This window comes from Candidatus Methanoperedens nitratireducens (assembly GCF_000685155.1).
GTDB lineage: Archaea > Halobacteriota > Methanosarcinia > Methanosarcinales > Methanoperedenaceae > Methanoperedens > Methanoperedens nitratireducens.
Genome location: NZ_JMIY01000002.1, coordinates 57618 through 113198 on the forward strand (window position 1 = coordinate 57618; position 55581 = coordinate 113198).

Sequence of the window (55581 nt, forward strand, 5' to 3'; positions counted from 1 at the left end):
TTCTCAGCTCTGGAAAAGAGCACATACTCAAAGCTTTAGCTTAAAAAAGGTGAGTAGTTACAATCAAAGATGCTATGTTGAATAAATCCTCAGTTTCCCGTCATACTCTACCCCATGCTCTTTAAATTTTTGGGACGCAAAGCATAGCATATTAATCTTCGCTCCCTTTGCGAACTGGTATGAAAAAGTTCAATCTATATCGCATCTTAGACTCGGATGTGGTTCAGCTAATATAAACAACGAACTGGTACGAACTCGATACGAACTCGGGCTGATGAGTTCGTTTAAGTTCGTTTTGAGTTCGTTGTTAATCGTCTTTTTCATTGTTATCTATGAAACACAGTTCATAGCTGACTTTGCGGTGGGATTGCGACAAGATGTATTCTAAAAAGTGTTAGCTACTGAAGGTATAACCCTCAAATTCCGAGGATTTTATTAGTCTTCGCTATCGATCTTGCTCCGTCCCTTTCCAGCTCAAGCATCGCCCTGATTGCATCCACGTTCTCAGGAACCACATCAGCCTCCTGGTGTATCGCCTGGAAGAAATAGAGCTCTCCCTTACTGATAGAAATTGAGTCCTTCCATACCACGTTCTCCCACACATCACCCCTTGGCCTTCCCATGTCCTTTGCGAATTCCATCGCTTCGGCTGTTGATTTTATCCTGTCACTGCTGCTTACAAGCCTGATGCGCGGGCGTTCTTTGAAGAGATTTATGATAGCATCTTCACCTGGCGTATCTTTTAATTCTATATTGAGCGCGTGAAGATGCATGAGAGTGGTTGATGTCTTCACTGCCATAGTTGTAACATCAACGTGTGGAAGGATCGAGTTCACATCAGGCCCGTGGTGTGAGGGAAGCTTGATCGGATCAGGAACAAGAGCATTTATGGGGCCTGTTTTTATATCATTCGGGTCTGCTGCCCGCCTCATCAGTGTTACCCTGGCTTTTCTGATGCCGTATGCAGTATCAAGAGCATACAGTACCCTGACAAGCCCTGTCGTATTGCAGGAGACAACCCTGGCAAAATCCCGTCCTATGGCTTCCTTATAATTTGCCTCTGAATTGAATGAAAAACCTGCCAGTTCATGTTCCTCCCCACCCTGCCAGATGGCCTTGATACCGTGTTTGTTATATAATTCCTTATATTCAGCGCCGATATCCCCGGGTGTGGCATCGATCACTATATCTGCTTTATCCAGAAGATCATCCAGCGTACCGCTGACTTTTATATCTGATTTTTTGAATTGCTCGATATTCTCTCTGGCTGTGGTATATAGGTCGTATCCTTTTTCCTGCGCGATACGTGCTTCAAAACTCGGTCTTGTTTTCACAACACCTGTAATTTCCATGTCATCCTGAGCAGCCACAGCATCTGCTACGCGTTTCCCTATTGTTCCGTAACCGTTTATTGCCACTTTAGCTTTCATAATATTCTCCTCCTGATTTAAATTATTCATTCATCTATTATAGCTTCCTGTTTTGTCAGATTAACATCTATTATTCTGCCCGGAATGGTTTTTATATCACCCAGTATGCCGTAGAGTTTGATAGAATCCCTGTCAGCAGTTATACGTACAACATCTTCCATTATGGTATTCCCTTTGAAAATTACCTTGAGTTCACACATGGCATTTAATTCGGTTTGTTAATATTAAGATTTATGATACCCTGTAACTATTATAAGTCGGAGACTTTGCTATACCCGAATTAAAAGAACTGATCATACCTGAAAATACTGTTATGGAGGAGCACTTCATTATAGTTGACGGTGACGTTGTGGTGGGAAATTATGCAGAGCTGGGTTTTGGATTGATCGCAAAGACCGTGGTGGCAGGAGAACATGTAAAGATTAACGGCAGCATACTCTCGGAAAACGATGTAAGGATAGATATGTGGTCTGAGATAGAAGGGGATATTAAGGCCAGGGCAGATGCCTATCTTGGCGAGTTTGTTAATGTCTCAGGAAGACTCCTTGCCGGGAATCTTAATGTAGGAAACAATGTGAAGATCAACGGTGGTTACGATGTCAGGGGATGGCTTGTTGTGCGCAACCCTCTCCCTGTAATCATGTTCATATTCTTTTACATAATGGCCCTGCTGCGTCTGGGCAGTGAGGAGGAGGTTGAGAAAGCACTTGAAGAGCTGTTCTCTGATGATACGCCTCAGAATAAGCTCATGTCAGTACCTGACAGGACAAAGATCAGCCTTGAGACAATAAAAACTATCACACCTGCCGTGATCGGCAGCAACTGCCGCCTGCTCGGTAATATCCATGCGAGTTCAGCATCCATTGGAAACCATGTGACGCTGTTTGGCAGTGTGCGTACAGCAGGCAATATTACTATAGGAAGAAGCTGTACAATCCATGGTAATCTCGTTTCCAGGGAAAAAGTGAGTATAGCGAGAAACTCAAAGGTTCTTGGTAAAATAACCGCAGGTTCTATAGTGATGCACGAGACATCCATGGTAGATGGCACTCTAACTGCTGCTGGTGGTGTGACTGTAGAGAGGGATGATATTGACGGGTTAAATGATATTGAGAAAAGTCTGTTCTACGGGTTCGTGATGCTTGAGGATCAATAAATCGTCACGCTTTTTACGCCTTCTATTCTGGTAAGGGCATCTATAAGCTCTCCGCTCACCCTGCCTTCTGTTATTATCGTGAGTCTTGGGTCTTCAGTGAGATAGGGATCATCCGATACAGCCTGTCTGATAATAACCCCGTGTTCTGCTACTGCTGTTGCCACTGCACCCAGGAGTCCTTTTCGGGCTGCGTTCCGGGGCGTGATAACGATCACGCCAAGGCCAAGATATGGCGCTACATCCCTGAGAAAAGGGATTGTTCTGATATTCTGGAATATCTCCATAAGCTCTTTATCCCGCAGGATGGTCTCACATGTAGCATCAATCACCCTTCTATCAACTCCAATCTCATTCGCTATCTGGGTATGGGCTATCTCGATATTCCCCGAAACGACGCGGCACTGGGCATTTATCTGGAATCCCCTCTCTAAGAGCAGTCTGACAACTTTTTCCTGTGCGGGATGGTTTTTGAATTTCTCCTGGATTGCACTCCACATTACTCACATTATAGTTGTGCTTAATACAAATGTTTTATTGTGCGCTGCCCGCCAGTACAGACCGAAAAGTACTTAGTAATAGCAGATATATGGATATTCGTTATTATACGAACATATGTGACTATAAGCGGAGATAAAAAAGAACAACATGAAAAAAGACTTTAATACCCGATTTGAAAATTCAAGGACACTGGCAGATATCTTTGAGGTTGTAAAGGCATCTGTGTGGGAGAGCATGGAGAAGAAAAGCCGCGGAGGCCTCATGCTTGGCCTTGCGAACCTGGGGAACCACCCGCAGGGATTCCTGGGAGCTTTCTACCCTGTCGGCTCCAATATCATAGTGCTGAACAAGGTGCCCCTTCGCAGGATCAAGGAGACAGATCCCCGGCTCTACAAGCCCTATATCTTTCACGTCCTGCTGCATGAATACCTGCATTCACTGGGATATTTAGATGAAAGCGCAGTAAGGCAAAAGGTCTATGAGATCACCAGAAACACCTTCGGGGAAGACCATCTCGCTACACGGATGGCTGCAGATACCACTACTTTCTACAAGAACCTTGTGTACCCTGATGCAGTCTGGAAAGCAGATGATATGGGACTTGAGCTTGTAGATGGTTTTGACAGGTCAAGCGCCAGTTACATAGCTTAAATCTCAAGCGAACAACGGCAAGGTGTGCTTACTTAAAAACAGATTTCCTCTTCAAGAACTGGATTGCCTCTGTGATAGGTATATTCTTGGGGCAGTATTCAGTGCAGCGAAATATCGTGCGGCAGCGCCAGACGCCATCTTCGCCTCTGACTACCTCAAGCCTCTCCTTTCCTCCTGCATCTCTTGTATCGCGGTTGAACCTGTACACTTTGGTAAGCGCCATGGGTCCTATGTACTTTTCCCTGCTTGTCCAGGATATCGGGCAGGATGTTTCGCATACTGCACACAGGATGCATTTGATATGGGGTTCTATCAGGTCTACATCCTCCTGCATCTGGATATTCTCTTTATCAGGCATACCTTCCGGTACAAGGTACGGCTTGATCTTCCTGTAATTATTAAAAAATGGCTCAAGGTCGACAACAAGATCCTTTATAATATCAAGCCCTGGCAGCGGTTCTATGGTAAGTGTGCCTCTGTATTCAGATATCTGCGTCTTGCAGGCAAGTCTGCACTTGCCATTCAGGGTCATGGCACAGGAGCCACATATAGCCCACCTGCATGAGTATCTGAATGATAAGGTCCCATCCTGCTCATCAAGCACATTAAAAAGCGCTTCAAGTACGGTCATGCCTGGCTTTGTCTTTACTGTATATGTCTGGTAATACGGCTCATGCCTGGCATTCTCTGGATCGAGTCTGAAAATCTTAAGGTTGATCGTATTCCCCATCAGTACACTCTCTTCTCTGGTTTGAATTTTGATATCATAACATCCCTGTACTCAATTTTAATTCCATCGGGTGTGTACCGTGCTATCGTATGCTTGAGGAAATTAGCATCATCACGTTCAGGGTAATCTGTTCTGTAATGTGATCCCCTGCTCTCTTTTCTAAGAAACGCTCCTTTAGCAATCACTTCTGCAAGTGAGAGCATGGCCTCAAGTTCAAAAGCATGTAAAAGATCGAGGTTGTACACAGTACCACTGCTCACATGCACGTTCTTGAACCTAAGAGATAGCTCACTTACACCATCTATGGCTTCCCTGAGCAGATCTTCCTGTCTGAATATCCCCGCTTTTTTGACCATAAGTTGTCCAAGATCCCTGCGTATCGATGCCGGTTTTTCTGCTCCTTCCCTGCCTTTCATCTTCTCATTGGTTTTTTTGTATTCCTGCTCTATTGCATCCAGGATAACCCGGTCTATTTTATTTTCACCAGATCCCTGTTCACGCACTGCAAAATCAGAAGCAGACTCGCCAACACATTTGCCAAAGACCAGCGTCTCAAGAAGAGAGTTCCCGCCAAGCCTGTTAGCCCCGTGTACGCTCACGCATGAGCATTCGCCCACGGCATACAGACCTGCTATCTCTGTTTCACCGTTTACATTGCAGTCTATGCCTCCCATCGTATAATGCTGTGCAGGCTGGACAGGGATGGGTTCTTTAACAGGGTCTAATCCAATAAAGTTCAGGCACAATTCCCTGACACCTGGCAGGCGCTCATCGATCATTTTTTCACCAAGATGGCGCAGATCAAGGTACACATACCCATTATTGATGCCTCTTCCCTCCTTGATCTCTGTGATGATCGACCGTGCCACGATATCCCTTGGTGCAAGCTCCATCATAGAGGGAGCATATCGCTCCATGAACCGCTCACCCCTGCTGTTTATGAGATAGCCCCCTTCACCTCTTGAGCCCTCTGTGAGCAGGATGTTAGTTCTGTAAAGCGTGGTGGGATGGAACTGCATGAACTCCATGTCCTTTAATGCTACGCCGGCACGGAACGCAAGGAACATACCAGAACCGCTCATGATCAGGGAGTTGGTGGTTTTTGAATAGATCCTGCCCGCACCTCCTGTGGCAAGTACGATGGAATGGGCAGCATATGCTTCCAGTTTACCTGTCTGCATGTTCCATGCGATCGCGCCCACGGCCCTTCTGTTCCTGACCACAAGCGAGAGAACAAAACGCTCAGGATATACCCTGATATTATTCTTTACAGATTGCTCATTCATGGTATGCAATAGTGCATGGCCTGTAGTATCCTCTGCATAGCATGTCCTGGGGAATCCTGCTCCTCCGAATGGCCGCTGTGCGATCCGCCCCTCAGGCGTGCGGGAGAACGGCGTGCCCCAGTGCTCCATCTCATATACACGCTCTGAAGCTTCTTTTGTGAGTATTTCCACTGCATCCTGGTCTGCAAGAAAATCAGAGCCTTTCACAGTATCATAGGCATGTTTTTCCCATGTATCATCCCTGCCCTCAGGCACGTTCCCGAGCGGTGCATTGACCCCGCCCTGGGCAGCACATGAATGGGACCTGACAGGATAGACCATCGATAGTACAGCTACATCGCAGTACTTCTTCGCTTCTATTGCCGCGCGAAGGCCTGCAAGACCACCTCCTATCACAAGCACTGGATGGAAAACGGGCTGCATTATCCACCTCCTGTTATAAATGGATACAATGCATAGATACCGAAAATAACAGTTGCGATTCCGATGATGAACAGGATAAGCGAGATAGGCCTGTTATGCGGTAAGAATGCAGGATAATCAAGAATGATATTTCTAACTCCGTTTAGACCATGAAATACTACTAACATAAGGAGGATAAGATCTATGGTTATAAATACAGTGCTCTGGAGCCGCATCTGCACACCTGCAAATGTTATGGGCTCACCCCAGTCTGCATAGTGTCCTACCCAGAAATGGACGGCCAGGAGAACAACAAGAACAGCGCCGCTTATGCGCTGCAGCAGCCACGGGATAGTACTAAAATATCTGTTCATATCACCCCTCCCCAAAGATTACCGGGACCAGAAGTTTTGCCGCAAGTAGTGCGATGATGACGGTCAGTACAATAGCCAGTATAAAACCCAGCTTCTGTCTTTTTATTCCTATCCCCGTATCGAAAAATATTATCCGCACTCCATTAAGGGCATGGAAAGAGGCTGCTGCAAGAAGAGCAACATCAAGGACAAGAAACAGAGGCCGGCTGAACGCTCCCAGTTTCATATCAAATGCAGCAGGTGATATGGTTGAACTGGAGATCGTCCATATATGCAAAAAAAGATAACCTGCCAGAATAATGCCTGTCAGGCGGTGAAACACATACGCAAGGGTACCTGGTTCATCGGAATTGAGAATTGTCCTGAGAAGTATTTTAAGCTGTGAATCTTTCAATGACATACTTTTGCTTTGATGATTTCTTTGCCTGTCATATCTTCATTATTTATAATTGTAAATTGTATCTCTTATAGGGGATCATATCACTTATATGTTTCTTTTATAGAGCAGACCCGTAAAAAGTGCGAGGGCAAGCGCAAGATAGTCCTTTTAGGGCAATTATAACAGAAAATTATCCTTTTTAGGATAATTATTATTCAAAACTCGAAACGTATATAGTATATATCTTTTGTTTGTGCTCTCATGTTACCGTTACTTGGAGCTGCATTGTCAGGTCTGCTTGCCTTCCTCGCAGGCATCTTTGAAGACAGCGAATCCAACGCTGGCTCTGCAAGCAACCCAAACTCGCAGGTGCAACTGGCTCCTCAGATCGGGCATCGCCACAGGTATTTTAATAAAGCTATCTCAGGGGAGCCGCCCGCGAATGCTCTCTGGGTTACCACGGCTGCAACCGTCGCTGTTCTTCTTTCAGTAAGGCTTGAGGCTATGGGCACTTTATATTCTGTAATTCTTTCTTCGGTTATTGGCGCTCTTGTTTCTGCACTTCTCCTCGGTCTTTACGGTATCCTTGCCCATATTTCAAGGATCGCAAGTATGAGGACATTCAGGCAGCCACTGTACTGGGATGCAATATTCTCTGCGCTTCCTCTTGGCATTTCTTTCGGGTTTTTAACTGCTTTCTCTCTAACGCTTCTTTCATTCACAGCAGGAATGATGCTTAATAACCCATTCTCAGTCCCGCTTATCGCTTTATTGCTGGGCATTACAATAGGTTCGATTGGTTCTGCCACAGGAGATATTCACTATGGCGCTGAGAGGCTTTACCAGCATTACATGTTCGGCTCAGGCATACCTATCGCAAAGCAGGGAGATATCGATATCAAAGGAGAATATGGATATCGTAATTCGGTAGATACTCCTTATTTCACCCTGAGATTCGGGGCAATGGTAACCGCTTTTGCTTTTGGACTGCTAATATTCCTTGATTCTCTATCAAGAGTTTTTGATTTCGCAGGCGTCTGGACATCGGTCATTGTAGAGCTTGGTATAATCCTTATCATATTTATTGTAACTGTGCGTCTTGAGAAATATACAAGAGATAAATACGGACCCTTTATGAGGTAAAAATGGAACCAGTAACAGCATTCTTCGCAATAATTCTGGGAGGTGTGCTTGTTGGCATATGCGTGCACTTTATCCCTGCAAGCGCAACAGGAGCTATGTCAGCCGCAACTGGTATAGCCACAGGTCCAAGCATGTTGTCGGCAGGAGCAGGGATGGCTGGTCTTCTCTCAGCCTCGTATTCAATCGACAGTGGTTTGAGCGTGGTCCTGGCCTCTGGCGCTACTGCCTCTGCCCTCATGGTAGCATTGACCATTCTGAGTGGAAATATTGCCAATGCATTCGGCACAGGTGTTCCCCCGGCATCAGGTCAAACTGCTTCAGGGCAGAGCATAACAGGAAAAAGCACAAAGGATGCGATCTCAGGCTGGGACCAGAAACCGTATATATCCCCGGGCACGGATGGTCATGGGATGCCGGTTCAGACCAATTTCAGCGGGCTTATCGGGGCGTTCATCGGAGGAACAGGGGGCGCGCTTGTATTATTTGCGGTATATACGCTCCTTGTTCCGATTTTAAGACAGGATGCGGCATTCACGATATCAGGCTTTATCGCCGGCGGGGTTTTCTTAATAAACTGTGTCCTTCCTGCATACACGCTTGTTGGAAAGACTGAAGGCATGTTTGATCAGAAGATCAGAAAAACCCCAAAGACCCTGGTATCATGTTTTATCGTAAGCTCGGTAATTGCAATGATCATATATATCGCGGCAGTGGTGATACAATGAGCACTGACATGAAAAAAGAATTCACATCTCAAGAGCTTTATTTTATTGCTCTTGTCCCTGGAATAATTGCGATATTAATGGTAAAGTTTTACCACCCCGTAACACCCATTGCCGTTATTCTGATATGGCCGGCATTCCTGAGCGGCGCAAATGCAGTCCGCAGCGTTGCCAGATACGGGCTTGGCACGGGAACGGCATCCATTGGGTACTGGGGTACAGCAGTCGGGGCGACCATTGCTTTCATATCCCAGTTCATCAACCCTGCCTATAACTTCGTAAGCCCCTATTTTGAGATCCTAAGCGCCCTTATAGTGGGCGCTGTTACGGGCATCTGCGCCCAGAGAATAATTAAAATGAAGATACCTGTGATGATACGCGATAGCGCCATTCTTGCCTCATCAACAGCTATTATAGCCATGTTCCTTCTGGGCATGCTGACCGAGTATTCCGCCAGTGTTACAACTGTTGATGCTTACATCACCTACCCGCTTATATACATCGCTACTACACTTGCTATCCTCCATCCCTTTAACGGCAGCATGGGGGCAGGAGAGAACCAGCGCAGGACGCTTCGTTTAAGCGCAGTCGAGGCAAGCATGACCACCGCGTTATTTGGATTGATCGCTCTTTTGTTCTCAGAGGCTCTATTTTTTACAGGTATTTCGGTAATCATAGTGAGCGCGGCAGGCTTTGTTATATTTGTTAAGAGATGGTTCTCTGCTGTGAAAGAAGATACCTATGAATTTGCATGGACAGGCTATCCGCCTGCGGAGCATTGAGATGTACGCCATAATAGATGAAGATGTTCCGGCTGCCATTGACCCATATTCGGGTACAGTAGCTGAGATGGCTTCTGAGAAGGTTGCTGTTAATCTTGCTCCAGTCATGGATAAGATCGACAGGCTTGAAGATATTGCCAACGATCTATTCAGGTCGCTTGACCCCATGACAGCGCCTCTTGTCTCATATCCTAACAGGGAGGGAATTTATCTTAATCTTGGCAGGTTTACAAATTTCATTTATGGATTCATGGCAGGACTTCTCATCGCAATTTTCATAATCCTTGCTCTGGGGGTGAACCTGTGACCTCTGTACCGGACTGGCCGCCTGTGCGCGGGGAATACACAGCAGGGGACCCGAATAAGCAGGTTGCGATAGTTACGCTTGCAAGCGAGCTTGATAAGAACAGGCTGATAAAGAGAGCAGCCATAGTCGGCACGATGAAGACGGAGAACATAGGTATTGAGAAGGTGGTAGCCAACATCATATCAAATACCAGCATCAGGTATCTTGTGGTATGCGGGGCAGAGGTGCACGGGCATCTCTCAGGGGATGCGATAATAGCTCTCAAGAAAAGCGGCATCGATAAAGAAGGGCGGATTACAGGGGCAAAAGGCGCGATACCATACATCAGTAACATCCCGGAAGACCAGATCAATATCTGGAGGGAGCAGGTTGAAATTATAGACCTGATGAATATTGAGAATATTGACAGTATAGAAAAAACCATAGATTCCCTGACAGCAAAAGAACCCTGCAAATGGGAGCCTGTTCTTGTAACGATGGGAGCGGCTAAAGAAGAAAAACAAGAGGGCGTAACAACAGTATCTCCTGAGCTTGTTGCTATCGAGGCAAGGGTGCGTGCTATAGAGGGCGAGGTAAAAGACCTGGGAAAAGTGCAGAAGGTAATGTCAGGTCTTACATCAGGCTTATTCCAGGGCTTTGTTGCAGGTTTTGTTGTAACTTTAGTGCTTTTTGCTATCATGAGGCTTTTATGAACGAGAAGATACCTTTGCTTGTGTCTCCAAATGCAAGAGAACTGAACCGCATGGTGAGCGAGCTTGAGAGGCGCGTCATGATCATCGGAAGAGACCAGAGGACATTTTCCGGTATTTTCAATCTGAGAGCAAGAGCCTATTTTGTTTTCGGGTTTTTGCTTGCTCTCGGGCTTGTTTTTCTGGCAATGGTTATGAGGTGAGAATATGGATTACGACAGCATAATGGAGCGGCTGGATAAGATCGAGGAAAAAGTTGAGTTCTCATCTGCGGAGATACTACAGCAGCGCGGAACGATCATCGGGAGATGGATAGGGTTCTTATATGGAGTAGTTGTGGCGATGTTGATAATTAGTCTTTTAGGATTATAGGAGGCAGGTATGTTCAAATTCGCAAGAGAGCAAAAATTAATCGAAATAGGGAGCATAAAAATCGGAGGTCAGGTTGGCGAGAACCCCACAGTGTTGATACCTACCATATTCTATGACGGGCATAAGATCGTGGATGCAAAGAGCAATAAATTCGACGAATCAAAGGCTCTGGCGCTTATAAGAGAGGTCGAAGAAGTGGGCGAGAAGCACAAACTTCCTTTCATGTTCCAGGTCGTAGGTTTAACGCCTGAACTCATGAAAAAAGGACTGGATTTCGTGGCAGATCATACAAAAGCGCCGATCATAATTGACTCCGCAGACAAGAAGGCCAGGCTTACAGGTCTTGAGCATGCCTCCAGGAATAATTATGCCTCCCGGACCATGTATAACGCAATTAACATGATGATCGATAGCGAGGAAATAGCCGCGCTCACAAAATCGAAAATTGAGGGTGTGATAATCCTGGGCTTTAACATGCAGGACCCGAGCGTAAAAGCAAGGATAGCGCTTCTTGAAGACGGCGGAGGATTTACGGAAAAAGGACTTCTTGCGGTCGCAAAAGAATGCGGGTTTGAGAAGATCCTTTACGACCCCGGGGTTCAGCCATTCGGTCAGGGGGCAGGCTCCTCGTTTCGTTTACTCTCAGTGGTAAAGGCAAGATACGGTTTGCCCACAGGCGTTGGCGCTCATAATATTCCAAGTTCATGGGCATGGCTTCACAAGAATGCTTCGATCGAACAGCGAAGGATAGCGGATATCTCAGCGAATACCATAGGCATAACTGCCGGCGCCAATTCTTTATTCATAGGCCCGATCGAGAACGCAAAATACGCCGCGCCTGCGGTTGCCATGACGGATATTCTCATGGCGGATTCAATAAAGGATTTCGGGATAGGACATGCTGAAATACATCCATATCAACTGGCGTGAGACTTATGGTAAGCTTTGGCATTGAATTCCTGGCAAATGAACCTGCTCATAAACTTGCTGAACTCGTGGCATTCTCTATCTGCGGCACGCCTGCTGAATGCATGGAACGGATAGAAGGACTTGTGGACGCAGGAGTGACCCAGATAATTCCAGGCTCACCCCTTGGTCCTGATAGAGTCAGGGCAATTAAAATGATTGGAAAAGAGATTATCAGTAGATGGAGGAAAGAATGAACCTGATCGAGAAAGTAGTGAATGATGCCATATCCGCCCAGAATGCAGCAGTACAGGCAATAAAGACCCACAGATACGAGGATTTCCTGCTTGAGCACACACGTCCCTATGTGAACGTCATCAAAGCCTTTGAGTGCTCACAGGAGCAGTCAAAAGAAGCTATGGACTTATACCAGAGATCCCTGCTGCTGCATTACGATATCCTCACCTCACTCACAAAAACCATTACACCTCTGGATACTGCCTTTCTTGAGTGGCAGCAGACGCCCATAACTCTTGAGATAATGTATGAATTGGATCCAGAGTTTCGGAGAGCAGTTGAGATATTCATAGAAACTATAGATGAATCCGAAGATATTGTGGGTATCGAAGCAACGAGGGTGCATAACGGTTTCTACGGGATAATATCTTCCAAGGACTTTGCAGCCCTTCCGGGAAGCACTTTCAATGTGCTGGCGCAGATAATGGCAAGGGCGAAGGTCGAAAAAAAATATAAACAGGCTATATTATCTGCAAAATCCTGGGGATTGAACGGGATCTATGTCTTCGGGGATATTTACACCAGAGTCCTCGGTGCTACGCGAGATGTAAAGAAAGCCATAGACGAGGAGAAACGTTACCTGAAATGGATATGGGATAAGCCTGCTGAATCCATGCTACATCTCATGGGAGAACTCGGTCATACTTCCTACGACAGGTTTGAATATTTTGATATGTATAGGAAGAAATTCTCACCCGTAGTGAAAGCGGCTTTCGATGCCGGTGTTCATCCCGCGAATATCGTAATGCTTCCCACGCATGTTGGAGACATCGGGCATCATATCGGATCATCTTACTATAAGTTATGCAGGGACGATACGTGCATGGCCATCCTTGAGTCAGTATCTGAAGTAGCGACAAATACCCTGAAATCTGCTCTTTCAATAGATAAAATAAAAAGCCCGTTCGATGTAGCCTCCATAGCCACTGGCGCCAGCGCCTCGGCCATAGCAGATATTCTGGCATGGGACGGCTTCGCTCCTGATTACATCCAGGACATGATGCAGAAGCGTTTCAAGAATTTTGTGCTCACACATCCTTTTGATAGACCTATGGTAGGAGAACTGCATGTTAACGATTTCTTAGATTTCGCAACCCGCGGGGAGAGGATAAATGCGCCAAAGCCAAGAGGTGGAGGAAAGAAGGTGATGGATGTACCTATTGACCTCTCGCCCGTCAGGAACAACCCTGAACTCAACAATGTCCAGGCATACGCATATCCTTTCACTGCTATTACTGTAAGAGCTACAGCGCTTCTGCGCTTCATCGACCAGCCCTGTCTGCTTGCACCTGAGCCTCCCAGTATCGTTGCCATGGTAAATGCCGTGGCGCAAGCGCCAGAAAAACCCCTCGCGCCAGTAGAGATGTGCAAGAACTGCGCCACTTCAAGATACTTACCATCGAAATGCGATTACTGTGTATCTCCCAGATTGAACAGCGTGCTATGATTGAAGAAAGAGCTCCAGGGAAGTGATCACTATTACAACCCATTAAATATAAGCACAATGCTTGACTAAAATAGGGACATGAAGTACATTATAGTCACCGGCGGTGTGATGAGCGGGCTTGGAAAAGGCATCACAGCAGCCTCCATCGGTCGTATCCTGAAAAACAAGGGTTTCAATATAACTGCTATCAAGATAGATCCATACATCAATATTGATGCAGGAACCATGAACCCGTACCAGCACGGTGAGGTATTTGTACTCAAGGACGGGGCAGAGGTCGATCTTGACCTTGGCAATTATGAGCGTTTCCTTGATATCGAGCTTACATGTGACCATAACATCACCACAGGCAAGGTCTATCTGAGCGTTATTGAAAAAGAGCGCCGCGGAGATTACCTCGGGAAGACGGTGCAGATCATCCCGCATATAACCAATGAGATAAAAGAGCGTATCAGAAGAGTGGCTAAAAAAAGCGGTGCAGATATCTGTATCATAGAGGTGGGCGGCACGGTCGGAGACATTGAGAGCATGCCTTTCCTTGAATCCATGCGCCAGATGCACAGCGAAGAGAAAGAAGAGGATATAGCTTTCGTACATGTGACCCTGGTACCGCTGGATACGCAGGGTGAGCAGAAGACAAAGCCCACTCAGCATTCAGTAAAAGAACTTAGAAGCCTGGGACTTCAACCTGATGCAATAGTAGTGCGGTGTAAAGAACCCCTGCTTGCAGATACCAAATCAAAGGTTGCCCTGTTCTGCGATGTTCCAGTATCAGCAGTAATAAGCGCGCATGATGCCCAGGATATATACAATGTTCCAACCCTCATGGAGCAGGAAGGGCTTTCAGATTATCTAATGCAGAAGCTCAAACTTACTCCAAAGGAAGCATCGCATGAATGGGATGAACTGATGGGAAAGATGGCATCCATCAACAGGGAGATATGCGTTGCAGTAGTTGGAAAATACGCACATCTTGAGGATTCTTACATAAGCATAAACGAGGCACTCAAGCACGCAGGGATAGAATGCGGCTGCAGGGTTAAGATCGACTGGCTTGATGCTGAGACGTTTGAGAAAAACCCGGATGCTGTCAATATGCTTAAGAAATACAGCGGGATTTTAGTTCCTGGCGGCTTTGGTGTGCGCGGGACAGAGGGCAAGATACTTGCAATAAAGTACGTGCGTGAGCATAACATACCATACCTTGGATTGTGCCTTGGCATGCAGCTTGCTGTGATCGAATTTTCAAGGAATGTGGTAGGGCTTAAGGATGCAAACAGCTCAGAGCTTGCAAATACCGATCATCCTGTGATCGATCTTTTGCCTGAGCAGGAGAATATCAGGAGTATGGGAGGTACCATGCGTCTTGGTAATTGTGAAGCTGTACTGACAGAAGGCTCACTTGCAAGCAAACTGTACGGGGATAATCATCTCATAGAACGCCACAGGCACAGGTATGAGGTGAACCCGAAGTACATATTACAGATCGAGGCAAAGGGCATGAGGTTCACAGGCAGGAACGACCACAGGATGGAGATTGCCGAGATACCGGACCATAAGTTCTTCTTTAGCTCGCAGTTCCACCCTGAGTTCAGATCAAGACCAGGAAAGCCCTCACCTCCATTTCTGGCATTTGTGAAGGCAGCGCTTGATTGAATATTAACGTCTCAGTCTTCGCACCAGGAGATAACCTGTGAGCAGCGTCGCTGTTGCCAGTATACCTCCGAACCCGGGGATTTCCGCATTCCCTGCTTCCTGGGTTGTTTCTGTTATCACCGGTTCCACACCACTTGTATTCTGGGCTGAGGGTTCCTCAGATTTAGGCGGTGTAGCTTTCGGTCCTGACAACCCCGACTCTCCCGGGTGACAGACCGAGCACTTCAATCCGCTCGCGGATGTTAATTTTCCTATCTTGTTAAAAGCATGAAGGTTATCTATATTATGGCATTTGGTGCATTGAGGGACTATCACATTTTTATTCTCTTCATGGCATCCTTTACAGTCTACCTTTGCTGCATGGATCACATGCGGTATCTCACTACCGTCTGCCTTTGAGGTTCCTTTGTGGCAGTTATAGCACCCTTTCTTCTCATCTGCCCCACCGTGTATGGTCGCCACGCTTGTCTGAGGGTGGCAGTTCTGGCATACCAGTACCATACCTTCTGCTTTTAAGGGTTTCACGATCTCAGGAGGGGATTTATGGCATTTTGTACATGAATCATCACTCCCGTGGACTTCTGTCAGGTTACTGTGGCAGTGTGCGCATACAGCATCGCTGATCTGGGCATTATGCACTGAATCTATGTTTTTATGACAATAAGAACAAGTCTGGGTGCCCACTTTCCCGGCATGTACCTTGTGAATTGGCCCATCATGGCACTTTGTACACTGAGGTATTGATACAGACTGTTTATCTCCATGGCAATTAGCGCAATCCACTGGTTTTTTGACATGGATTATATGCGGGGTATCCGCATGGCATTTTTTACAATCGACATCACCTGCTGTCAGGGAAGATGCTGAAAAATTCGGTTCTGCTGCATATGCTGACACCGTGAGTACGGCAGTCATTATGGCTATTAAACATATTATTCTTAGTATTCCCATATCCTACACCGTTGTGCTTAATAATATGTTATGTATTATAGTTATATATTTGTTTTGATTTACAGGGCAATTCCTGTTCTATATTTCATAATCCATTCTCATCCGCAAATTTGATAAGCGCCTCGCCCAGCGCCCTTGCGTACTTGGGATTGAGATTGAACCTTCCGCGCTTCTGCCCGCCCCTTTCCTTTGCTATCTCCACGTATTCCTTCTCTCCCTCAAATCGGTCACTTTTCTGAAGCGAGATGGTCATATACCAGCCTGCGCTCATTTTTATTTCCATAAAACCCTTTTCATCGTTCATAGAATCTCCACATTTCCTACAATCGCATCCACTAAAACCTTATCCCCTGTTTTTATTGTGGTAACAGGGTTCTTCTCCACCTTATCCACAAGCGGTATATCGGATATTATGGCACCGACTGCAACGATGGGCTCAGCTTTTATGTTTATCATGGCAGAGGGTGCTGCACCGTTCTTCTTGAGCTGGTAGATCACATACGAGCCCACGGTTGAGCCCTTCCCGCCGGGGAAGACCAGTATTTTCCCTTTTATGCTAGCTCCAGCAAGCTCATGCCCTTTCTCAACCACAGTTCCTGTCCTCGGGTCAACGCTTCCCAGAAATGATATTGGCTGGGAGGTTACCAGCGCCTCTCCTTCGGCGCGGCCGCGGGAGACGATATGGGCATGGAATTTAATCATGTTAATTAATTCATATCGTTCCCACAGTATATATTTCTACGTCCTCTTTTTTCTACTCAGTAATACCGCTGCTACCATGATTGCAATGAATCCAGCCCATCCTGCTGTCGGCGCCTCTTTCGGAGTACTCACTATCTCTACTGCTGCTGCTCTGCTGAGCAATGTTGTTCCTTCATTCTTCGCTATTTCCACGTTCATGGATTCCACTGATCTGGTGATTATCTCTGCATTGAGCTGGTAGATCAGCGTGGCCTGAGTATTCAGTTTGCTGATCCCCTCCGGCATCTCGAACTCGAACACTTCGATTCTGCTCTCTTTTGGCTTGATCCTATTATCCCGGGCTATAGATGCTGCCTTCCAGAAATCATTTACTTCATTGCCATATGTATCAAGAAGGGTCTTTGCATAGACCCTCTGATCGCTGAAGATAATTTTTCCCTGTCCATCACTTGCTTTGAAATCCAGGATCACTTTTCGCGATGGAAAGCCGCTTGGAACCATGTGGCCAACGTTGCTGTTGGTAACGTTGAGCGTTACTATGATCTTATCTCCTATCTGCTGAACTCTGGACTCTATCTGGAAAGCCTTCTCCAGAAACTGCCCTGAGTGTCCACCATACCAGAAGTGCTGGTAAACCTTCTCTCTGACAGGTCCGTCCTTTGCAGCAACTCCTGACTTTGTTTCCATATGGCAATCCTGGCACTGTTTGCCCTCGGCTGCATAGGGACTTTCCTTCCACTCAGTATATGTCTCATAGACAGGTACCCCGTTTATAGAGAATTCATGGCACACGGCGCAGAACTCCGATGTTGTGAGCAGAGGAGAGTATGCTGAGTCGTGTGCATCTGTATTTGAATCATCATAGGGGCCTTGCATAGGGTTGCTCTGATTAAAGACATAGCTGTTATTCTCAATTCCAGTGACCGTATGACAGAAGCTGCATGTAACGCCCTCAATAGATACTGATTTTGTTAAGTTAAAGTCGTTTGTTTTTATCGTTGTTGGAGAATGACAGGTCAGGCAGTAGTACCTGTATTCGGGATCGGATTTAAGCGCCCTGATATAGGCTGCCTCAAAGACAGGATCGCTCACTGCAATAGCGTGCATTGAACGCGCCCATTCATTATACCTGTCTTGATGACAGTCTATGCAGGAATAGCTAATCTGGAATTCTTCCACGGCATGCGCCACCTGAATAAGCAGCAGTGCCATTAAACCAAATACTGTACCAGCTATTACTTTAAGCCACTTTCTTGATATCATAATATATCTCCAATCAATCACTCAGTCCACTGTCTGCTACTATCTCGTATGAAGTTACATGATATAAATTAATTTGTTATAATTAATAATTAAAACCGTAAAATTAACTATAGTTGATAGGTGCCGTATTGAACATAAATACCCTGAGTTTTTTCCAATAGAAAGTGAAAAGTATTTAAACAAATCTGGTATTCAGTAGATATGTGGAATCTTGGGAAAACTGGGATTTGACAGTTCTAAAAAAAGTTGGCTAGAGGTGTGAGTTATGACATACATTCTGCTTATACTCATTGCAGTAGCAGGAGTTTTCTATTATGATACTTTAAGGTGGCTGATTGATTCGTGGTTATACAATCCGTATTATACCCACGGCTTTCTTGTGCCTGTTGTCTCAGGATATATTATATGGAATATGCGACAGGAGCTTGCCGGTATAGAGAAAAAGCAATCTATGGAAGGCCTTGTGCTCTTTGTCAGCGGTATCATACTGCACAGCATCGGGGCTAACTGGACCGCACCTTCCATATCTGGCATATCCCTTATAGCAACGATCTCAGGTGCGATATTATTCCTGTTTGGATGGGAGTTCATAAAAAAGATCAAGTTTCCACTCTTGTTCTTGTTATTTATGATCCCCATCCCTTTCGTGGATACTGCTGCTCCGCCCATACAGACAGGCTCAGCAATACTATCCTCAAACCTGGCGAATATATTCGGGATACCTGTAGAGAGGGATGGACTGCAGCTCATTCTCCCCGCAGGCACATTTGAGGTCGGGCTTGAATGCAGCGGTCTTAGATCAATAATATCATTGCTGACAATCGCGGCCATATATGCCTTTATCCTGGAGGGCGGGATGCTGATGAGGTCTATAATCGTTATATCAGCAATCCCTTTAGCACTGGTGGCAAACGTAATTCGGATTACATCAGTGCTGGCGATTGCCAATGCATACGATCAGGAGACTGCGATCAATTTTTTCCATGATTTCTCAAGCCTTCTCTTATTCAGTGTTGCTCTTGTGGGATTATTCCTTGTAGGGAGGTGTTTTGGACGGCTACGATTCAAAAGAATATTTTAATACTGGCGGGCATTTTAGCCCTATCCTATGTTCTGATATTCCTGCTTGCCCCGAAGAACGTCGCAGATTATACAATAGCCGATACTGAGTACTGGCGTGAGACAGGGAACCGCCTTTTGCTTAAAACAGTATACGAATATAATTCCAAGGAAGATATCAAGGGTTTCCCAAAGACCATTGGAGAATGGGATAGCATTGATTTCAAATACTCCGATGCAGTTTATGCAAAATTGAATGCGGACATACTCATGAGCAGGGCATATAAGCGGGATAAAGACCTGATCTGGATGGATATCATAAACAGCAAGGTGGGTGAGAGTTTTCATAAGCAGAAGATATGTGTAGAAGGCGCAGGATGGAATATAGATAGAGAGAGCATTGCACAATTCACGATTGCAGATGAACCAAATCCATATACAAAACTCTATGCAAACAGGCTTGATATAAGCAAAGAAGGTAAAAAACAGATAATGGTTTACTGGTTTATGTTCAAGAAGTTTGGCTCAGGTAATGACGCAGTTACTATGATACGTATCTCTGCCCCTATTTTGAGTAGCGAAACTGAGACCTTTGATTACATAAAGGATTTTGTGGAGGACAGGCTATTTAATACCATGTACGAAGATGCAATACAGGAGGATGTCACTGTCGCAGAGTATATGGTTTCAGAATACGGGAAGCTCGGGATCTTTGCTATAATACTGATGGTTTTAGTGCCCATCGGTATAGTATTTATAGGAATCAGACAAAAAGATTAGTTAAAAAAGGAAAGGTTATATGGGAATTATAGCTGCAGTCTCGAACACTCAAACCTCTTTCTCCTTCGAGGTAATATCCCAGGGTGGAGCCTTTGCAACAGTCTCCCTCATCGTTTCTCTCTCCATCGCTCTGCTGATATCAGATTCCAGATACTGGAACGAGTGGGCTTCAAGTACACTTGGTGCCTGCTCCAATCCCCTTCTTCTGACATTTGCGGCAATAGTTGTCTTTAAGGTCATGCTGATACTATAGGCAGCAGACCAAATAAGAGCACATTTGCAGTACTGTGGATTGATTGGGAATATGGTTATAAGATAGGAAATGGATTTCCATACATAAAAAAATGCAAAGATATAAGTAATGATTAAACATGGTTTATGAACCCTGATAAATATGTCCAATTACTCTAAAAACAGCCTGATGCAATTCATTAATCCAAAACCGGATGATATCGAGATATGTGATGTTACTCTAAGAGACGGTGAACAAACGCCTGGTGTAGTCTTCAGTAGAGAAGAGAAAATTGTTATAGCAGAAAAACTGGATAGTATTGGAATAGAGGCAATCGAGGCAGGCTTTCCTGTGGTTTCAGAGGAAGAGGAAGCTACAGTAAGGGAGATAGCGCATCTTGGACTCGATGCCAGGATATGCTGTCTTGCACGTTCAGTGGCGAAAGATATTGATGTTGCGCTTCGGTGCGATGTTGATTTTGTGAGCATCTTTATTGCAACATCTGATCTGCACCTGAAGTATAAATACCATAAGACGTTCGAGGAAGCAAAATCCTGTGCCCTTGATGTACTTGATTATGCAAAAGATCATGGTCTTACAGTCAGGTTTGCTGCTGAGGATGCTACACGTACGGATATCAACATCTTAAAATCCATTTTTAAATCGGCCGAAGAGCATGGCGCAGATTACGTCAGCATTGCGGATACTGTAGGGATATTGAGTCCCCGCACAGCATTCTACCTTGTCAGCGAGATTAAAAAAACAATCAGAACAAAGGTATGTATCCACTGCCACAACGATCTGGGTATGGCTGTTGCAAATACCATCAGTGGAGCCGAAGCAGGAGCTTTTCAGCTCCATACCACTATCAATGGAATCGGAGAGAGGTGCGGAAATGCCTCACTTGAGGAACTGCTTGTGAGCCTGCGCGTGCAGTACGGTATAGAGAGATACGATATAAGCCAGATCGTGGAACTGTCAGGACTGGTTGAACAGTACTCTGGTATTCCGGTCCCCAGGATAAAGCCGATTGTGGGGGCGAATGCCTTTTCACACGAATCAGGGATACATGTGGCTGCTGTTCTTGAAGAACCCATGACCTATGAACTATTTGCCCCTGAGATGGTGGGCGCAAAGCGGGAAATAATCGTAGGTAAGCATACAGGCAGCAAGGCATTAAAAGGTGTTGTGCAGAAAATGGGTTACGATCTTACGAATGAGCAGATGTGCGTCCTTCTGGATAAGGTCAAAAAATGCGGCGAGGCCAAGAGAAAGGTTACATGCGATAGGTTGAGTGAGTTTATAAGTGAACTTGAATGATCTGCTTTTAAGTAATCCACACAACTAAAAACCACATTGTTTATTATATATGAGATACTAAATAACAGCAAGGGGGAGTTAGTGATATTCGATTACACCAACGAACCAAAACGTAGCATTAAGGTGGAAAAATGCAGATATTAAAAATCATGGAAAAAACCTTTGAATCTGAGTCCAACGAGGTTGCCCTGTACCTTGCAATGTCGCAAAGAGCTGATGAGGAGGGACATCCTGAGGTTGCGCAGTACCTGCGGCAGATTGCCATGGATGAGGCATGGCACGCAGCCGAGTTTGCACTACTTCTTGGAAAGATAAAGGATACGAGATCAAACCTTGAGATTATGCTGGAAGGGGAGATAAAGGAAGAAAAAGATAAAGAAGAGGCCGCAAGAGTTGCACTTTCTGAGGGGGAAGAAAATGCTTTCAGGATTTTTACGTGGTCGATGCACAGTGAGCGCAGCCATAAAGAGGTAATAAGAAAAATGCTCTTAAAATTACAGGAAAAGATTAAGTAATTGATAACCAATCAATAGTTAGGTGCTTATTATGGAACCCAAAAAAGTGATTCGAAGCATAGACGAAAAAATGGGATTTACCCCTGAGATCATGAATATGATGGGTGAGATGAACCCCGAACTGTTTGAACATTATAAAAAATGTGATGACGGCATACAGCAGGATGGCGCTCTTCCCGCAAAAATAAAGGTACTGATGTCTCTGGCAGTAATGGCATCACAAAGATGTGAGCCCTGCTGCGAATCCCAGTTGAGGAGTGCGTTGAACCACGGAGCCACGAAAGAAGAGATAATGGAAACAATGAACGTAATTTTTATCACATCAGGAGCGCCGGGTGTAGCTGCGTGCAGAAAAGCCCTGAACCTGCTACAGGGTGAAAAAGGACATGACGGTCATGGCTGCGTGCCTGGCAGAAGAAAATGAAGAGGGCTAAAAAAAGTTAAAATACTTTCATGTTCATTGGATTATTGTTCATTGAGTTATCAATGAGATTAATTTGAGGGAGGAGTTATGAACGAAAAAATAATAGATGCATTGAACAAAGACCGTGAACAAGAACTGAGTGCCATAATACAGTATATGAAGCATCATTATGAGGGCCAGGGGATGGAGAGCCCGGAGATCCTTGATAAAGAGAGAGAAATCGCTATAGCCGAGATGAGGCATGCTGAGAGTCTGGGTGAGCGCATCAACTACCTGGGCGGAGTCCCGACAAAGAGTGTATCCCATATAGCAGAGGGCGGCGACTTGAGGAAAATGATCCAGGATGACCTTGCAAAGGAGAATACAGCAATCAAACAATATAAAGAGCATATTAAATTAGCCGCTGAAGAGGGCGATATCACGACAAGGGTTATGCTTGAACAGATCCTAAAAGAAGAAGAAGACCACGCTAATACGTGGGAAACAGTACTTGGAGTTAAGAAATAAAAATGTTTGGAAGAGAAACACAACTGGTAGATTGCAGAGAGGCAATGGGGCTTGGCCGCGGAGGAGGTCTGGCACAGCGCGGGACACTATCTGAGGCTGCAAGGCCTGATGTTGTTGCGATCGCTATGACACCAGGCCGGCGGCATATCACCAAGCCTGTATGCGAGATAACACAGGGATTGAGAAGAGAAGGTATACAGGTAAGTGTTCTTGTGCTTGAGGCAGGAGCTGGCATTCCAATGGATGAGGTCGGTTCATCCACCTCATCAAGGGGCTATGGAGCTTCATTCGGTCTGACTGCAAAAGAGATTGAACAGATCGCAAGGCACAGACTTGTATTGTTACATATGGGGAATGTCAATTCCCACATTATTTTTAAGACAAAAAAAATTTTAAAGTATATCAACATACCTGCTGTCATTGCCTGTGAGTATCCCATTGATTTTGAGGATTTCGCAAAAGCAGGGATCAGGACAAAATTCGTAAGACCTAAGAACCCTGAGACTGAAGGAACTGTAGTCGCTATAGTGAGCGGAATAACCAGGGGCGAGACCTGTTCAAGGATAAAACTTAATGAATTGGCCAAGAATATCCGCTATGTATTGAGCACTAAAGCTGAGGAAACACATGCGGTCAGAAGCGATTTATTGATAAGTGAAGGGCTTCTGGCACCGGATGAAGAGCCTGGCGGAGAGTGAATAATTTGAAATGTTATTTGTGCGCTAAAATGGGAAAAAATGAAGATGCAGTGGCTGTCTGTATAGTATGCGGAATGGGTGTATGCATGGAACATGCTATCAGGGAAATAACGCCTGTATGGAGGGGCGATTATCCCGTAAGGCTTGAGAAGGATCTAGAAAACGTAAGACGAATCCTGTGCCAGCCCTGTCATGAGGCTCTCAAAGAGAACTGGTGATTGCTATGTTGAGATGTTACCTTTGTGCAGAAAACAATGTTAAAAATGAAGCGGTCTCAGTATGTATAATGTGCGGCATGGGACTATGTATTGAACATGCCAAGCGTATAGATCTTCCGATATGGGAAGGAGGGTACCCTGCGCCTGTCAAGGTCCTGAAAAAGGGTCTACCAAGGTTCGTATGCAGCGAATGCGGGAATATTTTGATGCCCGGGGCATGTGAATAGAAAGCCATGGGGATAAAGCCAAAACTCTATACGCTCAGCACCTGCATGCATTGCAGGGCAGCAAAGCGGTTTTTAAAAGCAAATGGGATCGAGTACGACTATGTTGATGTTGATAAATTAGGTGGTAAGGAAAAAGAAGAGGTTAGTTCAGAAGTAATTAAAATAAGCGGAGGATTGAGATTCCCGACCATCGTAATCGGCGATAAGGTAATAGTAGGGTTCTACGAGAATAAATTGAGAGAGGCCCTGGGTTTATGAGAACTATTGAAGAAATGTTCGCCGGGATGAAGAAAATAGCAGATGAGGAAGACTACCAGTTCAATCCTGTCAAAGAAGAGTTAGATGATATCCTTCAGGGGCTCTGGGAGAACGAGCACAGGTATGGCTATCCCTCATGTCCCTGCAGGATCGCAAGCGGTATGCTTGCAGATGATATGGATATGATCTGCCCGTGCAACTATCGTGATCCAGATCTGGAGGAATATGGCTGCTGCTTATGCGTGCTGTATGTGAGCGATGATTGGGCAGATAGAAAACACGATCCGATACCTGAGCGGCGCCCCCAGGAGTATTATGAGAGAGGTTATCCGAGTATATTAGAGCAAAAAGGAGCAGGAGGAAAAGAGATGGTTCAGGTTTACAGGTGCATGGTATGCGGTTATCTCTGCGCAAGGGAAGAACCGCCCGATCTTTGTCCGGTCTGCAGGGCAAAGAAAGAGAGGTTTGAGACTTTCGAGATTGGATAAAGCATTGCAAAGTTGAGGGCTAAGGAGGAAAAGGAAAACCCTCTAACCTTGCGCTGCTATTGCATAAATCGCTCTGAAGATGGGGAATAAACTGGCCGGGAACTACCCCACCACTCCTCTTTCCTCCCGAAAGAGCATAGCTCCCGTCCACTGGATAGGCGCATCTAATGTTCAGATTCCACCGATCTGCGATCTGTAGTCACTTTGACGCCATTCAGTTCGGCATCATATTCCAGGTTCCAGTTGTTAAAAGCAATGGTAATAGGCACTACGGATTGGAAGGAATTCTGTGCTGCTCTGCAGCCCTTATTTACTTATTCCAATGGCCCATACTCCCCCTCCGATGTGCCTGTCACCATGCTTACTATGAACGACCAGCCTATTCCCGTTTTCCCGTAATCCCGCCAAAGCGCAGGCGATTACCCACATATACATATAAGAGTATTATGGATAAATACTCTTAAGAAACAAGAGCATATGCCTTAACATATGCAAGATACATATAGTGAACTACCTGAGGATTCTTATCCTAACATTTCACCTACAGTCCTTATCTCATCCACATTTTTCAATCTTTCCAGCAACTCCATTCCCTTTTCTGTGATCTCATAACTGTCCTCAGGATTATTGCATTTTGCTATAAAACCCTTTTCTAATAATAATTTGAAATATTTCTGGAAGTTTCTCCAATCAAGATACGCCCTTTGCATGATCCGTGTCTTTTTAGCACTTCTCTCCTCAAGTGTTACCTTAAGCAAGTCGTAAATGAGTTCCCATCTGCTTCTTTTCTTTACCACCGCATCTATCTCCCCATCTTCTTATCTTCCGAATCACCATATTTCCCATTATTGTACATGCTCTATAATTGCATCTCTCCTGGATGACAGTATCACCCACGTATATGGAACATCCTGCAGATGCATCCATTGTAAAAGTTATTCCTCTGCAGGATAATTAGCTTACCGAATGCTATTTCATGTTATCCGAGAGTTAACAACTCCTTATCAACTCCTTATATATAAGATAGGGTCGCAGTTCTATAAATACCTTTTTGCAATACTTCCGCAAGTACTGTCATACCTGCAGAAGTGCTGAAAAAGTAAAAAAATATAAATAGTAGTACCACAGATAGATATAATATGAAAGAAGTTTTCAGAATTATAGGCTCTGAAAAAGACCTCGCAGATCTTAATACGGGTGAGGAGAACGTACATTTTTGCTTTAGGCCATCTGAAAAAAACATCCTTGAACTTGTTAAGAGATGCCCGAAGCTTAAAAGGATTCAGTTGCCTTCCTCATATCACAAGACAATTTCGAACACAACAAAAATGTTTTTAAATTTAAGCAATGTAAAATTGATTATGGGGGATATCTGGGGCCACAGGACAGATATTGATAGATTCGCAGAGATAGAGGTTTAACTCAATATTTCATAAGATATTACCTCAAATAAAAATATGCTATAGGCAGGACTATAGCTGCAAAAAGTGCCCATCCCAGGAAGGTATGGAATATCTGCATGGTCTCAAGGCCGTAGTAATAACCTATAGACACCAGGCTTATTATCCTGAACAGGTTTGCCAGATAGGAGGCAATAATCAGTACCACAGTTATTTTTATTATGCTGTGGGAGTGGTTCTTCCTGGGTGAAGTGAGCCTGTATGCAAAAACAGTACTTATTATAAGGATCATAGAATAGAAGCCAAAGCATCCCAGGTCTATTTTATAATATATATCCTCTATTCCGTATACATGGAATGTGACAAGAGAATCCATATGCAGAGAAATATCCATAGAGCGGAGTATAAATAATGCTGGCAGGGTTGTTGCATAGTAGCCATAATCATCATATATATTTGAGCCCAGACGAGAGGGCATGGCATATACACTTATAAACAATAGAAGGAAGATAGAGGAAAAATAAGCGCCAAATTCACCCATATTGCTGATGCTGCTATTTTTTATGTTAAGTGAGATCAGGGATATTCCCAGGAATATGAGCATGGTATCCAGGGTCTGGAAATCAGAGCCTGCCCTGACATTATAAATAATATCAGCTATTATTATAAAGCCTCCCAGCAGTGAAAGTTTTTTTGAGGGCTTCAACCTTGTCTCTCCTGTTCCCTTAAGCTTAGCAAGAATAATTAATGCAATTATAAAAAAAACAAGAGCCAGGTAGCCTGAGCTTCCAAAGCCACCAAAAGTAAGCTCAACATAGGATGCTATGAGGAACGTTATAAATAGTACCAGAAGAAAGGAAGGATTTTTAAGATTCATACTTTTATATCAGGTCGAATGATTCCCAGTCACCTGAATACAATATATTCCCCACACTTTTCAGATACACTGCTATTACCATTACAGAATTAGATAATATATTCCTTTTTATATTAATCACTCCATTTTGGATATGTTCCCCAATCCTATCTCTTCAATAGAGATTATCATAGAAATAGTTTCTGCTCTTTTGCTGTATATATTTAGGTGAGTCATTCATTGGTCGGCAAAGCTTCGATGATGCCCATTGAAGAAACTTAGAAATTTTATGGAGATACCTGTGATATGCAAAAATCTATTAATTAGTAGTAACATTTAGAGCTATAATGATTGTGGAGTTGGTAAGGGTAGTTGTAGGCCTAGTCCTTATATTATTTGTTTCAGGATATGCTTTAAGCTGGGCTTTTTTCCCCAAAAATGAAGATATAGCTGGCGATGAGAGGATTGCCCTCTCTTTTGTGCTCAGTATAGCAGGTGTTATATTCTCTGTACTTTTCATCGACCTGATGCTTGGCATAGACACCACGCCTTCAAACATAGTAGTAACAATTGTTGCTCTTATACTCCTGTCTCTACTCGTATGGAAGGTACACCTGTACATGATCAACAGGAGATTAAAGCAAACAATAGTTAAAAGGACTTTAGGCTACATGGATAAGATCATCAGGGTAATTAGACTGAGGTGGCATGCCTGAGCTTAATAGAAGCCAGCTCTCAAATATAGAATTAATCCTCAAGATCACTGAGGATTTCAGTCACGACGCAGAGATAGATTTCAAATATTCCTCTCCAGATAAAAAGACCCTGGTTATTGAATCAGGCCACCAGCCTAACTTCCTTCCTCATGCAGGACTTTTAAAAAAAATATTCATGCTTCATCTCTGCAGGAAAAGAGCTAATGATAAAGGCAGAGATGCGATAGCCCTCTTTGGATTCTCTGATTACAACCTGTGCACAACAAAGCTTCTCACCCAGAATAAGTTTCCTGCATTTAACAAGCTTGGATATGAAAGGCTTGGCTTTAAGATCACAGAGAGGGATGTATGGAAAAGATTTGATTATCTTATGAAGCCCACGGAAGATGAGTGGGAGAGAGCAGTACAAAAAATATCCTCTCATTATAAAAGATATCCAATCACCCCAGATACAGAACTGAGACTGACTGATATAATAGAGACTCTGGAGGATTGCTATAAAAGAGCAAAAAATTTCTCTGATATAAATGCATTCTTCATATCAAAAATAAGTAATAAACTTGCTCTTAACGTGAGCTTCTTCAGGTATTCAGATATTCAAAGAAAAGGAATATTCATAGAGCGGTGGAATGATATTATCTCAGACCCGGGGCAGTACAACAGCATTTACAATAGTTCCATAGAGCACCATCATCTGGATATACCGCTTTGCGACACGGATTCTTTGCCCTTCTGGTACCACTGCCCATGCGGTGCTAAGGTTCAGGTCATGCTCAATCAGGGGTATGCAACAGGCATATGCAGGATTTGTACTAAAAAGCATGAGATAGACCTGAATAAGCTAAAAGATGTATTCAAAGATTTGAGCCCGAACGCTGTAGCCAGAAATGTTATTTTTTCTGAGGGTATGGGAACCCATATATTTATTTCTGGAACAGGTGGATGGCTTGAATACAGCAAGATCTCAGATAATATCTCACGGAGGTATGGGTTCAACCTGCCAGTTACAATCTCATGGAAGGGCAGGGATTACTATACAGGCCCTGCCCATGAAGCAGCTTTGACTGAGCTTGCAAGGATTTGCGGGATTAAGAGAGCTAATATTTTAATAGAGGATATAACCAGGACGATAAAAGATAAAAGAAAAGAGCTTGAGGAAAGAGCAGCAGATGCAAGAGAGAAGGGGAAGAAGAATGAGATAAAGAAATACGATGGGGATCATAAAAATATAAGCACATCGATAGATATTAGTAAAGCAATATTTACAAGTACACCTTCTTTTATAGATATTCTTGTATCGCAGGGTATTAAGAAGATCGGAGAATCCTGGATACAGACCCTGGATGAGAATAATGATGGGTCGGTTATAATTAAGGATGTGGTTTATGATTCCGAAGCTTTTAACATATATAAAAAAATTGAAGGGATCGTATGATCAAGGAAAGCGCACGGGACTAATATTCAAAATATTCCTCAGTCTCACAATTCTATATGCCTTTTTGATATTCTACCTGTCCTCACTATCCGACCTCAGGATTCCTGAGGAGTTGCTTATTCTGTTTAATAGTTCTATTCGTTCCCCGAATCATAGCGATTATTTAATACTGCTTGCACCCCTCTATCCTCTAATAAAACAGCCAGATAAGGTTGCTCATATCCTGCTCTATTTCGGGTTTGGGATTTTACTTTTTCTGACCATGAGGAGCATGCATAATACTATCAGCAGGGCCGTGATTCTTGCTTTACTCATCGGGTTACTGTACGGGGCAAGTGATGAGTTCCACCAGATGTTTGTTGATGGAAGAACCTCCAGTATAATGGATCTGGTGGCAGATATAACAGGATTGATATTAGCACAGGTCATAATTCTTATAGCCTATGCAATCATAGCCATATTCTCACACGTATGGACAGGATTCTGGAAGCTTTCTGAATAGTATAAATAGAGGCGAGAAAATTAGATTAAAGTGATAGCTTTGAGTAAAATAATATTCAAAAGTGCAAAAATCACAAGACCGGAAGATAATCAGCCTGAGCAGATAAAAAAGATCTTTCCTTATATTTCGCCGCTGAAGCAGGGGGATATCGTGGCGATAAAAATACATCCTGGAGAATACGGAAATACAACCCACATAAGACCGGTAATTGTGAGAACTGTCGTTGATCTTGTGATAAAAGCCGGAGGGATACCTTTTGTTACGGATACCACCACGTTATACAGGGGTATGAAACTTAACGCTGCTGACCTGATAAATGGTGCTGCTATGAACGGTTTTACTCATGCAAGCATGAACGCCCCGTTTATTGTGGCAGATGGTTTAAGGGGGAATGATGCAAAAGAAGTACAGATCAACGGAGAAGTGCTTGAGAGCATCACGGTTGCATCTGCCATTGCAGAGGCAGATTCAATGATAGTGATATCACATGGTAAGGGTCACCCTGGCTCAGGATTCGGTGCAGCGGTGAAACATCTGGGCATGGGATGTCTTGATCGGGCAGGCAAGATAAAGATCCATGAGGTGGGCAGGCCTTCCATTGACACTGATAAATGTATGCAATGCGGTGCTTGCGTTGAGATATGCCCGTGGGGAGCTATAGCACCGCCATATATCGATCATTCAAAATGCTGCGGTGAACTATCATGTGCAGATACCTGTCCAGAAGAGGCAATCATTCCACCTCCTGACGCTACTGACAAGATGCAGAAAAGGTTAGGCGAGGCAGCACTTGGACCGATAAAAGCACTAAAAGGGCGGATTGGATATATCAACTGGGTGTATGACCTGACACCTGGATGTGATTGCTTTAATTTTTCAGGTGAGAGGTTTGTTGAGGATATAGGGATACTCGCCGGACATGACCCTGTTGCTATAGACTCAGCAACGATAGATTTAATCAATGAAAGAATGAAAACAAACGGCGGATCAATACATACTGTGTGGGGAATAGACCCCCGGGTACATATCAAAGCTGCTGAAAAAATAGGATGTGGCAGCCGGGAATATACAATAACTGACACAATATAAGATCCAGGAATGGGATTACTGATGATTAATCCTGTTTTCAAATAGCAATTTACTTATACGTAATCATCTCTATGTGAGGTCATGAAAAAATTCTTAATTCTTTTCCTTGCCGCTATAGTATTGTTCAGCGGCTGTGTTGATCAGAGAACAGTAAAAAGTGGGGATAAAATCTCAGTTGATTATACTGGAAGCATCAAGGATGGAGAGGTTTTTGATACTTCAATTGAGGATGTGGCAAAACAGAATAATATTTACACACAGGGCAGACAATATAAACCTCTCCAGTTTACTGTTGGAAAAGGGGAAGTCATTCCAGGATTTGATGAGGGTGTGATAGGGATGAAGGTCGGAGATACAAAGACATTAGATATCCCGCCAGAGGAAGCTTATGGCCCGATTAATCCTGAGGCAATTCAAGTCATCCCGATAATCGAGGAAATACCTGTAACAAGGACTTTCCCAAAGGAACTTGAGCTTCCAGTTGGCCAGTTTGAGAGGATATTTGGTCCAAATCACACGGTTGGTGATAATGTTAGTATCCCGGAGACTAACATTAATTTGACAGTCCAGAATATCTCCTCCAACGTATCATTGTCCTATGATCTCACGATTGGATCCAGTATTGTTGGCTCAGGAGCACCATGGAACGAGACCGTAGTAAATATTGACGATAAGAACATTACAGCAAGAGCCGATGTGAAGAAGGACGATATAATTCAGTTAGAGGAGGCTCCATGGAATACTACCGTGATTGATGTAACTGATACGAATATTACCCTGAGACATAATGCTATTCCTGATACAGAGCTTCAAACCATGTTTGGTCCGATAAAAATACACTTCAATGAAACCTCTATAACAATGGACCAGAACCCTGAGCTTGCAGGTAAGACATTAATCTTTGAGGTGACTCTGATATCAATCGACTGATAGTATAGAAAGATTTACTTTGGATTAGAATAAGTAGGGATATATGAAAATTACAGTAAGTTTAATTAAAGCAGATGTGGGTGGCTACCCCGGCCATGCAAGCGTGCATCCAGAGCTGATTGAGACCGCAAAAAAAGAACTTGAAGAAGCAAAGAATAGCAGGCTTATAGCGGATTATCACGTTCTCGCTGCAGGCGATGACCTTGAGCTTTTGATGAGCCACACAAGAGGCTGCGACAACAGCGAAATCCACGAGCTGGCATGGAATACCTTTAAGGCTGCTACAGAGATTGCAAAAGACCTGAAACTCTATGGGGCAGGGCAGGACCTGCTAAGCGATGCTTTCTCAGGCAACATCCGGGGTATGGGTCCGGGATCTGCCGAGATTGAGTTCACAGAGCGTAAGGCTGAGCCCCTGATCGCTTTCATGATGGATAAAACAGAACCCGGGGCGTTCAATCTCCCGATATACAAGATGTTCGCTTCTCCTGAGAACACTGCCGGACTGGTGATCGATCCGAGCTGCCACAGTGGTTTCAGATTCGAAGTATGGGACATAGTAGAACATAAGCGTGTTTTCATGAATGCACCTGAGGAGATATACTCAATGCTTGCACTCATAGGTGCAAAATCCCGCTATGTTATAAAGCGTGTTTTCCCGAAGGAGGGTGGAAAGCTTCCATCTGATGAGCCTGCAGCAGCGGTGAGCACAGAGAAGCTCTACCAGATAGCAGGTGAATACGTGGGCAAGGATGACCCGGTAGCACTGGTGCGCGGGCAATCAGGCTTACCTGCGGTGGGTGAGATCCTTGAGGCCTTTGCTTTCCCGCACCTTGTGAGCGGATGGATGCGCGGCTCACACAACGGCCCGCTTATGCCTGTCTCGTTCAAGGATGCAAGGTGCACGCGCTTTGACGGTCCGCCACGCGTTATCGCTGCAGGATTCCAGCTCAGCAACGGAAGGTTGATCGGGCCTGTGGATATGTTCGATGATCCTGCCTTTGATTATACACGCACAAAAGCGCAGGAGATAACAGAGTACATGCGCCGTCACGGTGCCTTTGAGCCGCATAGGCTTCCTCTTGAGGATATGGAGTACACAACACTGCCCGGGGTCATGGAGAAGCTCAAAGAGAGGTTTGAAGGTATTAAGTGATAATGGATGGAGATAAAGACATCTCCATACGCTTTATACAGATCCTCAACAGAAGTCTTCCCGCAAAAAAGAAAACGCTCAAAGAGCTTCTTCTTGAAGATAAACCGAGCATAAAAAACAGGGACGGTTCAACCCACTTATTCGATAGAAAAGAACTTGAAAAACTTGCAGCTATGGTTCCTGAACAGGAGCGCGGGAGGCTAAGGCTGCCTCTCTATCTTGAGATGAGCGCCTCGATGGAGAGGGGGAGCATAAAAATCTCAGGCAGGCTTGAGTGTATGATAATTAAAAAGATTTTATACGGGGATGAGCCATCTAAAGACAAATATGCGGAGGATATTAAAGACTATATGATTATCTACTATCCCCATCTATTGAAAATACGAAAAGAACTGGAAACAACAACACAGTTTATGTTTACAATATAAAATGATGCAGAAAGAAGAGAAAATAGTAATAGTCCTGCTGGTCATGGCAGTGCTCACTCTGACTATAGGCTATCTTGGTTTCTCTTCACAGCCTGCTGCCTACTCAAAGGATTCAAAGCCTGGTGAGCGCGTATATGTTGAAGGCACAGTACTCTCAAAACAGATGACAAAGACCGGTGATCATCTTATCATGACAATCTCAAACCTCAATATCAATGTGTTCATACCGAAGAATAATGGGGCAAAGGAAGTATATGATTCTGTAAAAATAGGGGATAGGGTAAGGATAAATGGTAAGGTTGAGGAATATAAAAATACAAAGGAGATCGTTGTGGAGAGTGCGAAGGATGTTGTAAGGTTGTCAGCTACTCAGCCCTAAAGGGCAGTAGCTTCCTGCTATTATAGTTAAGTGCTTGAATAACAGTAAATAAAGAACCGCAGATAAACGTGGATGAATGCAGATGCAGGTTATCTACATTCATCGGCGGTTAATAAAATAGAACATAAATTACGGGAATTTAAGAAATAGGCTATAGGATATCCCTGCTCATCTAAGAACTCAATCCATTTGCTATAGTTAGTAATCACTTTAAAATAGGGATTCCAATCGGTAATTTGATTCAATTTATATAATTAAGCGAAGGATTTAAATATAGTGAAGTGAAATAAAACTCGATAGTTTCGAATGGAGCTGATAGAGTTTGTTAGAATTTGTAAAAAAGATTTTTCTAATGCGCTGGCTCTGGAGTATATTCGCGGGTTTTTATCTTGTAGCGTACGCATTCTGGGTTCCTAATTTGTTTAATAATCTATTGACTATTATAATCGTAATTGCGATAACCCTGATTGCAGGATTGGGTCTGCTCTACGATGGCTTTTCAAAAGCATTAGAATTAGATACAGGTAAAGCCCTGCTGGCTTTACCTATCATGTGGCTATGGAGGGCTCTGGGTGCAATACTCCTGTTCGGTTATTTATTAGTCTATATTCCACCCGAAGGACGAATAGTAGCCCATTGGCCGCTGGACCTGGCCATAACGCTGGTTGCTGGAATAGTAATGCTGGCATACCTGATACTAAAATATTAAATAGAGTTTTGCACAATTCTTCACCTTATCTGGAAATTATAATGGAGCGATGTGTATGGAGAATGTGGTTGTACGTATAACAAAGAAAGACGATGATAGTGACCGATTTACTGTGCTAGAACAGGTACTTGAAGAAGCGGGTTTCTGGGATAAGCTCGAAAAGCGCTTTGTTGAGTCAGGTAAATCAAAAAAGGATTTTCTTATCGCAGTAAAACCCAACCTGATGATGTATTATAAAAAAAATGATATTAACGTCATTACAGAGCCAGCGCTCGTAGAACACCTGATTAATAAAATCGCAGCTAAAGGCTATACCAACATAGCGCTTGTTGAATCGCAGAACGTATTTGGTAACTGGTTTGAAAACAGAGATGTTTTAAATGTAGCAGATCAAGCAGGGTATAACCCAATTAATTACCGTATAGTAGATCTGACAATGGATGTAGTAGCCCACGTTTACAAAGGTTCTCTTGGCACATATCTGGTGGGAAAGACCTGGAAAGATGCGGATTTTAGAATCTCGTTTGCCAAGAATAAAACCCACATCTCCTGCTACTATACTTTGACCATAAAAAACATCTATGGCACCACACCCGAACAGAACAAGTTCCGCGAGTACCATGTGGATCGTGAGATAGATATTGTCACAATTGAAATGATCAAAGAATTTCCCGTCCACTTTGGGATAGTTGATGGTATCTGGTCCGCGGATGGTATTCTGGGACTTAAAGCAGACTATAAACCCAACCACACTAAAACTCTCATTGCAGGTGAAAACATAATTGCAGTGGATATAGTGGGTGGAAAGAAAATGGGACTTGATCCTATGAAAAATAGTTTTGTGAGGCTTGCTGTAGAAACCTTCGGCAAACCAGAGATTTTCCCACATGCAGACACCACAGAATATAAGGACTGGAAAAATGTAGGAATACTTGCCCCCCACATACTGGATTACGGTGAAGAATTTTATGATATAGCAAATAAACTCGGTTATATATGTTCAGAAATGGATACTGTGGCTTTTCCGAAAAAATATGAAGAAAGCTGGTTCAAAGAGAATGTACGTTATATATTTCTTAATATATTTAGGGTATTGAATAAAGCGGGTATTCTATGATATACAATTTATATTCCAGGTTTGATCGGTGATCATATGAGTTTTCTATTAGACCCCCCGGCTCTATTCATTACAGGCATCGCATTCTATTACGTAGGTAACAAATGGGGGCTTGTGAAACTTGTAAGGATTGCCATCAGTCTGTTCATTGTTCTTTCTTTTGTCTTTTTCAGCCTGCTGCTTTATTATGATGCTCTCCCCTGTTTTTTACCTGTAATCTGCAACAACTTGAGCGGTTCGGAGTTTATGTTCCACTCTAACATTACTGGCATTTACAAGAAAGATGTACCTTTGGTTGCAGTGATTTTACTATTCTCCCTGTATCCCCTCTGGTATTATCTGGGCTATGCTTCAGCACGAAAGTTCTCAAAACGCGGTTCTAAATAGGTTCTATGCGAAGAACTTCATTAACGTGATTCTGTAATGGTTGGCTTCGAGTTAATATTGTTATTTTATCGCTTTTCTTGAGCATGAAGTTCTGACCTGACATTCTCAATGTATTGATAAGGGTGTCATTAATTGTATTGATAACGCCCTCGTCATTGAACTTATGATATATCTTTATCTCATTATCGTTATATTCTATTTTATGAATTAATCCACTCGTCTTACATATTTCCTCAATAAATTCGGTGATATGCTGATAATCGGTATCCTCAATTGACACGCTATATACGGTAGAAATGAGATTGTTTAGCTGCTCGGAAAAATCATGGTATTTTAAAAGCTGAAGTAAAATGTCCCTGCTTATAATGACATCTTCGTAGTGGTCCGCTTTGATGATACGGGTGATGTTCCTCCAGAATTGGAAGTTACTCTGGATCTCATCTAAGATCAACTGGTTGTATCCGAAATGTTCCATTACTGACCTGTGTGCCTCTTCTTCATTGTTGCATTGCTCGTAGTCGATTATGAAGAGGTTTGGTGATTCCATAAACTTTCTAATCTTCAATTTGATGGGGTGATGGGCCAGCATGCATGAGTAGATAACGACCGTACTTTTCAGGTGATCTGGATCTTCAGCTTCGAATGAGATACGGACATTCTTGAGATCAGGACTCATCTCTATATTCTGGCTTATTTTGTATCCAAATATATCGACATGTTTATTGATCATATTGATATAGTCATTAAAAGAGAAACTGTCCATTCCCAGCAGCTTTGTATACTTCGCCATGATGACCCTGAAGATACCCAGAGGAGGCACCCCCAGGTTCGTTTTAAGCAGCCACCTGATCAGAGGAACAGGCATAAGCACTGCTATCCTGTTTTCAATAATTTTATTTCTTAGCATAATTATCTTCTGCTGATCACCGGTCATACTGTTCATATTTGTCTCTTGTCTGTAATGGTCAATCAGATGTCTTAGGGCCAGACTAAGATTATTATCACTGGCGTTTAAAAACGGCTTCAAGGTTTCCAAGTCACTCTTATCTATAGAAATTGTCCTGCGAATTTTCATATCTCCATTCTCCGCAATATTACACCTACGCTCTATTTTTGGACATTAATCGCTACAGGTTTATAAGTATTACGCGTAATAAAATTAGTATAGAATTAATATCTGAATGATGTTTTCGTAATAAATTGTTCATAATTAATTTTAAGTATAGTATGATTTCATCGGCGAGCCTGGCATACATCAAAAAATGTTTAGGTGGTAAAAATGGCAGATATCATACTGGTTGGCTGTGGCAAAGCAGGTTCAATTCATTGCAAGTGCTATGCTAAGCTCAAAGATTTAAATGTCAATATCGTGGCACTGGTTGACAGCAATCCGGCTCGTCTCAAAAGGTTCCATTCACTGTATAAAACATTCAACGAAGGAGAAGATCCACTGGCGGCGATTTCTCTTGAAGAAGTTTCCAGACAAATGGACATAGGAGACGCTATTATAGACCTGTGTGTACCCAACGATGTTCACTACCAGTGTGCCAGGGAAGCAATTGATCTAAGCGCAAAAAAAATAATAATCGAAAAACCAATTGCAAATAGTATAACAGATGCCAGAAAAATAGAAATGCTCAATGCGAGTATCGCTATTACAGAAAATTATGTCTACTCAAAAGTGACAGAACAGCTGAGAGAAACAATAGAAAAATACCAGCTTAAGCCCAAGTTTGTCAGAACAGAATTTTCAAAAGACAGGCGCAATGATACAACAAAAGGCAGGGGCTTCCTCAAAACAGGCCCTCCCCATGTATTTACAGTAGAAATACCGCATCAGATTGCAATAGTAAATTATCTGTTCGGCAGTCCCATAGATAATTTTGGAGCATGGTGTGAGGATATGGTAATGGGAAACAGGCGGTTCTATGAGCATGGTGAAGGTGCTATAACTCTCCTCCACGAGAACGGGACGATCTCCTATAATTTTTCAAGTCTTGATGGCTACAAGCACTTGCCTCTAAGACACAGGAGCATTATGCTACATTGCGAGGGTGGTATAAGGGTAAGTGCCCACTATCCGGCTGGTGGGGACGATGCATTATTTGGCGCTATTACCGTTTTCGAAAACAACCACATCAGTGAGAAGCTTGTGATTCCTGATGATACAATGGTTGAAACTCTTAAAATGATAATCAAGCGATTTGAGGAAAGTGAAGAGCAAATAACTGATGCGACTTTTGGGCGTGAAATTATGGAAAAAATTAACGAGAGTATCCATTTAGCTAGAATAAATGGGTGAAATTATGAAAAATGAAGAACAGATTATTGTCAGGAAACTAAAAGAAACACAGATGGAAAGAGGATCATGCGGGATGAGGAGGCGTCTCATTACTGATAAAGACTGCGATACAGTGGCATTCTCGCACCTGAAAATCTCGGATGCAAAGAAACACTATCATGAAAAAACCACAGAGTTTTATTATGTACTGAAAGGCGAAGGGCTGCTTGAGGTCGACGGTGAGTCGATCTCTCTCACTGAAGGCACACTCGTGATGATAAGACCTGGTATGGCACACAGGGCAGTTTCCAGCGGAGGGCTGGAGGTGCTGATAGCGATGACACCGCCACTGGCAGAAGCAGGCGATTATGTCAGCAGTAAAGGAGGATAAATATGAGAGCTGTAGTCGTAGGAGGTGGGATCGGAGGACTGTCCTGCGCGATAGGATTGATGGATTGCGGTTTTGACGTTTCGCTTTTTGATAAAAACAATAAGCTCGGCGGTGTTGCTCGTACACTTCATAACACTGATTATATATGTGATACCGGTCTGCATTATTTCTTTGAGCATTATACTGAATGTATGAGTTTGCTGAAAAAATGCAACGCAGATAAGGAGATTTTTTGGATAGAGGACAGGATGCTCTTTATGAGGGCTGACAGTAAAAAAGGAATGTACTCCCATCTACCGTTGCCGGGTGCATTGAGGGGTGCATCCGCCATTGCAAGATTCAATTTGCTCAATTTCAGCGACAGACTGAAGCTTCTTGGCTTATTTGCAAAAATGGCATTCTTAAAAGATGAACAGCTATCTGAGATGGATAATAAAACCCTTGAAGAATGGGTTCTGGAAAATGGGGGGAATGCGGAAATAATATCGAATTATTTCGACCCTATCTCCAGGTCACTGACATTTATGGGTGCATCTGAAATCTCAGCTCAGACCATAATCGTCTGGTTCAATGGAATTCGCAAACAGAACAAAATACGATTTGGCATCGCGGTATCAGGACTCAGCGAATCTGTGATAGAACCTCTGAAAAATTACCTTCTCTCCAGGGGATGTAAAATTTACACAGGATGTGAGATTAAAAGCATCACGATTAACGACGGAAAGGTGCATGGCGTTAACTTCAAGGATAGTTTCGAGCAGCGTTTTATTGATGCAGATGTAGTAGTACTGGCAGTTTCACCGGCTCAGGTGAATAAGATTCTCAGGAACAGTCCCACGGCAGGAAAACAATCTCTTATACAGATGGACGAGGGCACACCTGTGATTGTTGTTAACCTGCTTCTGTCATCGAATTTAACGGATGAAAAAATAGTGATGTTCGGCGTGAACACATGTTTTAATATTTTTATGGAAATTACAAACGTTTCCAGGAATTATTCTGAGAACCATTCACTTGTTACGCTGATCATGAACTCAACTGAAGATCAGCTTCATATGAGCGAGGGGGAAATCCAGAGTATTGTATTAAATGACCTTGAGTCTTCACTGGGCTATTCGATCAGAGAAAAAATCGCTGACTGCGAGATTTTCAGACTGAACGATGTCGTGACAAAACAGGTTCCAGGGCATTCCAGGTCAAGAGTGGATAATAAAACAGACATTGAAGGATTATATCTATCAGGGGATTATACCGCCGGGATTCAACCGTCGGGTATGAATGCTTCGGTACATAGTGCCAATACATGCGTTTTAAAAATTAAAAACGATTTCAGGGTGGTTGCATGAATCCTCTTTTCAGGTATTATTTAAAGATCTTTGGGCTGCCTACCAGAATGAAATACGAGAAATCTCTCCGAGAATGGATGGGACTTACAGCCAAAACCACAGCGTATCTTTACAATAAGTACGGGGCTGAGGAGGCTGCAAACTTCTGGAAATACAATATAGAAGTAATGAAACCCTTCTGGGAAAAACTCGGGATTGAGGGCACTCAGGGATTTACTGATGCGATGGTGGCTCTTGCAGATGTTATGAAAAACGAAATCGTAGTTTTAGAGAATAGCAAATCACAGGCATCAGGAATTGTTTTAAAATGCGGGATAAAGGACGCGGTTAAAGAGTACCACCACCTGAAACTTCCAGAAACATTTCCATGTGAGATCTGGTGCGAACCTTTCTGGAAACGGATTTCTATGTCTCTGGGACTTGAAAGTACAAGGGAAGTCCTGGAAAAGGGATGCAGATTTACTGTAATACAAAAGGAGCATGTTGATGGAGCCAGAAATTAGAGATGCAGTAAAATGCTCTGGATGCAACGTATGTTTGAATGAATGCCCGGTATATGAGTATTACCACTGTGAAGCCTTCGGGTCAAGAGGCAAAATGGACATGCTGCGACTATGGCAGTCCGGACTTATTAAAATAGAGGATATGCAGAACATTTTTGAGGCATGTACAATATGCAAAAGATGTGAGAATGTATGTACACAGGGCATTGAAACATCGCCGATATTTAGAGATATGCGGCACCATCTGATCCAAAATAAGATCAAAAATCCAGACATCGAAGCTGTCAAGGTTCGTATCAATAAAACCGGGAGCCCTTATAACAATGATCGTACAATCATAGTGCCGGATGGTTATACTGTCAACCGTAAGGATACTCTTTTATGGCTGGGCTGTACAATCAGGCATTTAGGGCTTGCTGAGAGATGGCTGAAATTCCTTGTCAGAATTAATTATATGCCGGTAATCCTTGAGACTGAAAATTGCTGCGGATCTTTTCTTAATAACTGTGGTTACAGCGACGATTACAGGAAGGTAATGGATAAGAACATAGAGATACTCTCGCAGTACAAGAACATAATAGCCCTCTGTCCTTCCTGTTATTCAGCTTTTAAAAATGATGGGCGGTTAAACAACGTATTTTTTATAACTACAGTTCTGGACAGGTTCAAAGACAGACTTCACATCTCAAAATCCTTAAAAAAACCTGTTCTTCTTTTTGAGCCATGTCATTTGAGAAATAGTTTTCCCGGAGAAAGATATACAGATGTAATCCAGGAAATCTTCAATAAAGATAAGTATGATTATATATTGAGCAGCGATATATTTGGAGCAAAATGCTGTGGAAGCGGTGGAGGTTTATTTATATCTTCCTCAGACATCCCTGTGAAAAATACAAGGAGAATACTTGAGGAAACTGACGCTTGCAGCGTTGTTACATTATGTCCTTTTTGTTTTAGATCTTTTAGCAACGTCACAGATGATGTAAAACAGGTGGTGGATGTATTTTTAATAAATTAAAAAATATCTGTACAGTGTGGGATGAAGAAAAAATCCGACTCGTATATGAGAGCGATACTGGTCGTCTCAAAAGCGGGATTCCCGATATTGTTGTGATTCCCAGGACCGCGGAAGAGGTCAGCAGCATATTGAAGTTCGCCAATGAAACAAAAACAAAGGTGACTGTAAAGGGAGGTGGAACTACCTGGGAAGGTGAAACTGTTGCTGACGGCGGTATACTGCTGGATATGAAGGGCATGAACAGATTAATTGAAGTAAATCCTGCGCAAGGCTGGATTACAGCAGAAGCTGGAATAACATGGATCAAATTATATAGCGAGCTTAAAAGAAAGGGCATGACGTTCAGAGGTGCTCCGGACAATCTTGTCTCCACGCTTGGAGGTGCTATCTCCACCAGCGGCTATAGCTATCACTGCACAAAATATGGAAGTATAGCGGACCAGGTTCTGCAGCTTGAGGTCGTATTGCCCGGCGGAGATATAATAAACTGCGGATCAAATAAGATCGGCGGAAGGGTCTACGGTGCAGATCCGCTTCCACTCTTCAAGACCTCGCTCGGTACCTTCGGGATTATCACGAAAGTGACTCTGAGGGCTTACCAGTACACCAGTCACAATCCAGCATATATTACAGGGTTCATATATGATGATATCGAAAAGGCTGTCAGTGATCTCCCGGTAATCGCAGAAAAATGCAGCCCGGATATCCTCTTTTTCGGTTCAAATACCAGAGAATTTACGATGAAGTACAGGGAAGTGCTGATCGAAGAAACAAAAAAACTTGGATGTTCATACTCCAGAAAAATCCCATATCTTGTTCAGCTTTACTCAAATTATGCCAACCTGGTGAAAAAAGAAATGCCAGAGCGAATCAATTTTATTTTCACAGGCTATGAGGGGACAAAAAAGGGGACAAAAAAATTAAGCTCTGCAGCAAAAGGAAAGAGGTTTATTGAGTATTCTGTCGAGGATGAATACATAGTAAGAGGTAAGGCTCTGTGGAGGATGCTTACCTTAGGTGGGCATGTTCCAGCGCTATGTGATTGTGTCGTACCCAGAGAGAGAGCCGGAGAAATTATCCGGTCTGGTATTGAAGAATTTGAGAAAACCGGTTTTAATCCTGTGGTTTATGGACTTTTACTTCCAGGACACTTTTCGATAGGGATTGGTTTTTACACCAGCGTGCAGCGTTCTCAGATCCAAAAGTATGAGAACGTGAGGAGAGAGATTTACGAGAAGACATTAAGCCTTGGAGGAACAGCTTACAAATACGGTGGTTTAAGAAAAAGTGTTGCAGAAAGATCGATAGGTAGTGGGTTTTACCTTATGGATCGTTTTAAAAAATATATTGATCGAAATAATATTTTGAATTGTGATGTTCTATTCTAAAAAACAGGAGGAAATAAATTGTTAAATAAAAACCATAATAAAAAACGAATAGATGTAGAGCACAGGGGCAGGGTAATATTGCTCGTTGTGCTGGTAGTTCTTGGATTTTCAGTCGTGTCGTCTGCGACACCGATGTCCAGGATACTGCTGGACCCGCCGGTAATTGAAGTCCCTGGAGGCGAAACGGTGAACCTTGAATTTAACATCTATGGTGTCAACGTTGACCCGTACATGCCAGGACTTTATACTTTTCAAATCGAGGACAATGAGAACACTCCGATCAACGATCTGGATATAATAAAAGATTACAGTGTAAAACAACCTATGATGGTCGGACCAATGGTCGGTCGTCTCTCTACTCAGACCACTACATTAATTATAACAACCAATAGTAACGCAGCCCAGGGTACATACAAACCAGTCTTGAAAGTGGTAAACCCCATAAGCATGGCTACCCTTGAAACAATGGAATTTACAATAATCTCCAGTAACCGCTTTCCAATACAGAAATTTGAAAACATAACCTACGACTTCATGAACATCCAGTTTTTGATGGCTCCAACCAGGGAACTATACAAACATGTACCTGCTGATTTCCAGGTCATAACTACAGCCAATCCGGATGTTGGTATTTTACTTCCTATAACCGTAAGTGTAACAAATTCACCATTCGGTCCTTACAGGGCTGTATTCCTTATGGTACCGGTTTTACAGTACTCAACTGCGCCGGTGGGTGAAGAATGGTTCTACCCCATATACACATATACAGATAACCCTGCTTTTAAGGAATATATACAGCGTGAATGGAATACCGACGAGATTGAACTTGCCGAAATAGATACAAAGCAGAACATTTACAACGATACATCAAGAGATACATGCGTAGGGTGCCACGTTTTATCTAACCCCGGTGCAAACCGTGTAGTCGAGGACCGCGCTGTTTTGAAGGACTCAAGCGGGATTCTGATGGAGATATCAGGGAAATCCAGAGGGAAAGATGGCGGCAATGCCGGAATATATCCTATATATGAAAAGTTCGTCCACAGCGCCTATCACGCTATCGATAAGAATAACCTGAGCGTGATGCAGCTTGACAGGTCGCATACGGAAATGCAGGCGCTCCAGAATTATGACGTGAAGGTCAAGAAGAATTCACGCATCTGGAATCTGATAGGAGGGAACGATCCAAATTTCTGCAATAACTGCCATACAGATAATAGCGGAATAAAGGATCATAAATCACCTGCAAAACAAAAAGTATCGATAAATAATTACTACCCCCATGTAATAAGGAGCGTGTCAGAGATAGATGTAAAAGAGACACAGTTGCTCTACAGGGTGACGAGGACGCCGATACCCATGCCTCTGTTCGCCGAGCAGTATAATTTCACTTTCATGGATTCCCAGGTGTTCGAAGTGCCGTCATCCGAGCTTGTTAAATATATCCCGCCTGAGTTTCCGATTGAGGAGGTAAGACCGGGTATAGCTGCTGTCAGGGTAGTTATCGCATATGAGGACAATCCTATATGGGGACCGTTCAGCGATCTCCAGGTGCTCGTGCCAATACAGGAGATATATACTACTGACCCTGAGCACTACTACATTCCCATCACAGTCAACAGCTATTACGTCATCGAGGATTATATCGATAACGAGATAGCGCTTGAGGGCTCAAGAAGGCTGGGATACCCGGTGCTTCCCGCAAACATCACCCATGAGCTGACACAGGTCAATGATACGTTCTACATGCTCAAGACGGTGGTGCGCGACGACAGCGGTGTACTGTATTCAACGGAAGGAAGCTATACAAAAGCGTACCCGATCATAAACGAAATGATAAAGAGGTTCGTCAAGGATACCGTCAGGCTGGATACTCTGAACCAGGAGACCTTCGTCCCTGTAGAGAGGCCTGCAATAACCATAAGAGAGGGCTCAGCACTGTGGAACATCACAAAAGGAACATCAAGCTACAGCATGCAGCAGAGCTCGGTGTTCATGAACAACTCGGATCTCATACTGGTATTCAGGTACAGAAAGCCCGAGCTGCCTCCGACAGGAAATAACCTTGTGGAAAAGGCGCTATCTCTGGACCAGAAGTATGATTTCAATTACATACAGATGTACGGGATGCCGACAGATATTCTCTCAAATTACATTCCTGCTGACAAGGTTCTGCTTGAGCCCATCCCCGGCATAGGGATATCCGGAACGATGATCGGACACGTTAATAGCTCGCCCCTTGGTGCATACAGCTTCATGTGGGTGTTCGTATCCATAAACCAGCCCACAGAGGTGCTCCTGCCGCAGGATCCAGGGATGAATTATCTGTTAAGGGTATATACAGACAGCGAGATATATAAGAGGGAGCTGGACAGAGTATACGATAATTCCCTCGATGTGAGGCTGGCAAAGTTCGACTTTGAGCAGGAAATAGAGCAGCCAGCGTGGTGGAATATATCTGTCAGGCAGTACGTAAATATAAGCGACGCCAGCGGCATAATCTTTGAGCTTTCGACGAACGCGAGCAGACCGATGCCGTCCCACGAGGTACACTACATGTACAGGGACATAGACGCAGACAGATCCGTTATTCTGCGGGATAATTTTACCACCCTGCAGGTAATATCCCAGCCGTATGATCCTGTCAGGATCAATGTCGGATCTGACGACCTTGCCATGATCATAGGGAAAGAACCGATGGTGTTCGTGGGAGCGGCAGAACTTGTCTCTGAGGAGATACAGGATTTCTTTATTCTAACGAACCAGAGTACAACGGCGAAGAAAGGAAAGAAGAAGTGAAGTTGAGGGCTTTTTGCCCTCGATTTTTTATGATATGAAGGAGGATAAAAATGGAAATAACGCCTTATAAACTGCATGCGATTTTCGGACTTGTCCTGATACTGGCAGGATTTGTTTTCGATTTTGCCTTTGTCACAAGGAATTTTACGGAAGCGTTTAAAAGCGACCCGGCATCATATCTTAACTCGTGGGGAAAATACGTTTATGAGCTTGTTAAATTCTATCTCATTGTCCTGGGCTTTTTGAACATCTCACTGGCTCTGCTGATTTCCAGGTCGGGCAATCCCGGACAGATAGAATGGATTATTTTCAGCCTGATGGCGATAGGTTCCGTACTTTTCATAATCGGAGGGATCTGGGAAGGACTGATAGGGCCCATCTTTAAAATGGAGCCGCCATGTTATGTTTTAGGAATAGGGTTAACAGGCATCCTGCTCAGCCTTGTTCTTAAGATATACTCGTTCGTGAGGTGAGATAGTTGGATAGCCGCTCCTCCAACTGGCTTATTGCAGGGTTCATTATATGGATAATCACAGTCCCTCTGCTCACCGGGATTTCTGAGAGTCCTGCAAAAACCATGGGTATAATAGTTATCTGGCTCCTTTTCCCGCTCTTATATGGTTTTATGAGCCGTGACTGGAGAGGTATAGGGTTTGCAAAAGAAAATATATGGAAACCAGTACAGGGGATGCTTATAGCGACAATTGTTTATTCAGTGGTACGCAACCTTTTGATAGTATTTATTCCTGTCAGCATTCCCTATACAGCGGCAAGTGCTATACAAGTGGCAGAGTTGTTAAAGCAAGGGCAGTTCGGAAACATCACCGGGTCTTTTTCACAGCTCTTTCCACTGATGCTGTTTATGACCTTTATAGCAGCGTTCTCCAATGAGCTATTTTACAGGGGGTTCCTGTTTACCCGACTCAGACAGTTAATCGACTGGAAGCTTGCTGCAGTAATATCAGCACTTCTATTCGGGATTTATCATTATTTCAACGCGGGAATCAGTGGATTTGTGATGGGAGTGATCGTAAGTCTTGTATCAGGTGCTCTTATGCAGAGATACAATAACATTATTGCACCGGCGCTGTTCCATTTCCTGCAATATATCTCGACTATAATGGTATTTTATTATTTCGTAATATAGGAGGTACAATGGCAAAAGTTTCAATTTTAAGGTGTAAAGACTATGAACATGAGCACGTTAAAAGTGCTATACTTGAGAGTCTTGAATTAATCGGTGGGATCAAAAAAGTAGTAAAGACAGGCGACAATGTGTTGCTCAAGGTAAACGTGATCGTGGGCTTCCCTCCGGAGCGGGCAGCTACGACGCATCCCTCAGTTGTCAAAGCGATGGTGGAGATCGTAAAAGAGGCGGGAGGGAATCCCTGGGTTGGAGATAGCTCCGGTGCTTATGGTTTTACTGCACAGTCTCTTGAGTTGTCTGGAATCAAGAGGGCTGTAGAGGAATCAGGGGGCAGGCTGATAAACTTTGAATCAACTGGCACGTATTCAGTGAAAATCGAGGGCACGGTTTTGACGGCAGCAAATATAGCAAAACCAGTAATTGATTGCGATGTCCTTGTTTCTTTGCCAAAACTGAAAACTCATATGATGACAAAGTATACAGGTGCTGTAAAGAATTTTTATGGTGTACTGCCAGGGCCCAGCAAATCAATGATTCACAGGCAGGCCCCAACTGAAGAGAGCTTCAGCCACGCTGTAGTGGATATATATTCTGCTCTGAAACCAAAACTCGCAGTTATGGACGGCGTAATCGGTATGGAAGGAGAAGGTGCAACGAATGGAACCCCGGTAGCATCCAGCGTTATTCTATCAAGCATGGATTGTGTCGCTTTAGATGCTGTATCTTCGGAAGTTATAGGATTTCATCACAAAGACATTCTGACCACACGTTTCGCACATGAACGTGACCTCGGTGTTGGTGAACTTAACCAGATAGAGATTTTAGGAGAACAAATTAGCGATGTAAAGATAGACTTTAAAAAATCCAGGCACATCTATTACAAGTTGCCAAAATTCTTGAGTAATTTTGTGTTCAAGAATGTAGAGAATATATCAAAAGTAGAGATATCCCCGGATGAATGCAAGAAATGCAAAATCTGTTTAAATAGCTGTCCTGCATCAGCAATTACGCTTGAGTCCCGTCCGTATATAGATCAGAAGAAATGCATCAAATGCTACTGCTGCCATGAATTGTGCAGGAATGGCGCTGTGAAACTGAAGACATCTTTTCTGGGAAAACAATTACTGAAAGGCTTGATGTACCAGTCAGAAAGGTGATTTTAACGACGCTAATCAGAACTGCAGCGAGAATAGATCTATCAAGAAAAAAAATACTAAGGCAATCCTTAGACAAAGCGCTTGTAGCCAGATTTGTCGGGGGCCGTGGGATTAATTCTGCAATACTGTACGAGGAAGTGTCCGCCGGCATAGACCCGTATTCGCCGGAGAACAGGATAATCTTCGGAACAGGCCCTTTAACAGGCACGCTCTCTCCGGGCTCCGGACGATATACAGTGACCTCCAAATCCCCGCTCACAGGCATCCACGGCGACTCCAATGCAGGCGGTTTCTGGGGACCTGAGTTGAGATTCGCAGGGTATGATCATCTGGTTATCCAGGGTAGAGCAGAGAAGCCCGTGTATCTGTGGATTAATGACGGGACTATAGAGATCAGGGACGCATCACATATCTGGGGGAAGACGACATGGGAGACAGAGCTGATGATAAAAGAAGAGCTTGAAGACCCTGATATCCAGGTCGCAAGCATAGGACCGGCTGGCGAGAACCTTGTAAGGTATGCCTGCATAATCAATAACCTCTGGAGGGCTGCCGGCAGGACTGGCATGGGAGCTGTCATGGGCTCCAAGAACCTGAAAGCCATTGCGGTCAGGGGAACAAAGGAGGTGAGTGTTGAAAAACCAGATGAATTAATGGAATATGTTAGAGAACTGAATAATCTGATTTTAAAAGACCCTGCCTACAGACTATGGTCTAAATATGGCACTCCAGGTCTTATCAATCCCGCCAATATGCTCGGCATCCTGGTTTCTGAAAATGACAGGCGTTCCACGTTCGCAGATGCGGACAAGATCAGTGGGGAAACTTTTTGCGAAAAATATGCGGTCAGATCGAATGCATGCTTCAACTGTCCCATGCACTGCGGCCACTTTTACGTTGTCGATAGTGAAAATATAATCTCTGGAGGTGGACCTCAGTTCGCTGCTCTTGCAAATCTGGGATCAAGATGCAATAATAGCGATCTTGAATCCATCCTGAGAATGAATACAATGTGCAATCAGCAGGGATTAGATGTCTGCTCTGCAGGGGTTGCTCTTTCTTTTTCCATGGAATGCTTTGAGCGGGGTATAATCACCTGCTATGATACGGACGGACTGGAGCTTGACTGGGGAAATTCACAATCAATGATAACAGTGCTTGAGAAGATCTCATGCAGAGAAGGATTTGGTGATCTCCTGGCAGAGGGTGCGTGGCGTGCAAGCCAGATTATCGGAAAAAACTCCCAAAAGTATGCCATGACCATAAAAGGCGCCGATAGCCCAGACTATGATCCAAGGGCATTGAAAGGCTGGGGACTGGCATACGCTGTATCCACAAGGGGTGGGGACCATCTTCGGGCACTGCCTGCATTAGAATTGTTAAATGCCCCAGAAGAATACAAAAAATTGGAATTGCCCGCGATTGGTGATAGGTTCTCTTACGACAAGAAAGCTGTCATGGTAAAATGGCACGAAGATGTTCGTGCTATCGCAGACTCGCTAGAAATATGTAAATTCTTAACAAGAACCACACTTCTATCTCCAGAATATCTGGTAAATCTGCTCAGGCTCGTTACTGGTATTACAATGACGTCCGATCAGTTGCTCAGAGCGGGGGAGAGGACAATTAATATTGAGCGCATGTTCTGCGTAAGAGAAGGTATTTCCCGTCAGCATGATACTTTGCCGGAACGATATAAAAAAGAGCCCTTACCAGATGGCCCTGGAAAAGGAGAAACAATTAATATCGAAAAAATGCTGGATGAATATTATACAGAGCGGGGATGGGATTTGAAGACCGGAATTCCAACAATCAAAAAATTAAACGAAATTGGTCTAAATAAGATCTCTGAAAGCTTTCAAACAAAGGGATTAATATGAAAAAATTTTTGATATATTTAAAAGCAACCCGCCCTGAGATATTCATTATGGACTGGTCAATGATATGGGTAGCTTTTTTTCTCGTTGAAACTGAAATCAACACATACTTCATTATTACAATTTTGATTCTCATGTTGATATCCGGGCCTTTTATCCATGGTGCAGTTGATATAATAAATGATTATTTCGATTACAGGATAGATGTTAAAAATAAGAGAACGGATAAGTTGCTTGTAACCGGAGAAATAACCGCCAGCGAAATGCTGTATCTTACTGTAGCGCTTCTTATTATCGGAAATTTTATGGCTCTCCTGCTGTTGCCGCCTCTTTTTGCTTTCCTTATGATTCTAAGTTCAATCATTGGTGTGCTGTATTCTGTCCCACCAGTTAGATTCAGAGAATATTATCCTTTGTCTGCGATACTACCTTCGATCCCATATTTTCTTATCTCGCCGATAGCATGGTACGTTTTCACCGGTGCCGTACCAGATAAAGGGTTATTGATAGGATTAATTCTCGCTGTTAATATGTTCCTGGGGCTAACTCTGAAAGATATTTATGATTATCTGGGAGACCTGCAGCATGGTGTAAAATCGATTGTATACTGGTTAAATCCGGTTAAAGCAAGGTATTTTGTTATTCTGGTCACATTTGTGAGCCCAAGCCTGATCGTATTAGGCATACTTTTAAATGTTTTTAGCAATTTCGGGTTATTGGTGGCGTTTTCTCAGTACTTAATAACGCTTTTATCATCAAAATTCATTATTTCTGGAGAATGGAGTCCGGGTATATCGTATAAACTATTTTATCCCACCTACAGATTGGGGTGTTTTATTCTGCTCTCTTTATTAGGATTATTAAAATTGATTTAAGAGGAGAGGGAAATGAATAAAAATATATTAATCGTAAATCCAGATAGATGTACTGGTTGTAGAACATGTGAAATAGTTTGTCAGATGAAAAATCAATCTTCTTATATAAAAATATTGAAGAATGAGCTTTTCGATGTCAATATTCCGACAGTTTCCATAAAATGCAATCTGTGTCTGGAAAAGCCTTTGTGTGTAAAGTTTTGTGTAGCGGGGGCATTACAACTCGCAAGTTTTGATGAAGCTGCGATACTGAGAAAGGAATGTAAGATAGGTCTGTTTCCTGTTCCTTTGACCATTGGGGATAAAAGGGTGAGGTGAGTAGCTTGAGTATCAGAAGATCCATAAATGTGCGACAAATGTTCGGGACTCTGAAGGAAAATGAGTTGCAGAGTAACATAAAAATATCGGGATTCCACCTTGGCAAGATACTGCCAGCTAAATGCGAATATCAAAACATGTACTTACAGGAAAAAGCAAAACTTGTGGATAAATCCATACCGAAATTTGTACCAATAACCCATCCAGATGGGATGTATTATGCTATGCGCCATCTGCTTGATGCTGGAGGAAAAAGGCTTCGGCCTTCAGCATTATTACTGGCTGCTGAAGCAGTAGGCGGCAGAGCAGAAAATGTACTCCCTGCAGCAGTAGCACTTGAATTGATTCATAATTTCACTTTGATTCATGATGATATCATGGATGAAGCAGACCTTCGAAGAGGTATACCGACAGTTCATAAAAAATGGGGAGTACCAAAGGCGATCATCGCCGGTGATGCTCTCTACTCCAAAGCTATTGAGGTCTTATCGTCCGCTAAAAGTGAGCCGTCGCATATTATTGAAAGCATTGAGCTTCTATCTAAAACCTGCGTCGATTTATGTGAAGGCCAGTGGATGGATATGGATTTCCAGGACAGAAAAGATGTGACAGAGGAGGAATATATGACCATGGTGGAGAAGAAAACTGCTGCCCTTTTCGCTGCTGCCTTGAAAATCGGTGCCATATTATCGGGTGCAAAAAGAGACGTATCGCAGGCTTTATGGGATTATGGCTTCCTGGCAGGTACAGGATTCCAGATATACGACGATGTGATAGATCTTATAACACCAGAAGAGATACTTGGAAAAGCGCAGGGTGGGGATATAATCGAAGGAAAAAGGACTCTTATTATAATAAACGCATTTTCAAAAGGAGTTACCATAGACATACTTGGGAAAAGCAATGCCACAAGAAGCGAAATGTCTGCAGCTATAACTGCTTTGAAGGAATCAGGTTCAATTGATTACGCTATAAATAAGGCTATCAGCTTTATTGAGGAGGGTAAATCTGTACTAAAGATACTTCCTAATTCTGAGGCTAAAAAGATGCTTATCGGGCTTGCAGATTATATGATTGCGCGCAAATATTGAGATTCGACAGCGAGGTAAGAAAATATATCTGTGCTTTTCTAACCTGAGATTCAGGGTTTTATAGACTACGTTCAAGAAAGAAGCTTATCCAATAGTCTCTTTTTGTTCCTTCGTAAGAACAGTGATTTTACGTTTGCGCCACAAGACGCCCCCTATAAGTAGAAGAACGCAAATCTATATTGGGGGCCAAGCCATGTCGGTAAATCAGGATGGAGTTAGTGAATTAAGAAGCGTATGGATAAAGACTGCTGAACAGCAACTTTTCCATGAGTTAGAAGTAGAATACGGTTTTCCAAGAGCAACCTGCAGATCTCTTATTCAATTAATGCATGAATTCATCGATCAGAATTATGGCAATCTACGAGATGACAGACAGGTAATCTATCATGCAGTCAGTAAAGATGAACCAGCAGGAAGACAACTGGATAAGATAAAAGCAGTACCTGTAAGACTTACCGTTTCCCATCCGGATGGTTCTGAGGTTTTGGAGAAAAAAGGGATTCAAGGATTGCGCCAGCATAAGCTGATACGGTTTGAATCTGAGGCATATGCCCAGAACGGTGTTCTATCGCAAGCTGATGTGGCAGAATTGCTCGGTGTTAGTGTTGGAACTATAGGTAGAGATAGCAGGGAGTATCAGATGGAGAACCAGGTAGTGCTGCCTTATAGAGGTACAATACATGATATCGATAGGGCGATTACTCATAAGAGGATCATTATTGGTTATTATCTGAAGAACTTACCCACTCCTGATATTTCAAGATTCAAATTAGAAATCAGCAGGGCATCATTTGTCGGCATTAGGTAGGCTATAGAGCTTTATTCTTTTCACTCATAGAAGACTACTATGGTTATAAAAACCGAAGGTCTTACCAAAAAATACGGGAAAATAGCAGCATTAGATGATCTGAACCTGGAGGTTGAAGAAGGTGAGATCTTCGGGCTTCTCGGTCCGAACGGCGCTGGCAAAACAACCATTATCTCAATGCTCTGCACTATCTTAAAACCAACATCCGGTAGAGCGTGGGTGAATGGTTTTGATATAGTAAAAGAATCTTCAAAGGTCAGAAAGTCGATAGGCATAGTGTTCCAGCAGCCAAGCGTGGATGATCTTCTCACAGGGAGGGAGAACCTCGCCATGCACAACCTTCTCTTCGGGGTGCCAAGGGAATTAAGAAAACAGCGCATAGATGAAGTACTGTCCCTTGTCAATCTTGAGAAAAGGGCCGATGATCTTGTCAATACATACTCTGGTGGCATGCGGCGGCGCCTTGAGCTTGCACGCGGTATAATGCACCATCCAAAGATTCTTTTTCTTGATGAGCCAACACTTGGTCTTGATCCTCAGACAAGAGAACATATCTGGGAATATATACAGAACCTTGCTGAGAAGGAGTGCATGACCGTGATGCTGACAACGCACTATATGGAAGAGGCAGAGCAGTTATGCGATCGGGTCGCAATTATAGATTACGGGAAAATAGTGGCTCTTGATCCACCGCAGATATTAAAAAGCCAGATAGTCGGGGACGTGGTTAAACTAAAGCTGAAACAAGAACAAAAGAACCCGGCTATACAGAGAATAAGAGAGCTTGATTATGTAAAGAACGTGAAGGAAAAAGATGGTATGCTGTACCTGTCTATTGAAGATGCAGGCAGGCATCTCCAGGACCTTCTTACCCATACAGGTCAGATCGATTTTGTAGAAGTAAGAAGAGGAACGCTCAGTGACGTATTTTTACATTACACAGGAAGAGAGATACGCGAGGCTGAAGCAGAGGGCGGCTACTGGGAGAGAGTGATGAAGAAATGAGTGAGATTGAAGGTATATATGCAATATGGCTGCGTGAGACAAAGATATACATCAGGGAAAAGGAGCGGTTAATCGCATCTATAATCTCACCACTCCTGTGGATATTCGCTTTTGGGGCAGGTCTTGGCTCAACCGTGGATATCGAAGGGTACAATTATCAGATTTTTATCTATCCAGGGGTAATGGCCATGACCGTACTCTTCACATCCCTTTTCTACGGCATATATGTCATCTGGGACAGGAAGCTTGATTTTCTAAAAGAGGTGCTCGTAGCGCCTGTATCAAGGGCAAGTGTATTTGCAGGAAAGATGTTCGGTGGCGCAACTGATGTAATGGTTGAGGCTGTGATCCTTCTCATAATAGGTTTTTTTCTGGATATTCCGTTTACACTTACAGTTATCATCGGATCAGCCCTCATGCTTCTGTTGATCTCAATCGCCATGGTGAGTATCGGGCTTGTCATAGGCGCAAACCTCAGGAGCCCTGAGGGGTTCAATCTTGTGATCGGGTTTGTCATGTGGCCCATGTTCTTCTTCAGCGGCGCTCTGTTTCCGGTTGATAATCTTTCGCCGTGGCTCACTGCCATAACTTATATAGATCCCCTGACCTACGGCGTGGATGCGCTGCGCGGTATCATCCTTGGTATAAACAGGTTCCCGATCTATCTTGATGTCGGGGTGATGCTGGTTTTTTCAATGGTAATGATGGGCATCGGTGTGTTGAGTTTCAGGAGAATGTGATACTCAAACCCTCTTGATCTGCATCTCTCGCTTCTTTGGCTGCAACTGTAGAAGCAGCGCCTTGAGTTTGGCATCGTCTATCTTTGTCGTAAGCCTTCCACTCTGCGCAAGAGCGACCAGTTGCGCCTCAACACTTGCCACAAGATCTGGCTTTGTCATCCTGAGAGTATTTAACCTCTCCCTTGCCTCAGGTGTGAGTATCTGGCGCAGGATCGCCTGCTTCTTCGCCTCGTACTCGGCGCGTGCCTGCTCCTGCTGGGCTGCCTGCGCCTGGGCACCGTACTGCTGCTGTAACTGCTCAAGCTTGCGCCTTTTTATTTCCTCGATATCTTCATCCATATTCTAATATTTGGCCATAGCCGGGTTTGTTTTGGTGAGTTCCTCTTTAACTTCATGCGCGGCGTTATCTAAAAACGACTGCCCCTGCGGTGAGATTGTCCTGCCGGTCTTCTGGGCCTTAATGAACCCGGACTTCTCAAGCTGCTGCAGTGCTTCCCTTGCAATGGAGCCGCTTCCTTTTGAGAAGTGTACAGGCATTACTCCATTCCTGTGCCGGCCTCCGTAGAAACTCCGCAGCCGTGAAACACCCACAGGTCCGTCGATATAGATGCGCCTTAATATTGATGCGCATCTAACGAACCACCAGTCGGCATTATCAGGCGAGAGTTCTTTATGGGCGCCTGTCTTGGCAAAACGTGCCCATTCAGGTGGCTTAACTTTCTGATCTTTTTTTAATTTATCTGCTACGCTATTTATGAGCATCTCTGCGGGCACATCATATACTGTTGTCAATGTTGATCCTCCGTAAAATCATCTTGTATGTAATGAAGGGTGATTAATCTATCGGATAGTATTTACCTTTTT

The 55581-nt window shown here is 43.6% G+C and carries 68 protein-coding genes and 3 pseudogenes (1 of these 71 cut by a window edge); 53 read left to right on the top strand and 18 right to left on the bottom strand.

Features of this window, described 5'->3' with window-relative positions; genetic code table 11:
• Positions 1–416: 416 nt before the first annotated feature.
• Positions 417–1433 carry a type II glyceraldehyde-3-phosphate dehydrogenase gene (locus ANME2D_RS04075; protein WP_048089944.1) on the bottom strand — a complete coding sequence of 339 codons (1017 nt, stop codon included), beginning with the start codon at positions 1431–1433 and terminating at the stop codon, positions 417–419.
• A 23-nt stretch (positions 1434–1456) separates the two neighbouring features.
• The gene (locus tag ANME2D_RS17260; protein ID WP_081810124.1) at positions 1457–1630 is read right to left on the bottom strand and encodes a CooT family nickel-binding protein; all 174 of its coding nucleotides are present in this window, start codon (positions 1628–1630) and stop codon (positions 1457–1459) included.
• Between the two features lie 113 nt (positions 1631–1743).
• On the opposite strand from ANME2D_RS17260, the gene ANME2D_RS04080 reads away from it, so the two are divergent.
• The gene (locus tag ANME2D_RS04080) at positions 1744–2586 is read left to right on the top strand and encodes a hypothetical protein (RefSeq protein WP_048089338.1); all 843 of its coding nucleotides are present in this window, start codon (positions 1744–1746) and stop codon (positions 2584–2586) included.
• Here the strand turns inward: ANME2D_RS04080 and ANME2D_RS04085 are convergent.
• On the bottom strand, positions 2580–3083 hold the full coding sequence (locus tag ANME2D_RS04085; protein ID WP_048089339.1) for an amino acid-binding protein: 504 nt from the start codon (positions 3081–3083) through the stop codon (positions 2580–2582). The two genes, ANME2D_RS04080 and ANME2D_RS04085, sit on opposite strands and share 7 nt — an antisense overlap.
• A 148-nt stretch (positions 3084–3231) precedes the next feature.
• Between ANME2D_RS04085 and ANME2D_RS04090 the strand changes: the two genes are divergently transcribed.
• Positions 3232–3735 (top strand): hypothetical protein, encoded by a 504-nt coding sequence (locus ANME2D_RS04090; protein WP_048089340.1) that lies wholly within the window; start codon positions 3232–3234, stop codon positions 3733–3735.
• A gap of 28 nt (positions 3736–3763) precedes the next feature.
• On the opposite strand, the gene ANME2D_RS04095 is transcribed toward ANME2D_RS04090, so the two are convergent.
• The 4 genes from ANME2D_RS04095 to sdhC are packed head-to-tail and all read right to left on the bottom strand — an operon-like array spanning position 3764 to position 6927.
• Positions 3764–4465 carry a succinate dehydrogenase/fumarate reductase iron-sulfur subunit gene (locus tag ANME2D_RS04095; RefSeq protein ID WP_048089341.1) on the bottom strand — a complete coding sequence of 234 codons (702 nt, stop codon included), beginning with the start codon at positions 4463–4465 and terminating at the stop codon, positions 3764–3766.
• Positions 4465–6174: an FAD-binding protein gene (locus ANME2D_RS04100; protein WP_048089342.1), complete on the bottom strand. Its 1710-nt coding sequence runs from the start codon at positions 6172–6174 to the stop codon at positions 4465–4467. Before ANME2D_RS04100 ends, ANME2D_RS04095 begins: the two co-directional genes overlap by 1 nt.
• Positions 6174–6527, bottom strand: coding sequence for a hypothetical protein (locus ANME2D_RS04105; protein WP_052368558.1), 354 nt, complete (start codon positions 6525–6527; stop codon positions 6174–6176). The genes ANME2D_RS04100 and ANME2D_RS04105 overlap by 1 nt, the downstream gene beginning before the upstream one ends.
• A gap of 1 nt (position 6528) precedes the next feature.
• Positions 6529–6927, bottom strand: coding sequence for a succinate dehydrogenase, cytochrome b556 subunit (sdhC, locus tag ANME2D_RS04110; protein ID WP_052368559.1), 399 nt, complete (start codon positions 6925–6927; stop codon positions 6529–6531).
• 240 nt (positions 6928–7167) lie between these two features.
• On the opposite strand from sdhC, the gene mtrE reads away from it, so the two are divergent.
• The 11 genes and pseudogenes from mtrE to pyrG all read left to right on the top strand — a co-directional run bounded on the left by mtrE (position 7168) and on the right by pyrG (position 15227).
• Positions 7168–8049: a tetrahydromethanopterin S-methyltransferase subunit E gene (gene mtrE, locus ANME2D_RS04115; RefSeq protein ID WP_048089343.1), complete on the top strand. Its 882-nt coding sequence runs from the start codon at positions 7168–7170 to the stop codon at positions 8047–8049.
• A 2-nt stretch (positions 8050–8051) separates the two neighbouring features.
• Entirely contained in the window at positions 8052–8774 is a 723-nt protein-coding gene (mtrD, locus tag ANME2D_RS04120) for a tetrahydromethanopterin S-methyltransferase subunit D (protein WP_048089344.1), read from the top strand.
• Positions 8771–9553, top strand: a complete 783-nt coding sequence (gene mtrC / locus ANME2D_RS04125; RefSeq protein ID WP_048089345.1) for a tetrahydromethanopterin S-methyltransferase subunit MtrC — start codon at positions 8771–8773, stop codon at positions 9551–9553. Before mtrD ends, mtrC begins: the two co-directional genes overlap by 4 nt.
• Entirely contained in the window at positions 9513–9860 is a 348-nt protein-coding gene (gene mtrB / locus ANME2D_RS04130; RefSeq protein WP_081810125.1) for a tetrahydromethanopterin S-methyltransferase subunit MtrB, read from the top strand. The genes mtrC and mtrB overlap by 41 nt, the downstream gene beginning before the upstream one ends.
• The gene (locus tag ANME2D_RS04135) at positions 9857–10552 is read left to right on the top strand and encodes a tetrahydromethanopterin S-methyltransferase subunit A (RefSeq protein WP_048089347.1); all 696 of its coding nucleotides are present in this window, start codon (positions 9857–9859) and stop codon (positions 10550–10552) included. Before mtrB ends, ANME2D_RS04135 begins: the two co-directional genes overlap by 4 nt.
• Positions 10549–10752 (top strand): tetrahydromethanopterin S-methyltransferase subunit F, encoded by a 204-nt coding sequence (gene mtrF / locus ANME2D_RS04140; protein ID WP_048089348.1) that lies wholly within the window; start codon positions 10549–10551, stop codon positions 10750–10752. Before ANME2D_RS04135 ends, mtrF begins: the two co-directional genes overlap by 4 nt.
• A 4-nt stretch (positions 10753–10756) precedes the next feature.
• A complete protein-coding gene (mtrG, locus tag ANME2D_RS17265) occupies positions 10757–10921 on the top strand; it encodes a tetrahydromethanopterin S-methyltransferase subunit MtrG (protein ID WP_081810127.1) in 165 nt (54 codons plus the stop codon).
• Between the two features lie 9 nt (positions 10922–10930).
• Positions 10931–11851, top strand: coding sequence for a tetrahydromethanopterin S-methyltransferase subunit H (mtrH, locus tag ANME2D_RS04145; RefSeq protein WP_048089349.1), 921 nt, complete (start codon positions 10931–10933; stop codon positions 11849–11851).
• Between the two features lie 68 nt (positions 11852–11919).
• Positions 11920–12084, top strand: a pseudogene (locus ANME2D_RS04150) (5,10-methylenetetrahydromethanopterin reductase); the annotation flags it as partial.
• Positions 12081–13571 carry a DUF2193 family protein gene (locus tag ANME2D_RS04155; protein WP_157833957.1) on the top strand — a complete coding sequence of 497 codons (1491 nt, stop codon included), beginning with the start codon at positions 12081–12083 and terminating at the stop codon, positions 13569–13571. The pseudogene ANME2D_RS04150 and the gene ANME2D_RS04155, both read left to right, overlap by 4 nt.
• Before the next feature lie 78 nt (positions 13572–13649).
• Positions 13650–15227 (top strand): glutamine hydrolyzing CTP synthase, encoded by a 1578-nt coding sequence (gene pyrG, locus ANME2D_RS04160; protein ID WP_048089352.1) that lies wholly within the window; start codon positions 13650–13652, stop codon positions 15225–15227.
• 3 nt (positions 15228–15230) lie between these two features.
• Here pyrG and ANME2D_RS04165 read toward each other — a convergent pair whose 3' ends face one another.
• The 4 genes from ANME2D_RS04165 to ANME2D_RS04180 form a co-directional block, all read right to left on the bottom strand.
• A complete protein-coding gene (locus ANME2D_RS04165; protein ID WP_157833958.1) occupies positions 15231–16178 on the bottom strand; it encodes a cytochrome c3 family protein in 948 nt (315 codons plus the stop codon).
• 85 nt (positions 16179–16263) lie between these two features.
• On the bottom strand, positions 16264–16482 hold the full coding sequence (locus ANME2D_RS18375; protein WP_048089354.1) for a hypothetical protein: 219 nt from the start codon (positions 16480–16482) through the stop codon (positions 16264–16266).
• Complete coding sequence (locus ANME2D_RS04175; RefSeq protein WP_048089355.1) at positions 16479–16880, bottom strand: DUF126 domain-containing protein; 402 nt, start codon at positions 16878–16880, stop codon at positions 16479–16481. The genes ANME2D_RS18375 and ANME2D_RS04175 overlap by 4 nt, the downstream gene beginning before the upstream one ends.
• 36 nt (positions 16881–16916) lie before the next feature.
• Positions 16917–18143: a multiheme c-type cytochrome gene (locus tag ANME2D_RS04180; RefSeq protein ID WP_048089356.1), complete on the bottom strand. Its 1227-nt coding sequence runs from the start codon at positions 18141–18143 to the stop codon at positions 16917–16919.
• Between the two features lie 265 nt (positions 18144–18408).
• On the opposite strand from ANME2D_RS04180, the gene ANME2D_RS04185 reads away from it, so the two are divergent.
• A complete protein-coding gene (locus ANME2D_RS04185) occupies positions 18409–19224 on the top strand; it encodes an exosortase/archaeosortase family protein (protein WP_048089357.1) in 816 nt (271 codons plus the stop codon).
• Positions 19188–19982: an exosortase-associated EpsI family protein gene (locus tag ANME2D_RS04190; RefSeq protein ID WP_048089358.1), complete on the top strand. Its 795-nt coding sequence runs from the start codon at positions 19188–19190 to the stop codon at positions 19980–19982. Before ANME2D_RS04185 ends, ANME2D_RS04190 begins: the two co-directional genes overlap by 37 nt.
• A gap of 48 nt (positions 19983–20030) precedes the next feature.
• On the opposite strand, the gene ANME2D_RS17855 is transcribed toward ANME2D_RS04190, so the two are convergent.
• On the bottom strand, positions 20031–20222 hold the full coding sequence (locus tag ANME2D_RS17855) for a hypothetical protein (protein WP_157833959.1): 192 nt from the start codon (positions 20220–20222) through the stop codon (positions 20031–20033).
• Between the two features lie 145 nt (positions 20223–20367).
• On the opposite strand from ANME2D_RS17855, the gene ANME2D_RS04200 reads away from it, so the two are divergent.
• The 9 genes and pseudogenes from ANME2D_RS04200 to ANME2D_RS04240 all read left to right on the top strand — a co-directional run bounded on the left by ANME2D_RS04200 (position 20368) and on the right by ANME2D_RS04240 (position 24869).
• The gene (locus ANME2D_RS04200; RefSeq protein ID WP_394295694.1) at positions 20368–21534 is read left to right on the top strand and encodes a homocitrate synthase family protein; all 1167 of its coding nucleotides are present in this window, start codon (positions 20368–20370) and stop codon (positions 21532–21534) included.
• 131 nt (positions 21535–21665) lie between these two features.
• The gene (locus ANME2D_RS04205; RefSeq protein ID WP_048089361.1) at positions 21666–22049 is read left to right on the top strand and encodes a ferritin family protein; all 384 of its coding nucleotides are present in this window, start codon (positions 21666–21668) and stop codon (positions 22047–22049) included.
• A 28-nt stretch (positions 22050–22077) separates the two neighbouring features.
• Complete coding sequence (locus ANME2D_RS04210) at positions 22078–22473, top strand: carboxymuconolactone decarboxylase family protein (RefSeq protein ID WP_048089947.1); 396 nt, start codon at positions 22078–22080, stop codon at positions 22471–22473.
• Positions 22474–22560: 87 nt separating this feature from the next.
• The gene (locus ANME2D_RS04215) at positions 22561–22980 is read left to right on the top strand and encodes a ferritin-like domain-containing protein (RefSeq protein WP_048089362.1); all 420 of its coding nucleotides are present in this window, start codon (positions 22561–22563) and stop codon (positions 22978–22980) included.
• A 2-nt stretch (positions 22981–22982) separates the two neighbouring features.
• Positions 22983–23585, top strand: a pseudogene (mcrC, locus tag ANME2D_RS04220) (methyl-coenzyme M reductase I operon protein C); the annotation flags it as partial.
• Between the two features lie 122 nt (positions 23586–23707).
• A complete protein-coding gene (locus ANME2D_RS04225) occupies positions 23708–23896 on the top strand; it encodes a DUF2180 family protein (protein WP_394295692.1) in 189 nt (62 codons plus the stop codon).
• A gap of 5 nt (positions 23897–23901) precedes the next feature.
• A complete protein-coding gene (locus tag ANME2D_RS04230) occupies positions 23902–24123 on the top strand; it encodes a DUF2180 family protein (protein ID WP_048089365.1) in 222 nt (73 codons plus the stop codon).
• Positions 24124–24129: 6 nt separating this feature from the next.
• Positions 24130–24381, top strand: coding sequence for a glutaredoxin family protein (locus ANME2D_RS04235; protein ID WP_048089366.1), 252 nt, complete (start codon positions 24130–24132; stop codon positions 24379–24381).
• Positions 24378–24869: a ferredoxin-thioredoxin reductase catalytic domain-containing protein gene (locus ANME2D_RS04240; protein WP_048089367.1), complete on the top strand. Its 492-nt coding sequence runs from the start codon at positions 24378–24380 to the stop codon at positions 24867–24869. Before ANME2D_RS04235 ends, ANME2D_RS04240 begins: the two co-directional genes overlap by 4 nt.
• A gap of 524 nt (positions 24870–25393) precedes the next feature.
• On the opposite strand, the gene ANME2D_RS04245 is transcribed toward ANME2D_RS04240, so the two are convergent.
• Positions 25394–25666 (bottom strand): DUF4364 family protein, encoded by a 273-nt coding sequence (locus tag ANME2D_RS04245; RefSeq protein WP_157833960.1) that lies wholly within the window; start codon positions 25664–25666, stop codon positions 25394–25396.
• A gap of 342 nt (positions 25667–26008) precedes the next feature.
• On the opposite strand from ANME2D_RS04245, the gene ANME2D_RS04250 reads away from it, so the two are divergent.
• Entirely contained in the window at positions 26009–26290 is a 282-nt protein-coding gene (locus ANME2D_RS04250; RefSeq protein ID WP_052368562.1) for a DUF1699 family protein, read from the top strand.
• 19 nt (positions 26291–26309) lie between these two features.
• Here ANME2D_RS04250 and artC read toward each other — a convergent pair whose 3' ends face one another.
• Positions 26310–27146 (bottom strand): archaeosortase C, encoded by an 837-nt coding sequence (artC, locus tag ANME2D_RS04255; protein WP_048089369.1) that lies wholly within the window; start codon positions 27144–27146, stop codon positions 26310–26312.
• Between the two features lie 320 nt (positions 27147–27466).
• Here artC and ANME2D_RS04260 point away from each other — a divergent pair.
• From ANME2D_RS04260 to ANME2D_RS04310, 11 genes and pseudogenes are all read left to right on the top strand, one after another.
• Positions 27467–27841, top strand: a pseudogene (locus tag ANME2D_RS04260) (DUF1616 domain-containing protein); the annotation flags it as partial.
• Positions 27834–29276, top strand: coding sequence for a hypothetical protein (locus ANME2D_RS04265; RefSeq protein ID WP_048089371.1), 1443 nt, complete (start codon positions 27834–27836; stop codon positions 29274–29276). The pseudogene ANME2D_RS04260 and the gene ANME2D_RS04265, both read left to right, overlap by 8 nt.
• A complete protein-coding gene (locus ANME2D_RS16715) occupies positions 29227–29778 on the top strand; it encodes a VanZ family protein (protein WP_052368563.1) in 552 nt (183 codons plus the stop codon). The genes ANME2D_RS04265 and ANME2D_RS16715 overlap by 50 nt, the downstream gene beginning before the upstream one ends.
• Positions 29779–29817: 39 nt before the next feature.
• Entirely contained in the window at positions 29818–30867 is a 1050-nt protein-coding gene (locus ANME2D_RS04275) for a DUF362 domain-containing protein (protein ID WP_048089372.1), read from the top strand.
• An 81-nt stretch (positions 30868–30948) separates the two neighbouring features.
• Positions 30949–31797, top strand: coding sequence for an FKBP-type peptidyl-prolyl cis-trans isomerase (locus ANME2D_RS16720; protein WP_052368564.1), 849 nt, complete (start codon positions 30949–30951; stop codon positions 31795–31797).
• A 43-nt stretch (positions 31798–31840) separates the two neighbouring features.
• A complete protein-coding gene (gene fbp / locus ANME2D_RS04285) occupies positions 31841–32953 on the top strand; it encodes a fructose-1,6-bisphosphate aldolase/phosphatase (protein ID WP_048089373.1) in 1113 nt (370 codons plus the stop codon).
• Between the two features lie 2 nt (positions 32954–32955).
• Complete coding sequence (locus tag ANME2D_RS04290; protein ID WP_048089374.1) at positions 32956–33381, top strand: DUF61 family protein; 426 nt, start codon at positions 32956–32958, stop codon at positions 33379–33381.
• A 1-nt stretch (position 33382) separates the two neighbouring features.
• Positions 33383–33760 carry an OB-fold nucleic acid binding domain-containing protein gene (locus ANME2D_RS04295; RefSeq protein WP_052368565.1) on the top strand — a complete coding sequence of 126 codons (378 nt, stop codon included), beginning with the start codon at positions 33383–33385 and terminating at the stop codon, positions 33758–33760.
• A 322-nt stretch (positions 33761–34082) separates the two neighbouring features.
• Complete coding sequence (locus ANME2D_RS04300; RefSeq protein ID WP_048089375.1) at positions 34083–34469, top strand: hypothetical protein; 387 nt, start codon at positions 34083–34085, stop codon at positions 34467–34469.
• A 55-nt stretch (positions 34470–34524) separates the two neighbouring features.
• The gene (locus ANME2D_RS04305) at positions 34525–35586 is read left to right on the top strand and encodes a DUF362 domain-containing protein (protein WP_048089376.1); all 1062 of its coding nucleotides are present in this window, start codon (positions 34525–34527) and stop codon (positions 35584–35586) included.
• A gap of 36 nt (positions 35587–35622) precedes the next feature.
• On the top strand, positions 35623–35973 hold the full coding sequence (locus tag ANME2D_RS04310) for a hypothetical protein (RefSeq protein ID WP_048089377.1): 351 nt from the start codon (positions 35623–35625) through the stop codon (positions 35971–35973).
• On the opposite strand, the gene ANME2D_RS04315 is transcribed toward ANME2D_RS04310, so the two are convergent.
• On the bottom strand, positions 35966–36880 hold the full coding sequence (locus ANME2D_RS04315; RefSeq protein WP_206741766.1) for a hypothetical protein: 915 nt from the start codon (positions 36878–36880) through the stop codon (positions 35966–35968). The genes ANME2D_RS04310 and ANME2D_RS04315 overlap by 8 nt on opposite strands.
• Before the next feature lie 372 nt (positions 36881–37252).
• Between ANME2D_RS04315 and ANME2D_RS04320 the strand changes: the two genes are divergently transcribed.
• From ANME2D_RS04320 to ANME2D_RS04400, 17 genes are all read left to right on the top strand, one after another.
• Positions 37253–38275 carry a Gfo/Idh/MocA family protein gene (locus ANME2D_RS04320; RefSeq protein ID WP_048089379.1) on the top strand — a complete coding sequence of 341 codons (1023 nt, stop codon included), beginning with the start codon at positions 37253–37255 and terminating at the stop codon, positions 38273–38275.
• Between the two features lie 4 nt (positions 38276–38279).
• Complete coding sequence (locus ANME2D_RS04325) at positions 38280–38645, top strand: cupin domain-containing protein (protein WP_157833963.1); 366 nt, start codon at positions 38280–38282, stop codon at positions 38643–38645.
• Between the two features lie 2 nt (positions 38646–38647).
• Positions 38648–39991 carry an FAD-dependent oxidoreductase gene (locus ANME2D_RS04330; protein WP_048089380.1) on the top strand — a complete coding sequence of 448 codons (1344 nt, stop codon included), beginning with the start codon at positions 38648–38650 and terminating at the stop codon, positions 39989–39991.
• 47 nt (positions 39992–40038) lie between these two features.
• Positions 40039–40494, top strand: a complete 456-nt coding sequence (locus ANME2D_RS04335; protein ID WP_157833964.1) for a hypothetical protein — start codon at positions 40039–40041, stop codon at positions 40492–40494.
• Complete coding sequence (locus tag ANME2D_RS04340) at positions 40478–41512, top strand: (Fe-S)-binding protein (RefSeq protein ID WP_048089382.1); 1035 nt, start codon at positions 40478–40480, stop codon at positions 41510–41512. Before ANME2D_RS04335 ends, ANME2D_RS04340 begins: the two co-directional genes overlap by 17 nt.
• Positions 41513–41526: 14 nt before the next feature.
• Positions 41527–42900 carry an FAD-binding oxidoreductase gene (locus tag ANME2D_RS04345; RefSeq protein WP_048089383.1) on the top strand — a complete coding sequence of 458 codons (1374 nt, stop codon included), beginning with the start codon at positions 41527–41529 and terminating at the stop codon, positions 42898–42900.
• 18 nt (positions 42901–42918) lie between these two features.
• Positions 42919–45699, top strand: coding sequence for a hypothetical protein (locus tag ANME2D_RS04350; protein ID WP_048089384.1), 2781 nt, complete (start codon positions 42919–42921; stop codon positions 45697–45699).
• Between the two features lie 50 nt (positions 45700–45749).
• A complete protein-coding gene (locus ANME2D_RS04355; protein ID WP_048089385.1) occupies positions 45750–46172 on the top strand; it encodes a hypothetical protein in 423 nt (140 codons plus the stop codon).
• 5 nt (positions 46173–46177) lie between these two features.
• Positions 46178–46846 (top strand): CPBP family intramembrane glutamic endopeptidase, encoded by a 669-nt coding sequence (locus ANME2D_RS04360; RefSeq protein WP_048089386.1) that lies wholly within the window; start codon positions 46178–46180, stop codon positions 46844–46846.
• An 8-nt stretch (positions 46847–46854) separates the two neighbouring features.
• On the top strand, positions 46855–48003 hold the full coding sequence (locus ANME2D_RS04365) for a DUF362 domain-containing protein (RefSeq protein WP_048089387.1): 1149 nt from the start codon (positions 46855–46857) through the stop codon (positions 48001–48003).
• Entirely contained in the window at positions 47919–49883 is a 1965-nt protein-coding gene (locus tag ANME2D_RS04370; protein WP_081810132.1) for an aldehyde ferredoxin oxidoreductase family protein, read from the top strand. The genes ANME2D_RS04365 and ANME2D_RS04370 overlap by 85 nt, the downstream gene beginning before the upstream one ends.
• Positions 49884–49891: 8 nt before the next feature.
• Positions 49892–50755 (top strand): UbiA family prenyltransferase, encoded by an 864-nt coding sequence (locus ANME2D_RS04375; RefSeq protein ID WP_206741767.1) that lies wholly within the window; start codon positions 49892–49894, stop codon positions 50753–50755.
• Positions 50756–50767: 12 nt separating this feature from the next.
• Complete coding sequence (locus tag ANME2D_RS04380; RefSeq protein ID WP_048089389.1) at positions 50768–51073, top strand: 4Fe-4S binding protein; 306 nt, start codon at positions 50768–50770, stop codon at positions 51071–51073.
• A gap of 5 nt (positions 51074–51078) precedes the next feature.
• On the top strand, positions 51079–52164 hold the full coding sequence (locus ANME2D_RS04385) for a polyprenyl synthetase family protein (RefSeq protein WP_320408803.1): 1086 nt from the start codon (positions 51079–51081) through the stop codon (positions 52162–52164).
• A gap of 193 nt (positions 52165–52357) precedes the next feature.
• Positions 52358–52972: a DUF1670 domain-containing protein gene (locus ANME2D_RS04390; protein ID WP_048089390.1), complete on the top strand. Its 615-nt coding sequence runs from the start codon at positions 52358–52360 to the stop codon at positions 52970–52972.
• A gap of 39 nt (positions 52973–53011) precedes the next feature.
• The gene (locus ANME2D_RS04395) at positions 53012–53977 is read left to right on the top strand and encodes an ATP-binding cassette domain-containing protein (RefSeq protein WP_048089391.1); all 966 of its coding nucleotides are present in this window, start codon (positions 53012–53014) and stop codon (positions 53975–53977) included.
• Complete coding sequence (locus tag ANME2D_RS04400) at positions 53974–54717, top strand: ABC transporter permease (RefSeq protein ID WP_048089392.1); 744 nt, start codon at positions 53974–53976, stop codon at positions 54715–54717. Before ANME2D_RS04395 ends, ANME2D_RS04400 begins: the two co-directional genes overlap by 4 nt.
• A 3-nt stretch (positions 54718–54720) precedes the next feature.
• Here the strand turns inward: ANME2D_RS04400 and ANME2D_RS17640 are convergent, their stop codons facing one another.
• The 3 genes from ANME2D_RS17640 to ANME2D_RS04415 all read right to left on the bottom strand — a co-directional run.
• Positions 54721–55056, bottom strand: coding sequence for a DNA-binding protein (locus ANME2D_RS17640; protein WP_048089393.1), 336 nt, complete (start codon positions 55054–55056; stop codon positions 54721–54723).
• Between the two features lie 3 nt (positions 55057–55059).
• Complete coding sequence (locus tag ANME2D_RS17645; protein ID WP_048089394.1) at positions 55060–55509, bottom strand: 30S ribosomal protein S19e; 450 nt, start codon at positions 55507–55509, stop codon at positions 55060–55062.
• 62 nt (positions 55510–55571) lie between these two features.
• Positions 55572–55581, bottom strand: the 3' portion of a protein-coding gene (locus tag ANME2D_RS04415; RefSeq protein ID WP_048089395.1) for a YhbY family RNA-binding protein. Its footprint extends 245 nt past the window's final position; only the last 10 of its 255 coding nucleotides appear in the window; the start codon falls outside the window, past its right edge — the gene reads right to left on this strand; its stop codon occupies positions 55572–55574.

What these genes read in the sequence shown, in the direction of transcription:
- mtrB (WP_081810125.1), top strand. Translation starts at nt 9,513, where the DNA reads ATGAATTTGCATGGACAGGCTATCCGCCTGCGGAGCATTGAGATGTAC.
- mtrC (WP_048089345.1), top strand. Translation starts at nt 8,771, where the DNA reads ATGAGCACTGACATGAAAAAAGAATTCACATCTCAAGAGCTTTATTTT.
- ANME2D_RS04090 (WP_048089340.1), top strand. Translation starts at nt 3,232, where the DNA reads ATGAAAAAAGACTTTAATACCCGATTTGAAAATTCAAGGACACTGGCA.
- ANME2D_RS04105 (WP_052368558.1), bottom strand. Translation starts at nt 6,527, where the DNA reads ATGAACAGATATTTTAGTACTATCCCGTGGCTGCTGCAGCGCATAAGC.
- ANME2D_RS04315 (WP_206741766.1), bottom strand. Translation starts at nt 36,880, where the DNA reads ATGCTAAGAAATAAAATTATTGAAAACAGGATAGCAGTGCTTATGCCT.
- ANME2D_RS04230 (WP_048089365.1), top strand. Translation starts at nt 23,902, where the DNA reads ATGTTGAGATGTTACCTTTGTGCAGAAAACAATGTTAAAAATGAAGCG.
- ANME2D_RS04185 (WP_048089357.1), top strand. Translation starts at nt 18,409, where the DNA reads ATGACATACATTCTGCTTATACTCATTGCAGTAGCAGGAGTTTTCTAT.
- ANME2D_RS04310 (WP_048089377.1), top strand. Translation starts at nt 35,623, where the DNA reads ATGAGTTTTCTATTAGACCCCCCGGCTCTATTCATTACAGGCATCGCA.
- ANME2D_RS17855 (WP_157833959.1), bottom strand. Translation starts at nt 20,222, where the DNA reads ATGACCTTAAAGACAACTATTGCCGCAAATGTCAGAAGAAGGGGATTG.
- ANME2D_RS17260 (WP_081810124.1), bottom strand. Translation starts at nt 1,630, where the DNA reads ATGTGTGAACTCAAGGTAATTTTCAAAGGGAATACCATAATGGAAGAT.
- ANME2D_RS04250 (WP_052368562.1), top strand. Translation starts at nt 26,009, where the DNA reads ATGAAAGAAGTTTTCAGAATTATAGGCTCTGAAAAAGACCTCGCAGAT.
- ANME2D_RS04400 (WP_048089392.1), top strand. Translation starts at nt 53,974, where the DNA reads ATGAGTGAGATTGAAGGTATATATGCAATATGGCTGCGTGAGACAAAG.
- pyrG (WP_048089352.1), top strand. Translation starts at nt 13,650, where the DNA reads ATGAAGTACATTATAGTCACCGGCGGTGTGATGAGCGGGCTTGGAAAA.
- mtrG (WP_081810127.1), top strand. Translation starts at nt 10,757, where the DNA reads ATGGATTACGACAGCATAATGGAGCGGCTGGATAAGATCGAGGAAAAA.
- ANME2D_RS04335 (WP_157833964.1), top strand. Translation starts at nt 40,039, where the DNA reads ATGAAATACGAGAAATCTCTCCGAGAATGGATGGGACTTACAGCCAAA.
- ANME2D_RS04305 (WP_048089376.1), top strand. Translation starts at nt 34,525, where the DNA reads ATGGAGAATGTGGTTGTACGTATAACAAAGAAAGACGATGATAGTGAC.
- ANME2D_RS04180 (WP_048089356.1), bottom strand. Translation starts at nt 18,143, where the DNA reads ATGATATCAAGAAAGTGGCTTAAAGTAATAGCTGGTACAGTATTTGGT.
- ANME2D_RS04325 (WP_157833963.1), top strand. Translation starts at nt 38,280, where the DNA reads ATGAAAAATGAAGAACAGATTATTGTCAGGAAACTAAAAGAAACACAG.
- ANME2D_RS16720 (WP_052368564.1), top strand. Translation starts at nt 30,949, where the DNA reads ATGAAAAAATTCTTAATTCTTTTCCTTGCCGCTATAGTATTGTTCAGC.
- artC (WP_048089369.1), bottom strand. Translation starts at nt 27,146, where the DNA reads ATGAATCTTAAAAATCCTTCCTTTCTTCTGGTACTATTTATAACGTTC.
- ANME2D_RS18375 (WP_048089354.1), bottom strand. Translation starts at nt 16,482, where the DNA reads ATGAACGATGAAAAGGGTTTTATGGAAATAAAAATGAGCGCAGGCTGG.
- ANME2D_RS04235 (WP_048089366.1), top strand. Translation starts at nt 24,130, where the DNA reads ATGGGGATAAAGCCAAAACTCTATACGCTCAGCACCTGCATGCATTGC.
- mtrH (WP_048089349.1), top strand. Translation starts at nt 10,931, where the DNA reads ATGTTCAAATTCGCAAGAGAGCAAAAATTAATCGAAATAGGGAGCATA.
- ANME2D_RS04175 (WP_048089355.1), bottom strand. Translation starts at nt 16,880, where the DNA reads ATGATTAAATTCCATGCCCATATCGTCTCCCGCGGCCGCGCCGAAGGA.
- ANME2D_RS04215 (WP_048089362.1), top strand. Translation starts at nt 22,561, where the DNA reads ATGAACGAAAAAATAATAGATGCATTGAACAAAGACCGTGAACAAGAA.
- ANME2D_RS17640 (WP_048089393.1), bottom strand. Translation starts at nt 55,056, where the DNA reads ATGGATGAAGATATCGAGGAAATAAAAAGGCGCAAGCTTGAGCAGTTA.
- ANME2D_RS04290 (WP_048089374.1), top strand. Translation starts at nt 32,956, where the DNA reads ATGGATGGAGATAAAGACATCTCCATACGCTTTATACAGATCCTCAAC.
- ANME2D_RS04085 (WP_048089339.1), bottom strand. Translation starts at nt 3,083, where the DNA reads ATGTGGAGTGCAATCCAGGAGAAATTCAAAAACCATCCCGCACAGGAA.
- ANME2D_RS04380 (WP_048089389.1), top strand. Translation starts at nt 50,768, where the DNA reads ATGAATAAAAATATATTAATCGTAAATCCAGATAGATGTACTGGTTGT.
- ANME2D_RS04165 (WP_157833958.1), bottom strand. Translation starts at nt 16,178, where the DNA reads ATGGGAATACTAAGAATAATATGTTTAATAGCCATAATGACTGCCGTA.
- mtrD (WP_048089344.1), top strand. Translation starts at nt 8,052, where the DNA reads ATGGAACCAGTAACAGCATTCTTCGCAATAATTCTGGGAGGTGTGCTT.
- ANME2D_RS04340 (WP_048089382.1), top strand. Translation starts at nt 40,478, where the DNA reads ATGGAGCCAGAAATTAGAGATGCAGTAAAATGCTCTGGATGCAACGTA.
- fbp (WP_048089373.1), top strand. Translation starts at nt 31,841, where the DNA reads ATGAAAATTACAGTAAGTTTAATTAAAGCAGATGTGGGTGGCTACCCC.
- ANME2D_RS04100 (WP_048089342.1), bottom strand. Translation starts at nt 6,174, where the DNA reads ATGCAGCCCGTTTTCCATCCAGTGCTTGTGATAGGAGGTGGTCTTGCA.
- ANME2D_RS04205 (WP_048089361.1), top strand. Translation starts at nt 21,666, where the DNA reads ATGCAGATATTAAAAATCATGGAAAAAACCTTTGAATCTGAGTCCAAC.
- ANME2D_RS04320 (WP_048089379.1), top strand. Translation starts at nt 37,253, where the DNA reads ATGGCAGATATCATACTGGTTGGCTGTGGCAAAGCAGGTTCAATTCAT.
- ANME2D_RS04225 (WP_394295692.1), top strand. Translation starts at nt 23,708, where the DNA reads ATGGGAAAAAATGAAGATGCAGTGGCTGTCTGTATAGTATGCGGAATG.
- mtrF (WP_048089348.1), top strand. Translation starts at nt 10,549, where the DNA reads ATGAACGAGAAGATACCTTTGCTTGTGTCTCCAAATGCAAGAGAACTG.
- ANME2D_RS04240 (WP_048089367.1), top strand. Translation starts at nt 24,378, where the DNA reads ATGAGAACTATTGAAGAAATGTTCGCCGGGATGAAGAAAATAGCAGAT.
- ANME2D_RS04365 (WP_048089387.1), top strand. Translation starts at nt 46,855, where the DNA reads ATGGCAAAAGTTTCAATTTTAAGGTGTAAAGACTATGAACATGAGCAC.
- ANME2D_RS04265 (WP_048089371.1), top strand. Translation starts at nt 27,834, where the DNA reads ATGCCTGAGCTTAATAGAAGCCAGCTCTCAAATATAGAATTAATCCTC.
- ANME2D_RS04095 (WP_048089341.1), bottom strand. Translation starts at nt 4,465, where the DNA reads ATGGGGAATACGATCAACCTTAAGATTTTCAGACTCGATCCAGAGAAT.
- ANME2D_RS04155 (WP_157833957.1), top strand. Translation starts at nt 12,081, where the DNA reads ATGAACCTGATCGAGAAAGTAGTGAATGATGCCATATCCGCCCAGAAT.
- ANME2D_RS04395 (WP_048089391.1), top strand. Translation starts at nt 53,012, where the DNA reads ATGGTTATAAAAACCGAAGGTCTTACCAAAAAATACGGGAAAATAGCA.
- ANME2D_RS04390 (WP_048089390.1), top strand. Translation starts at nt 52,358, where the DNA reads ATGTCGGTAAATCAGGATGGAGTTAGTGAATTAAGAAGCGTATGGATA.
- ANME2D_RS04295 (WP_052368565.1), top strand. Translation starts at nt 33,383, where the DNA reads ATGATGCAGAAAGAAGAGAAAATAGTAATAGTCCTGCTGGTCATGGCA.
- mtrE (WP_048089343.1), top strand. Translation starts at nt 7,168, where the DNA reads ATGTTACCGTTACTTGGAGCTGCATTGTCAGGTCTGCTTGCCTTCCTC.
- sdhC (WP_052368559.1), bottom strand. Translation starts at nt 6,927, where the DNA reads ATGTCATTGAAAGATTCACAGCTTAAAATACTTCTCAGGACAATTCTC.
- ANME2D_RS04355 (WP_048089385.1), top strand. Translation starts at nt 45,750, where the DNA reads ATGGAAATAACGCCTTATAAACTGCATGCGATTTTCGGACTTGTCCTG.
- ANME2D_RS04330 (WP_048089380.1), top strand. Translation starts at nt 38,648, where the DNA reads ATGAGAGCTGTAGTCGTAGGAGGTGGGATCGGAGGACTGTCCTGCGCG.
- ANME2D_RS04080 (WP_048089338.1), top strand. Translation starts at nt 1,744, where the DNA reads ATGGAGGAGCACTTCATTATAGTTGACGGTGACGTTGTGGTGGGAAAT.
- ANME2D_RS16715 (WP_052368563.1), top strand. Translation starts at nt 29,227, where the DNA reads ATGATTCCGAAGCTTTTAACATATATAAAAAAATTGAAGGGATCGTAT.